Annotated in this window: 46 protein-coding genes; 31 read left to right on the top strand and 15 right to left on the bottom strand. The window is 68.4% G+C overall.

Annotated features, from left to right (window positions below; translation table 11 throughout):
• Positions 1–136: 136 nt before the first annotated feature.
• Together CUR96_RS16790 and CUR96_RS16785 are read right to left on the bottom strand one after the other, a co-directional pair.
• The gene (locus CUR96_RS16790; protein ID WP_102194464.1) at positions 137–1285 is read right to left on the bottom strand and encodes an ABC transporter substrate-binding protein; all 1149 of its coding nucleotides are present in this window, start codon (positions 1283–1285) and stop codon (positions 137–139) included.
• Positions 1286–1413: 128 nt separating this feature from the next.
• Complete coding sequence (locus tag CUR96_RS16785) at positions 1414–1929, bottom strand: GNAT family N-acetyltransferase (protein WP_102194463.1); 516 nt, start codon at positions 1927–1929, stop codon at positions 1414–1416.
• A 25-nt stretch (positions 1930–1954) separates the two neighbouring features.
• Between CUR96_RS16785 and CUR96_RS16780 the strand changes: the two genes are divergently transcribed.
• Entirely contained in the window at positions 1955–2779 is an 825-nt protein-coding gene (locus tag CUR96_RS16780; protein ID WP_102194491.1) for a sulfite exporter TauE/SafE family protein, read from the top strand.
• Positions 2780–2941: 162 nt separating this feature from the next.
• Here CUR96_RS16780 and aspS read toward each other — a convergent pair whose 3' ends face one another.
• Positions 2942–4723, bottom strand: a complete 1782-nt coding sequence (aspS, locus tag CUR96_RS16775) for an aspartate--tRNA ligase (RefSeq protein ID WP_102194462.1) — start codon at positions 4721–4723, stop codon at positions 2942–2944.
• A gap of 133 nt (positions 4724–4856) precedes the next feature.
• Here aspS and CUR96_RS16770 point away from each other — a divergent pair, with 133 nt between their 5' ends.
• Positions 4857–5222, top strand: a complete 366-nt coding sequence (locus tag CUR96_RS16770) for a DUF5684 domain-containing protein (protein ID WP_102194461.1) — start codon at positions 4857–4859, stop codon at positions 5220–5222.
• On the top strand, positions 5222–5851 hold the full coding sequence (locus CUR96_RS16765) for a histidine phosphatase family protein (RefSeq protein ID WP_102194460.1): 630 nt from the start codon (positions 5222–5224) through the stop codon (positions 5849–5851). Before CUR96_RS16770 ends, CUR96_RS16765 begins: the two co-directional genes overlap by 1 nt.
• Positions 5852–5971: 120 nt before the next feature.
• Here CUR96_RS16765 and CUR96_RS16760 read toward each other — a convergent pair whose 3' ends face one another.
• On the bottom strand, positions 5972–6880 hold the full coding sequence (locus CUR96_RS16760; RefSeq protein WP_102194459.1) for an NAD(P)/FAD-dependent oxidoreductase: 909 nt from the start codon (positions 6878–6880) through the stop codon (positions 5972–5974).
• Positions 6881–6983: 103 nt separating this feature from the next.
• On the opposite strand from CUR96_RS16760, the gene CUR96_RS16755 reads away from it, so the two are divergent.
• The 6 genes from CUR96_RS16755 (at position 6984) to ccsB (ending at position 12404) form a co-directional block, all read left to right on the top strand.
• Entirely contained in the window at positions 6984–7358 is a 375-nt protein-coding gene (locus CUR96_RS16755; protein ID WP_348639587.1) for a MerR family transcriptional regulator, read from the top strand.
• Positions 7359–7443: 85 nt separating this feature from the next.
• Positions 7444–8178 (top strand): MerR family transcriptional regulator, encoded by a 735-nt coding sequence (locus CUR96_RS16750; protein WP_180969086.1) that lies wholly within the window; start codon positions 7444–7446, stop codon positions 8176–8178.
• Between the two features lie 68 nt (positions 8179–8246).
• Positions 8247–8897 (top strand): TlpA family protein disulfide reductase, encoded by a 651-nt coding sequence (locus CUR96_RS16745; protein WP_102194456.1) that lies wholly within the window; start codon positions 8247–8249, stop codon positions 8895–8897.
• 16 nt (positions 8898–8913) lie between these two features.
• Positions 8914–9669 (top strand): cytochrome c biogenesis CcdA family protein, encoded by a 756-nt coding sequence (locus CUR96_RS16740; protein ID WP_180969085.1) that lies wholly within the window; start codon positions 8914–8916, stop codon positions 9667–9669.
• Between the two features lie 19 nt (positions 9670–9688).
• The gene (resB, locus tag CUR96_RS16735; protein WP_102194455.1) at positions 9689–11434 is read left to right on the top strand and encodes a cytochrome c biogenesis protein ResB; all 1746 of its coding nucleotides are present in this window, start codon (positions 9689–9691) and stop codon (positions 11432–11434) included.
• 4 nt (positions 11435–11438) lie between these two features.
• The gene (gene ccsB / locus CUR96_RS16730; protein WP_102194454.1) at positions 11439–12404 is read left to right on the top strand and encodes a c-type cytochrome biogenesis protein CcsB; all 966 of its coding nucleotides are present in this window, start codon (positions 11439–11441) and stop codon (positions 12402–12404) included.
• Positions 12405–12562: 158 nt separating this feature from the next.
• On the opposite strand, the gene CUR96_RS16725 is transcribed toward ccsB, so the two are convergent.
• Positions 12563–14536 (bottom strand): YhgE/Pip domain-containing protein, encoded by a 1974-nt coding sequence (locus CUR96_RS16725; protein WP_102194453.1) that lies wholly within the window; start codon positions 14534–14536, stop codon positions 12563–12565.
• Positions 14533–17382 carry an MMPL family transporter gene (locus tag CUR96_RS16720; protein ID WP_102194452.1) on the bottom strand — a complete coding sequence of 950 codons (2850 nt, stop codon included), beginning with the start codon at positions 17380–17382 and terminating at the stop codon, positions 14533–14535. Before CUR96_RS16720 ends, CUR96_RS16725 begins: the two co-directional genes overlap by 4 nt.
• 143 nt (positions 17383–17525) lie before the next feature.
• On the opposite strand from CUR96_RS16720, the gene CUR96_RS16715 reads away from it, so the two are divergent.
• Positions 17526–18149, top strand: a complete 624-nt coding sequence (locus tag CUR96_RS16715) for a TetR/AcrR family transcriptional regulator (RefSeq protein WP_102194451.1) — start codon at positions 17526–17528, stop codon at positions 18147–18149.
• Between the two features lie 21 nt (positions 18150–18170).
• Here CUR96_RS16715 and CUR96_RS16710 read toward each other — a convergent pair whose 3' ends face one another.
• Positions 18171–19151 carry an o-succinylbenzoate synthase gene (locus CUR96_RS16710; protein ID WP_102194450.1) on the bottom strand — a complete coding sequence of 327 codons (981 nt, stop codon included), beginning with the start codon at positions 19149–19151 and terminating at the stop codon, positions 18171–18173.
• Positions 19152–19387: 236 nt separating this feature from the next.
• On the opposite strand from CUR96_RS16710, the gene CUR96_RS16705 reads away from it, so the two are divergent.
• Complete coding sequence (locus CUR96_RS16705; protein ID WP_102194449.1) at positions 19388–20764, top strand: CoA transferase; 1377 nt, start codon at positions 19388–19390, stop codon at positions 20762–20764.
• A gap of 25 nt (positions 20765–20789) precedes the next feature.
• Here the strand turns inward: CUR96_RS16705 and CUR96_RS16700 are convergent, their stop codons facing one another.
• The gene (locus tag CUR96_RS16700; RefSeq protein ID WP_102194448.1) at positions 20790–21809 is read right to left on the bottom strand and encodes a GNAT family N-acetyltransferase; all 1020 of its coding nucleotides are present in this window, start codon (positions 21807–21809) and stop codon (positions 20790–20792) included.
• A gap of 90 nt (positions 21810–21899) precedes the next feature.
• Between CUR96_RS16700 and CUR96_RS16695 the strand changes: the two genes are divergently transcribed.
• The 3 genes from CUR96_RS16695 (at position 21900) to CUR96_RS18500 (ending at position 24118) form a co-directional block, all read left to right on the top strand.
• On the top strand, positions 21900–22232 hold the full coding sequence (locus CUR96_RS16695; protein ID WP_102194489.1) for a PadR family transcriptional regulator: 333 nt from the start codon (positions 21900–21902) through the stop codon (positions 22230–22232).
• A gap of 1 nt (position 22233) precedes the next feature.
• Positions 22234–23190: a permease prefix domain 1-containing protein gene (locus tag CUR96_RS16690; RefSeq protein ID WP_102194447.1), complete on the top strand. Its 957-nt coding sequence runs from the start codon at positions 22234–22236 to the stop codon at positions 23188–23190.
• A 478-nt stretch (positions 23191–23668) separates the two neighbouring features.
• Complete coding sequence (locus CUR96_RS18500; protein ID WP_146008174.1) at positions 23669–24118, top strand: hypothetical protein; 450 nt, start codon at positions 23669–23671, stop codon at positions 24116–24118.
• Positions 24119–24508: 390 nt separating this feature from the next.
• On the opposite strand, the gene CUR96_RS16680 is transcribed toward CUR96_RS18500, so the two are convergent.
• Entirely contained in the window at positions 24509–25291 is a 783-nt protein-coding gene (locus tag CUR96_RS16680) for a Fic family protein (protein WP_245861408.1), read from the bottom strand.
• Positions 25292–25300: 9 nt separating this feature from the next.
• Between CUR96_RS16680 and CUR96_RS18820 the strand changes: the two genes are divergently transcribed.
• The 6 genes from CUR96_RS18820 to CUR96_RS16655 all read left to right on the top strand — a co-directional run bounded on the left by CUR96_RS18820 (position 25301) and on the right by CUR96_RS16655 (position 30664).
• A complete protein-coding gene (locus CUR96_RS18820; protein WP_245861405.1) occupies positions 25301–25636 on the top strand; it encodes a hypothetical protein in 336 nt (111 codons plus the stop codon).
• 232 nt (positions 25637–25868) lie between these two features.
• Positions 25869–26780, top strand: a complete 912-nt coding sequence (locus tag CUR96_RS16675; protein WP_102194444.1) for a 1,4-dihydroxy-2-naphthoyl-CoA synthase — start codon at positions 25869–25871, stop codon at positions 26778–26780.
• Positions 26781–26795: 15 nt separating this feature from the next.
• Positions 26796–27938: an AMP-binding protein gene (locus tag CUR96_RS16670; RefSeq protein WP_102194443.1), complete on the top strand. Its 1143-nt coding sequence runs from the start codon at positions 26796–26798 to the stop codon at positions 27936–27938.
• Between the two features lie 42 nt (positions 27939–27980).
• The gene (locus tag CUR96_RS16665; RefSeq protein ID WP_102194442.1) at positions 27981–28772 is read left to right on the top strand and encodes a class I SAM-dependent methyltransferase; all 792 of its coding nucleotides are present in this window, start codon (positions 27981–27983) and stop codon (positions 28770–28772) included.
• Positions 28773–28844: 72 nt separating this feature from the next.
• Entirely contained in the window at positions 28845–30032 is a 1188-nt protein-coding gene (locus CUR96_RS16660; RefSeq protein WP_102194441.1) for a sensor histidine kinase, read from the top strand.
• On the top strand, positions 30029–30664 hold the full coding sequence (locus tag CUR96_RS16655) for a response regulator (RefSeq protein ID WP_102194440.1): 636 nt from the start codon (positions 30029–30031) through the stop codon (positions 30662–30664). The genes CUR96_RS16660 and CUR96_RS16655 overlap by 4 nt, the downstream gene beginning before the upstream one ends.
• A 24-nt stretch (positions 30665–30688) precedes the next feature.
• Here the strand turns inward: CUR96_RS16655 and CUR96_RS16650 are convergent, their stop codons facing one another.
• On the bottom strand, positions 30689–32185 hold the full coding sequence (locus tag CUR96_RS16650) for a deoxyguanosinetriphosphate triphosphohydrolase family protein (protein WP_102194439.1): 1497 nt from the start codon (positions 32183–32185) through the stop codon (positions 30689–30691).
• A 60-nt stretch (positions 32186–32245) separates the two neighbouring features.
• Positions 32246–33526, bottom strand: coding sequence for a cation:proton antiporter (locus CUR96_RS16645; RefSeq protein WP_102194438.1), 1281 nt, complete (start codon positions 33524–33526; stop codon positions 32246–32248).
• Between the two features lie 142 nt (positions 33527–33668).
• Here CUR96_RS16645 and CUR96_RS16640 point away from each other — a divergent pair, with 142 nt between their 5' ends.
• From CUR96_RS16640 to CUR96_RS16625, 4 genes are all read left to right on the top strand, one after another.
• On the top strand, positions 33669–34430 hold the full coding sequence (locus tag CUR96_RS16640; RefSeq protein ID WP_102194488.1) for an ABC transporter ATP-binding protein: 762 nt from the start codon (positions 33669–33671) through the stop codon (positions 34428–34430).
• Positions 34427–35887: an ABC transporter permease gene (locus tag CUR96_RS16635; RefSeq protein WP_102194437.1), complete on the top strand. Its 1461-nt coding sequence runs from the start codon at positions 34427–34429 to the stop codon at positions 35885–35887. The genes CUR96_RS16640 and CUR96_RS16635 overlap by 4 nt, the downstream gene beginning before the upstream one ends.
• A 184-nt stretch (positions 35888–36071) precedes the next feature.
• Positions 36072–36740: a 2-phosphosulfolactate phosphatase gene (locus tag CUR96_RS16630; RefSeq protein ID WP_102194436.1), complete on the top strand. Its 669-nt coding sequence runs from the start codon at positions 36072–36074 to the stop codon at positions 36738–36740.
• 202 nt (positions 36741–36942) lie between these two features.
• Complete coding sequence (locus CUR96_RS16625; protein WP_102194435.1) at positions 36943–37329, top strand: DUF3054 domain-containing protein; 387 nt, start codon at positions 36943–36945, stop codon at positions 37327–37329.
• A gap of 89 nt (positions 37330–37418) precedes the next feature.
• Here the strand turns inward: CUR96_RS16625 and CUR96_RS16620 are convergent, their stop codons facing one another.
• The 3 genes from CUR96_RS16620 to CUR96_RS16610 all read right to left on the bottom strand — a co-directional run bounded on the left by CUR96_RS16620 (position 37419) and on the right by CUR96_RS16610 (position 39627).
• Complete coding sequence (locus CUR96_RS16620) at positions 37419–37907, bottom strand: SprT-like domain-containing protein (protein WP_102194434.1); 489 nt, start codon at positions 37905–37907, stop codon at positions 37419–37421.
• 46 nt (positions 37908–37953) lie between these two features.
• Complete coding sequence (locus CUR96_RS16615; protein WP_102194433.1) at positions 37954–38478, bottom strand: hypothetical protein; 525 nt, start codon at positions 38476–38478, stop codon at positions 37954–37956.
• A gap of 282 nt (positions 38479–38760) precedes the next feature.
• The gene (locus CUR96_RS16610; protein ID WP_102194432.1) at positions 38761–39627 is read right to left on the bottom strand and encodes a spermidine synthase; all 867 of its coding nucleotides are present in this window, start codon (positions 39625–39627) and stop codon (positions 38761–38763) included.
• Positions 39628–39707: 80 nt separating this feature from the next.
• On the opposite strand from CUR96_RS16610, the gene CUR96_RS16605 reads away from it, so the two are divergent.
• On the top strand, positions 39708–40484 hold the full coding sequence (locus CUR96_RS16605) for a hypothetical protein (protein WP_245861401.1): 777 nt from the start codon (positions 39708–39710) through the stop codon (positions 40482–40484).
• Positions 40485–40491: 7 nt separating this feature from the next.
• Here the strand turns inward: CUR96_RS16605 and CUR96_RS16600 are convergent, their stop codons facing one another.
• A complete protein-coding gene (locus tag CUR96_RS16600; protein ID WP_102194431.1) occupies positions 40492–41742 on the bottom strand; it encodes an LCP family protein in 1251 nt (416 codons plus the stop codon).
• 217 nt (positions 41743–41959) lie between these two features.
• On the opposite strand from CUR96_RS16600, the gene CUR96_RS16595 reads away from it, so the two are divergent.
• From CUR96_RS16595 to CUR96_RS16570, 6 genes are all read left to right on the top strand, one after another.
• Positions 41960–43636 (top strand): ABC transporter substrate-binding protein, encoded by a 1677-nt coding sequence (locus CUR96_RS16595; protein ID WP_102194430.1) that lies wholly within the window; start codon positions 41960–41962, stop codon positions 43634–43636.
• Between the two features lie 86 nt (positions 43637–43722).
• Positions 43723–44727 (top strand): ABC transporter permease, encoded by a 1005-nt coding sequence (locus tag CUR96_RS16590; protein WP_102194429.1) that lies wholly within the window; start codon positions 43723–43725, stop codon positions 44725–44727.
• Positions 44728–44773: 46 nt separating this feature from the next.
• Positions 44774–45724, top strand: coding sequence for an ABC transporter permease (locus tag CUR96_RS16585; protein ID WP_102194428.1), 951 nt, complete (start codon positions 44774–44776; stop codon positions 45722–45724).
• Between the two features lie 20 nt (positions 45725–45744).
• Positions 45745–47400: an ABC transporter ATP-binding protein gene (locus CUR96_RS16580; protein ID WP_102194486.1), complete on the top strand. Its 1656-nt coding sequence runs from the start codon at positions 45745–45747 to the stop codon at positions 47398–47400.
• 127 nt (positions 47401–47527) lie between these two features.
• The gene (locus CUR96_RS16575) at positions 47528–47842 is read left to right on the top strand and encodes a hypothetical protein (RefSeq protein ID WP_245861398.1); all 315 of its coding nucleotides are present in this window, start codon (positions 47528–47530) and stop codon (positions 47840–47842) included.
• A 218-nt stretch (positions 47843–48060) separates the two neighbouring features.
• Positions 48061–51481: DNA-directed RNA polymerase subunit beta (locus CUR96_RS16570; RefSeq protein WP_102194427.1), on the top strand; the 3421-nt coding region annotated here is incomplete at its 3' end.

Genomic DNA, 51481 nt, shown 5'->3' with positions numbered 1-51481 from the left:
ACGTAGGCCACGAAGGGCACGAGCCCCAGCCATGCCCACGATGGCACCCGGCGCCGGGCCTTCGCGTTCTGCGAAGACCCGGCGCCGGTCGCGGGGGCGGATGCCGTGACATCCGCCCCCATTGCTGCGATGGCGGTCACTGGACCGCCGCTGCCCACTTCTCGCCGAGCAGCGTGCCGGCGTTGGTGCTCTGCTCCTCGGTGGGGACGACCGTCTCGGCCGGAACCTGGGGAAGTGCGGCGGCGAGGTCGGCGTCGATCGTTCCGGCCTCGGTCATGGCCTCCATCCGGGCCGGACGCGCGCCGCCCTTGAGCCAGAGGTTCTGCACGTCGTCGCTGTAGAGGAACTCCTGCCACAGGCGCGCGGCGGCCGGGTTCGGCGCATCCTTGTTGATCGCCTGGTTGTAGTAGCCCGCGTAGCCCGTGCCCTCGAGGACGACGACCTTCCAGTTCTTGTTCCCGTCGTCACCGGCGGCGTGCGCGGCGTTCAGGTAGTCCCAGTCGAAGACCACCGGGGTCTCGCCGCTGGCGACGGTCGCGGTCGTCACGTCGACCTTGAGCAGGTTGCCGGCCTTCTGCATCTCGGAGAAGAAGTCGATACCCGGCTGGAAGTCGTCGAGCGTGCCGTCGGACTGGATCGTCGCAAGGCCGACCGCGGCGAATGCAGCGCCTGCCTGCGTCGGGTCGCCGTTGATCGCGACAGCGCCCTTGTAGTCCGCGCCGAGCAGGTCGTCGAGCGTCTTGGGAGCCTCGAACTTCGAGGAGTCGTAGCCGATCGACATGTACCCGCCGTAGTCGCCGACGAAGAGGCCCGTCGACTCCTTCAGGGCATCCGGGATGTCGTCCCAGGTCTGCACCTTGTAGGGCGCGAAGACATCGGTGTTCTGGAGCGCGACCGCGAGGCCGAGGTCGAAGACGTCAGGGGCGGTGTCGAGGCCCTCGTTGGTCTCGGCGGCCTGGATCTCCTCGGCGCTGGACACATCGGGAGACGCTTCGTTGATCGTGATCTCCGGGTACTTCTCGGCGAACAGGTCGAGGATCTCGCCGTAGTTCGCCCAGTCGCGGGGGAGGGCGATGACGTTCAGCTGGCCTTCGGCCTTGGCTGCGGCTTCGAGGTCGGCGAAGGTCCCGAAGTCGGCGACCGTGGTCGCTGTCGCGGCATCGACGGCGCTGTCGCCTTCGGCCGGAGCGGCGGATGCGCCGGCGCACGACGTCAGAGCGAGCGCCGCGGTGGCGGCCAGAGCGATGCCGGCGACGACGCGCGTGCGGCGGGGGAAACGTGCCATGGGTGTTCCTCTCGGTGTCCGGCTGCGGGTGAAGCCGGGTGCGAGAGCACGCTACGGGGCGGGGGTTACCCGGTCAGGCGGCGCGGGTGAACGGCAGATGTCCGGGTCGTGGCGGGACGGATGCGGCGTCAGCCGCGCGGCACGGCGTACTTGAAGCCGCGGTGGGAACCGACGTAGCCGAGACGCTCGTAGAAGCGGTGCGCGTCGGTTCGCGTGGCGTCCGAGGTGAGCTGCACGATCGCCGCGCCGGTCGCCGGTGCCGCGATGTCGGACACCCAGCGCATCACCGCTGAGCCGATTCCCGACGAGCGCAGATCGCTGCGCACCCGCACGGCTTCGACGAGCAGACGTCGTGAGCCGCGACGGGACATGCCGGGGATCGAGGTCAGCTGCAGAGTGCCGACGACCGATCCGTCGAGCTCGACGACGAGGAGGTCGTTCGACGGGTCGGCGAGGATTTCCACCAGCGCTGCGGCGTAGGTCGGGCGGTCCGCCTCGGACGCCAGGTCGCCCCGCGCGGCGCTGATCGGATCATCGGAGAGCAACCGGATCACCGCATCCGCATCTCCGGGCACGGCGCGACGCAGGGTGGCGCGTCCTGCCCGGGACTCGAAGGGATGCGGAAGGGGGAGCGCGTCGAGCATGGTGCCAGTCTGGCATCCTGATCTGATGGACATCGGTGAGCTGCTCGGGCTCGAGCAACTCACATGGGGGACGCTGATCCTCGTCATCGTGGCGGCGTTCGCCGCCGGATGGATCGACGCCGTGGTCGGCGGCGGCGGACTTCTGCAGCTGCCGGCGCTGCTGCTCGTCCCCGGGATGTCGCCGCTCCAGGCGCTCGCGACGAACAAGCTCGCGTCGGTCTTCGGAACGGCCACGAGCAGCGTCACCTACTACCGGCGTGCGAAACCCGACATCCGCACCGCTCTGCCGATGGCGGCGATCGCGCTCGCCGGATCCTTCGGCGGTGCGGCGGTGGCGACGGTGCTGCCGTCTGCGGCGTTCAAGCCGATCATCGTGATCGCCCTGCTGGCGGTGGCGATCTTCACCGCCTTCAAGCCGCAGCTCGGGGCAGCGACGCAGTTGCGGTTCCACGGGCACAAGCACCACATCATGGCCGGAGCGGCCGGACTCGGCATCGGCTTCTACGACGGCATGATCGGACCGGGCACCGGCACGTTCCTCGTGATCACCCTGGTCGGGCTGCTCGGCTACGACTTCCTGCAGGCGAGCGCCAAGGCCAAGATCGTCAACTTCGCCACCAATGCGGGTGCGCTGATCCTGTTCATCCCGCACGGGGCGGTGCTGTGGCTGCTCGGCGGCATCCTCGCAGTTGCCAACGTCGCCGGAAGCTATCTGGGCTCGCGCATGGCGCTCTCCCGCGGCACGGCTTTCATCCGCGTCGTGTTTCTGATCGTCGTCGTCGCGCTCATCGGCAAGCTCGGCGTGGACGTCTGGAACGAGAACATCGCGCCTGCGCTCGCTGCGCTCTGACGCGTTTCGCGCGGCCCTGCGCGCTTCGCTCGGCCGGAATCCGCGAAACCGGCCGAGGGAAGCGCACTTGGCCGAGGCTGGCGCACGTCGGATGTGCCCGAAAGACCCCTGCACGCGAAGAGACCCCGTGCCGCAGCGGCACGGGGTCTCGGCGACCGAGGCTCAGGCCTCGTCGTCCTCCGGCTCGAAGTCGACGCCGGCCTCGGCGCGCTGCTCCGGGGTGATCGGAGCAGGTGCCGCGGTGAGCGGGTCGTACCCGTTGCCGGACTTCGGGAAGGCGATGACGTCGCGGATCGAGTCGGTCTTCGACAGGTGCTGCAGCACGCGGTCCATGCCGAGCGCGATGCCGCCGTGCGGCGGGGCGCCGAACTTGAACGCGTCGAGCAGGAATCCGAACTGCTCCTGCGCGATCTCGTCGCTGATGCCCATGACCTCGAACACGCGCTTCTGCACGTCTTCGCGGTGGATGCGGATCGAGCCGCCTCCGAGCTCGGAGCCGTTGCAGACGATGTCGTACGCATAGGCGAGAGCCGAGCCGGGGTCGGTGTCGAACGTGTCGGCGAACTCCGGCTTCGGGCCGGTGAAGGCGTGGTGCACGGCGGTCCAGGCCCCGGCGCCGACAGCGACGTCGCCGGATGCCACGGCATCCGCCGCCGACTCAAACATCGGAGCGTCGACGACCCAGGTGAACGCGAAGACATCGGGGTCCAGCAGGCCGAGGCGGCGGCCGATCTCGACGCGAGCAGCACCGAGGAGCGCACGGCTGTCCTTCGCCGAACCGGCGGCGAAGAACACGCAGTCGCCCGGGGTGGCGCCGACCAGCGATGCCAGGCCCGCCTGCTCGGCCTCGGACAGGTTCTTGGCGGCGGGGCCGCCGAGAGAGCCGTCTTCGTTGAACAGAACGTAGGCGAGGCCGCGGGCGCCGCGCTGCTTCGCCCAGTCCTGCCAGGCGTCCAGCGTCTTGCGGGGCTGCGAAGCGCCGCCGGGCATGACGACGGCGCCGACGTACTCGGCCTGGAAGACGCGGAACGGCGTTTCCTTGAAGTACTCCGTCGCCTCGACGAGTTCGAGGCCGAAGCGCAGGTCGGGCTTGTCCGAGCCGTACTTCGCCATCGCATCGGCGTACGTCATCCGCGGCAGCGGCACCGCCACCTCGACGCCGATGGTCGCCCACATCGCCTGGACGAGGGACTCCATCAGCGTGATGACGTCTTCCTGGTCGACGAAGCTCATCTCGATGTCGAGCTGCGTGAACTCGGGCTGACGGTCGGCGCGGAAGTCCTCGTCGCGGTAGCAGCGGGCGATCTGGAAGTACTTCTCCACGCCGCCGACCATGAGCAGCTGCTTGAACAGCTGCGGCGACTGCGGCAGGGCGTACCAGCTACCAGGGTGCAGGCGCGCGGGCACGACGAAGTCGCGAGCGCCCTCCGGAGTCGAACGGGTCAGAGTCGGCGTCTCGACCTCGGTGAAGTCCTCGGCGTGCAGCACGTCGCGGATCGCCTTGTAGACGTTGGAGCGCAGGCGCAGAGCGGATGCCGTCGCCGGCCGGCGCAGGTCGAGGTAGCGGTACTTGAGGCGCGCCTCTTCGCCGACCGTCTCGGTCTCGGCGAGAGCCGTCGACACCTGGAACGGGAGCGGAGCGGACTCGTTCAGCACCTCGACGGTCGCCGCGATGACCTCGATCTCGCCGGTCGGCAGGTTCGGGTTCGCGTTGCCGGCCGGGCGCTGCGACACCTCGCCGGTGACCTTGAGCACGAACTCGTTGCGCAGGGGGTGGGCGATCTCCTCGTCGCGGATGACGACCTGGGCGATGCCCGACGCGTCTCGCAGATCGATGAAGGCGACTCCTCCGTGATCACGCCGACGATCGACCCAGCCCGTAAGGGTGACGGTCTGACCGATGTGCTCGGCTCTCAGTGAGCCGGCCGTGTGGGTGCGAAGCACGGAAGTTTCCTCCTGATCTGGGAAATGGCGAACCTGCCCATCCTATCGGGGGGCGCCGTATCGCTAGACTCACGCCGAATGCCTTCATGGGGGAGGCGACTGCGCCGGTGACGGCGATACGGAGGAGCGCAATATGGATTCGAACCTGATCAACGAACAGCTGTTCTCGACGAGCAACGTGTGGCTCGGCGTCATCGGCTACATCCTTTACGCGATCACGCTGTGGAAGGTCTTCGCGAAGGCGGGCTATCCCGGCATTCTCGCGCTGATCCCGATCGTCAACTGGGTCGTCCTGGTGAAGATCGCCGGTATGTCGGGCTGGGCGGCGCTGCTGTACCTGATCCCGATCGTCAACATCGTCTTCGCGATCGTCGTCGCCTTCAAGGAGGGCAAGAACTTCGGCAAGAGCGGCGTCTTCTCCTTCTTCCTGCTGTGGCTGTTCCCCTTCATCGGCCACCTGATCATCGGCTTCGGCTCGGCCGAATACCGCAAGGTCTGATGACGGCAGAGCGCCTGCACCTCGTCCGTCACGGCGAGGTGCACAATCCGCACCGTGTGCTCTACGGGCGGCTTCCGGACTATCACCTGAGTGAGTCCGGCCGGCGCATGGCGAGGGCGGCGGCGGATCATGTCGCCGCCCTCGACCGGCCGGTCACCGAGCTGTACAGCTCGCCTCTGGAGCGTGCGCAGGAATCGGCCGAACCGTTCGCCGAGCGGTTCGAGCTCGTGCCGGAGATCGACATCCGCGTGATCGAGCCGACGAACGTCTTCGAGGGCACGCAGATGCGCCGTTCGCTGTTGAACCCGTTGAACTGGTGGCACCTGCGCCGGCCGTCGCTGCCGAGCTGGGGCGAACCGTACAGCTCGGTGGCGGAGCGGATGCTCGGCATCATGGACGAGGCGTGGGACGCCGCAGGCGGCGGCGATGTCGTGATGGTGTCGCACCAGGCTCCGATCTGGATCACCCATCTCCGGGTGGCCGGTCTGCCGCTGCGCCACGATCCTCGTACTCGGCGCTGCGCGCTGTCGAGCGTGACCTCGTTCGAACGCAAGGGCGATGTGTGGCGAGAGGTCGCGTACGCCGAGCCCGCCGCGACTGAGAACGCGGTCGACGTCGGCGCTGTCTGAGCGACGTGCGCTTCTTGGTTGAGGCGACATGTTCCACGTGAGACATCGTTTCCGGCATGAGGCGTCACGTCGTACGTGACGTCTCATGCCGGAAAGTGCGTCTCGCGGCCGGACGTGACGTCAGTGCTCGGTCGCCATCAGCGACTGGATGACGCCGATGGCGGCCAGCTGACCGGCGGCCGAGGCCATCACGACCGACGCCATCAGCCCCGGTAGGGCAGCGCGGTGCGCGAGGTCGCCCGCGGCGGAGACACCGGGCATCGAGGTGCGACCGAAGTCGTCGATCTCGATCGCGCCGGAGGGCAGCATCCGCAGTCCGAGATGTTCGGCGAAGGGAGCCCGCTGCCGAACGGAGCCCGCGGCGACGAACACTCCGGCGACCGTGACCTCGTCGGAGCCGGCGGTGATCCGCACGCCGCCTTCGACGGAGGCGACCGCCTCGACGGGTGCGTCACTGACCCGGGCGCCGAGGGCATTGAGCGCCCGCTGCTCGTCATCGGAGTGCGCCTCGCCGACCGGGAAGACGGTGATCTCGCCGACGAATCGCCCCAGCAGCCCGATGAGGTGCTCGGAGCGGGGCGCCGGCCCGAGGATGGCGATGGCCTTGCCGGCGTGCTCGTGCCCGTCGCAGAACGGGCAGCTGAACGCCGTCCGTCCCCACAGCGCGTCCAGTCCGGGAACGTCCGGGAGGTCGTCGGCGACGCCGGTGGCGAGGATGACCCGTCGTGCGCCGACCGTCGAGCCGTCGTCGAGCGTGAGTTCGAACCCGTCGTCTTCCGTTCCGCCGATGCTCTCGACGCCGATGTCGCGGACGTCGACGTCGGCATAGGCCGCGAGCTGCGCCCGCGCCGTCGCCCGGAACTCGGCCGGGGCGGTGCCGTCGTTCGCGATCACATTGTGCATGTGCAGGACGGTGCCGTTGCGGTACTCGCCCGAGTCGAGCAGCAGAGTGGAGCGGTGCATCCGCCCCAGGGTCAAAGCCGCCTGCAGCCCTGCGGGGCCGGCTCCGATCACGATCGCGTCGTACATGGGAGGGTCCTTCCTGTCGTCGATCTTGTGTTCTGTTGTTGCGTTCGGAGCCAGTCTGTGACTTCATGTCAACATGAAGTCAAACGCCGAACATCCATGGTCTGTGGGAGATGTCGCAGCCCGGTTCGACCTGCCGACCAACGTGCTCAGGCACTGGGAGTCCGTCGGCCTGCTCCGGCCGGAACGCGACTCCGCGGGACGCCGGCGATTCGGCGAGGACGACGTCGTCCGCATCGCGGTGATCCAGCGCAGCAAGGCGGCGGGGATGAGCCTGGAGCAGATCGGCGTGCTACTCGACGACGGCAGTGCCGGCCGGCATCAGGTACTGCAGGAGCACCTCGATGACCTCGACCGGCGGATGGAAGAGATGCGGCGCTCGCGGGAGATGACAGAGCATGCGATGCGGTGCCGATCGCACGACATCGCAACGTGCCCGCGGTTCCGAGCCGGGGTCGCCGACGTCCTCGCGCGATTCTGAGGCCTCGCCATCCTCCGGTGGCCGAGCTGCATGCGCGAGAAGTGGGCCTTGACCTTCGGGCCGCACGAAGGTGCACGCTGGAGATGTGGACAACGAGAATCGATTGACTGTGGGCCAGTTCGCACGGCTGGCGGGTGTCAGTGTGCACGCATTGCGTCACTACGACGCCATCGGGCTCTTGCCTCCCGCCGAGATCGATGTTCACAACGGCTATCGGCGATACGTGCGGGAGCAGCTCCCGACGGCCGTACTCATCCGGGATCTTCGGTGGCTCGATCTGCCGTTGGACCACGTGCGGACGGTCATCGCCGATCCGCACTCCCAGAAGTCCAGTGATCTGCTCGCCGAGCACGCAGCACGCCTGACTCGACGGCGGGATCACCTGGATCGACAGATCGCTCACAGCGAGGAACACGTAGCAGAGGGAGTCATCATGCATGCAGTCGTCAACACCACCGTTCCGGTCCAGATCAAAGTCGGAGTCGAAGACCCGGCGCTGGCGCGGAAGTTCTACGCCGATGCGTTCGGCCTCGCCGAAAGCGTCATCCGTCACACCGATGACGCCGATTTCGGCGGCTATCAGTTCGGAAGCTACGGTCAGCCCGGCTTCTTCCTGCTCGTGTTCTCGGGTCCGGAGGATTTCGACCGGCCGGGCCGCACGACCTTCGGACTCACGGTCGCGGACCTGGATGCCGCCCACCGGCGCGCGTTGTCGGCGGGTGCCGGGGAAGCTGTGGCGAGCACCGATCACCAAGGAATGCCGCGCTCGAGTGCTGTCACCGATCCGGATGGCAACTGGATCTGGCTGTACCAGGGCTGAGAGCGAAGCAGTTTGGTCGGCGCCTGCGCCCGGCTGGCCCATAGGAATCCGGACGTAAACTGGGAATCGTGCCACTCGCCTCGACGGTCGACCCGAATCGCAGCGGCCGCCGCTCCCGTGATCGACGTTCCCGTCGTGCGATCGGAGCCGCGCTCGCCGCGGTGCTCGCCATCGGTCTGAGCGCCTGCGCTCCCGACCCGGTCAGCGAGTCTTTCCTCAGCGGTGAGAACACCGGGTACGTCGCGGCCGACGGCGCCATCGTCGAGATCCCCGAGGCCGAGCGCGGCGAGCCCGTCGTCTTCGGTGGCGTCACTGAGACGGGCGAGAGCTTCGACAGCGCCGACCTCGAGGGCCAGGTCACCGTGGTGAACTTCTGGTACGCGGGATGCGCGCCGTGCCGCGTCGAGGCCGCCGCCCTCGAATCGGTCTGGCAGGAGTACGAAGGCGACGGCGTCTCCTTCGTCGGCATCAACACCCGCGATCAGGCCGACACGGCCAAGGCCTTCGCCGACGAGTACGCGATCACCTACCCGAGCCTGATCGACGTCGACACCGCCGAGGCCAAGTTCGCCTTCGCGCAGGCCGTCCCGATCCAGGCGACGCCGACCACACTCGTGCTCGACAAGCAGGGCCGCGTCGCCGCCCGCATCATCGGCCCGATCGACGGCACCTCGATCCTCTCCACGCTCGTCAAGGACGCACTCGCGGAGACGTCGTGACCGCGGTGGGAGCGTCGTGAACACCGACGCCATCATCGGATCCGGTGCATTGTGGGCCGCGATCCCGATCGCGATGCTCGCGGGGCTCGTCTCCTTCCTCTCTCCCTGCGTGCTGCCTCTCGTTCCCGGCTACCTCGGCTTCATCGGCGGCGCGGTCGCGCCGCGGTCGTCGTCGACGGATACTGCGACGACGGAGCGCGGACGGCTCGTGTTCGGCGTGCTGCTGTTCATCTTCGGCTTCACGGTGGTCTTCGTCGCGTGGACCGTGCTGGGCGGAGCCACCGGGCTCTTCTTCGCGCAGTGGGGCGAGCTGATCACCCGTGTGCTGGGCGGCGTCATCATCCTGATGGGCCTTGTCTTCCTCGGCCTGTTCGGCTTCGCGCAGCGGGAGTTCCGCTTCCACGTCGACTCCAAGGCCGGCATCATCGGCGCGCCGCTCCTCGGCATCGCCCTCGGCATCGGCTGGGCGCCGTGCATGGGACCGACGCTCACCACGATCGTGTCGCTCTCCTGGAACGTCGGCGACCCCTGGCGTGCGTCGTTCCTCGGCATCGCGTACTCGCTCGGCCTCGGCATCCCCTTCCTGCTCGTCGCTCTCGGTTTCGGCTGGGCGACCAGGGCGGTCGGATTCCTGCGCCGCCACATCCGCGTGGTGAACATCATCGGCGGCATCCTGCTCATCGTGCTCGGCGTCCTGATGGTGACCGGGCTCTGGACCGACATCATGTCGCGATTGACGGCGGTGATCAGCAGTGTCAACCTCCCGCTCTGAATCGAAGCGTCAGGATGCCGTGAACAGCGACGCCAGCGATCCGCTCCGCCCCTCCGACCACGTCGACGGCGACGACTCGATCACGCAGCCGCGCCTCGGTCTGGTCGGATGGCTGCGCTGGGGCTGGCGTCAGCTCACCTCGATGCGCACGGCACTCGTGCTGCTGCTGGTGCTCGCCATCGCCGCGATCCCCGGGTCGATCTTCCCTCAGCGGATGGCCGACCCCAACGGCGTCACGCAGTGGGAGCGCAACAACCCCGACCTGTTCCCGGTGCTCGACGCCCTGAAGCTGTTCGACGTGTACCTGTCGCCGTGGTTCTCGGCGATCTACCTGCTCCTGTTCACCTCGCTCGTCGGCTGCGTCATCCCGCGCATCAAGCACCACGCGAAGGCGCTCCGGGCTCGTCCGCCGCGCACGCCGGCCCGCCTCCAGCGCCTCGAGGACTTCCGTTCGGTGCAGCGCGACGCACCGGATGCGGATGCCGCGGCATCCGCATCCATCGACATCGCGACGAAGCAGTTGAAGGCCCTCGGCTACCGGGTCGAACGCTACGACGGGGGCCGCTCCTTCTCGGTGTCGGCCGAGCGCGGGTACTGGCGCGAGACCGGCAACCTGCTGTTCCACCTCGCGCTCGTCGGCGTGCTGATCACCGTCGGGATCGGCGGCGGGTTCGCGTACACCGGGCAGCGGGTGCTCGTCGAGGGCGAGACCTTCGCCAACACCCTCGTCGACTACGACTCCATGAACCGCGGCCGCTTCGTCTCCGACGACGCGCTCACCCCGTACGCGATGCAACTCGACTCGTTCGACGTCACATACCAGCCGTTCGGCGAGCCGGGCTCCGGCCAGGCAGGCGACTTCTCCGCGAACGTCACCGTGCAGGACGCGGCCGGATCGAAGACCGATGGAGCGGTGCGCGTGAACCACCCGCTCGGAGTCGCCGGCGATCAGATCTACCTGCTCGGCAACGGCTACGCGCCGACGATCACGGTGCGCAACGCCGATGGCGACATCGTCTACCGCAACAGCGTGCCGTTCCTCCCGCAGGACAACAACATGACCTCTCTCGGCGTCGTCAAGGTCACCGACGGCATGCCGGAGCAGCTCGGGCTGATCGGCTTCTTCTATCCCACGGCCGCGTCCGGTCAGAAGGGCGCCATCGCCTCCGGCTACGGCGACCTGATCAACCCGCTGCTCACACTCGACGTGTACTCCGGCGACCTCGGCATCAACGACGGCATCCCGAAGTCGGTGTACGTGCTCGACACGACCGGGATGACGAAGCTCGCAGGACGCACGACCGATGTGGAATCCATCGAACTCAGCCCCGGCGAGACCGGCGACCTGCCGAACGGCCTCGGCACCGTGACCTTCGAGGACGAGTCGCCGGAGGGCGCAACCGATGCGTCGCAGTCGGTCAAGCGCTTCGCCTCGCTGCAGATCCACCACGACGCCTCTGCCGTGTGGGTGCTCGTCTTCGCGCTGCTCGCCCTCGGCGGGCTGATGCTCGCGCTGTTCGTTCCGCGTCGCCGGGTCTGGGTGAAGGCGTCAGGCGGAGACGGCGTCGTGTCGCTGGAGTACGCGGGTCTCGCCCGCGGGGAGGACCCGACTCTCGCCGCTGCCGTCGACGACCTCGTGGCCGGTCATGGACGTCTGATGGATGCGGCGGGCGGATCGACGTCCGTGGCTGCCGAGCCTGCCGTCGAGGCAACAGACCCTGACCGGACCGAGCCGCCGGCAACCGAAACACCGAAAGTAGACTGACACCATGCTCGAGCTCAACGTGCTCTCGCCGATCCTGCTGTGGACCGCGATCGCGATCTACGCGGCGGCCTTCGTGGCCTACGCCTTCGATCTGGCGCGGCGTTCGCAGGTGACCGCCGATGCGAAGAGCGAAGCGGAGCTCGTGGGCGTGGGCGCGCGCGGCAATGCCTATGCCGCCGATGTCCCCGCCCCTGTGCCCGCGCAGAGCTTCATGATGGCGCGGATCGGCACCTCGCTCACCGTCCTCGGCTTCCTCTTCCATCTGGCGGCGACGGTCACCCGCGGCATCGCCGCGGGGCGCGTGCCGTGGGCGAACCTGTACGAGTTCGCGATGATCGGCACGCTGCTCGTCGTCGCCGTCTTCCTCGCCGTGCTGACGCGGATCGATCTGCGCTTCCTCGGCACGTTCATCATCGGCCTGGTGCTGGTGCTGCTCGGTGGCGCCGCGACGAGCTTCTACGTGGCCGTCGTGCCGCTGATGGACCCGCTCAAGAGCATCTGGCTGATCATCCACGTCTTCGTGGCGTCCCTCGGCACGGCCTTCTTCGCGTTGGCCTTCTCGCTCTCCGTGATCCAGCTCATGCAGGCCCGACGCGAGCGCCTGGTCGCCGAGAACGCCGCCAAGACCGGTCCCGGCTTCCTGCGCACCCTCCCGGGCTCCGACCGCCTGGAGAGCCTCGCGTACCGCTTCACCATCGTGGGGTTCATCCTGTGGACCTTCACTCTGATCGCGGGCGCGATCTGGGCGCAGGACGCATGGGGCCGCTACTGGGGCTTCGACGTCAAGGAGACCTGGACGTTCGTGATCTGGGTCATCTACGCCGGCTACATCCACGCGCGGGCGACCCGCGGCTGGCGCGGAAGCCGCTCGGCCTGGCTCGCGATCGTCGGATTCTCCGCCGTGATCTTCAACTTCACGATCGTGAACGTCTTCTTCAAGGGCCTGCACGCGTACTCCGGCCTCAGCTGAGTCGGCACTGTCGGTCGGGACGTCGTCGAGCGGATGCCGACCTCAGCCCAGCGGAATGACCTCGGCGTGCTCGACGCGGTGCGGCGGATGGCTGCATCGGGCGCAGAAAGCGCGCCTCCCGTGAGAAGGGGAGGCGCGCTTTTCGGTCGAGCGGGCGGTCAGACTCCGGCGAGCACTGCCTTCGCCGAGGTCGTGCGGCGCAGGGCGACGGCGATCGTCGTCGCGGCGATCGACAGGACCGCCCAGACCACCAGCGCGGCTACCGCACTGCCGTTCGAGGCGATGAGGCCGGCGAACGCCGGGGCCGTGGGAAGCGCCCTGCCGATCCCGGCGAGCCAGTCCGGCACCGTCGAGATGAGCCCGGTGGCCACGGCGAGGACGCCGATGAGCGCACTGACCCAGCGTCCGACGCCGCCGAAAAGCGCGACGAGCGCCTGATTCACCGCGGCGAACGCGATGCCGGCGAGCACAGCCGTTCCGGCGAAGGCCCACCACTCCGCGGCGCCGTATGCGGCGACGATCTGCACGATGAGCGAAACCAGCAGGCCCTGCGCTGCACCGATCAGCGCCGCCGGAGCGAACGCACGGAGTGTGAGGGCGGCCGAGGAACGCCGGGACGTGAGCGTCCGCTCGGTGTGGGCGCGCATGACGATGAACGACGCGAGCCCGCCGAACCAGAGCACGACGGCCGCCAGCAATGGGATCGCTGTCGGGCCGAACAGGGCGTTCATCGACGAGTTCGCGGACACGGGGTCGGCGACGACGGAGGCCAGCGAGGTCGCCTCGTCATCGCTGAACGAGGGCAGCGAATCCGACGCGGTCCGCAGACCACCGGCGAGGTCGCCGGTGCCCGTGGCGAGAGTGCCGAGACCGGTGGCGAGTTCCGTCGCCCCGGTCGCGAGTTCGGTGGCGCCGCCGGCCAGTTCTCCGGCTCCGCTCGAGAGGGCCCGGGCTCCGGATGCCGACTGGTCCACGCCGCCGGCGAGCTGGGAGAGGCCATCGGCCAGCGCCGTGGCGCCGGCGCCGGCTTCGCGGAACTGTGCGGCGAACTGTGCTGTCGCCGCCTGGTCGAACGCACCGAGCCCGCCCGAGGTGCCCGCGGCTGCCTTCGAAGCGTCCGAAGCGGGCGCGACGAGCGCGGCAGCTGTCCCCGCCGCCTTCTCAAGCTGGGCACAGAGCTCGGGAGTCGTGGCTGGAACGCATTGCTTGACGAGATCGGCCAGCTGCACGGAAAGGCCGGACACTCCCGACGACACTCCAGCGGTCAGCTGCGCCGTTCCATCGGCGCCCGCGTACAACTCGGCAGGCACGAGGCCGGTCTGCTCCAGCGCTCCCGCCCCCGCGGTCAGTCCGGACCCGAGAGCTCCCGCCCCCGCCGCGACATCCCGCGTCTTGCCGGCGATCGTGTCGAGTCCGCCGCCCAGCTCGGCGGCGCCGCTCCCGAGCTGCGAAGCGCCAGAAGCCAGCTGGGTCGCGCCGTCGGGGATCGCCGCGGCGCCGGTCGCGGCATCCCGCGCTCCGTTCGCGAGTTCGAGGGCCCCGGACGCGGCTTCGCCGATCTGGTCGCCGATCGTCGTGAATCCGACGAGCACGTTCTCCATCGTCGCCTCGCTGAGCATGGTGCCCATCGTCGATGCGGCCACCGAGGCGATCTGCCCGGTGATGAGATCATCGGCGACGAGTCCGTCCTCGGGCGTGGTCACGGTGATGGTGGCCTGCTCCGCCTTGTCCGCCGCCGAGCCGCCGCCGTCGGCGATCGCCTGGCCCGAGGAGGTGGCCGCGGCCGAGAACTTCTCCGGGATCGTGATGACCGCCTGGTACGAGCCATCCGCGAGCCCTGCAGCCGCGTCGTCTTCGTTGGAGATCACCCAGGTCAGGTTGGAGTCGAGCTCGTCCGAACCCTCGACGAGGCCGGAGGCGAGCTGACGGCCGAGGGGGGCGAGCTGACCGTCGACCTTCACGGGCTCATCGAGGTTCACGATGGCAGCGGTCATCGAGTCCAGGCGCTCGGTCGGATTCTGGAGGGCTGCGACCAGGATGCCGCCGACGGCTGCGGGCAGCAGCAGAACGCCGAGGATCGTGAGCCATGTGATCGGCTTGCGGGAGCGTGCGCGCTCGATGGGGAGGGTCATGCGTTCACCTCGGTCGATTCGATGGTCTCGTCAGCGACGATGCGCTGGTCGGTGTCGGCGCGGCTCCGAGACCCCTCGTTGCCGTCGAGACCCCCAGTTGGTGGCGTCGGTACCCGGGGGTCTCGTCCAGAACCGGGGGTCTCGGCAGAGAAGATAGCGGCCGAGCCGCGGCCGGCATCCGCGAGCAGCGACCGTGCGGCATCGGCATCCATCGCGGTGACGAACACGGCGACATCGGCTCCGGCATCCCGCAACCGCGCCGTGAGCTGATCGCGCGCAGCACCGGAGAGCCGGTCGATGCCATCGATCACGACGAGGCTCGACCCACCGCGAAGCGCCTCGTCGAGGTCGCGGACCGCGGCATCAGGATCGTCGATGAGCACGCAGCCGACGTGGGCGCGCACCCAGGCGGCACGCCCCGGAAGCAGGTGCCCCGCAGTGCGCAGTCGCCCGTCGTCGGGAGTGATGCGGCCGGCGACCGCGAGGGCGAGCGCACGCATGGCACCTCGTGACGCACCGGTGATCACGAGGGAGCCGCCGGGAGCGACACGGAACGACACGTCCTCGATCCCCGCGACCACGAGTGCATCGGCGGCGACCACCGAGTCGTCACCCGGCCACGCCGCGAGGTGGCGCTCGCGCTCGACGGCTTCCCCCTCGATGTCGACGCTCGGCAGGAACCTCTCCAGCCAGGCCGGGATCTGCCACGCGCGCTCTCCGAGGATGGCCATCAGCGCCGGGACGAGCGTCATCCGCACGAGGAAGGCATCGATGGCGATACCGGCGGCGAGGCCCAGCGCGATGGGCTTGAGCGAGGAGTCGCCCTCGGGCACGAACGCCACGAACACGGCGAACATGATCAGGCCGGCAGCGGTCACGACCTTCGCCGAGCCGGTGAAGCCGGAGCGGACCGCGCGCAGCGCCGCTTCCCTCCGCGTCGCCGGGTCCTTGGCGAGGGGGTCGTGCACGTAGTCCTCTCGCATCCGCGACACGAGGAACACCTGGTAATCCATCGCAAGCCCGAACAGCACGCCCATCAGCACGATCGGCATGAAGCTGATGATCGGACCGGTCTTCGCGACGTGCAGGGCATCGGCGAACCAGCCCCACTCGAAGACGGCGGCGACGACGCCGAAGGCAGCGACGATCGACAGCAGGTAGCCGAACGCTGCGGTGAGCGGCACCCAGAGCGAGCGGAAGACGATCGTGAGCAGGATCAGCGAGAGCCCGATCACGAAGATCCCGAAGGGCAGGAGTGCGGCGCCGAGCTGGTCGGAGATGTCGATCCCGACGGCGGTGAAGCCGGTGACCTTCAGGTCGATCCCGAACTCGTCGAGCCACTCGTCGTGGTGGGAGCGCAGCTCGCGCACCAGGTCGGCGGTCGCGGGGTCATCGGGCGCCGTCTCCGGGATGACCTGCACGATTCCCGTGTCGGCGGTCTCGTTCGGGGTGGACAGCGCCACCTCTTTGACGCCGTCGACCTTCGCCACTGTGTCACCGAGGTCCTCCATGAGGGCGAGCGGATCGGTCGAGGTGACGATGGTGCCGGTGAGGATGAGCGGGCCGTTGAAGCCGGGGCCAAAATGCTCGCCGACCAGGTCGTAGCTCTGCCGGGCCTCGGAGTCCTTGGGGAGGACACCCGCGTTCGGCAGCGCGAGATTCAGGCTGAGTGCGGGGACGGCCACGACGCCGAGGCCGATGATCACGGCGAGGGATGCCAGCACCGGTCGTCGCGTCACGGTGCCGACCCAGCGTGCGCTGAACCCGGGACGCGGCGCGGATGCGGGTGCGCCCTTCTTCGGCATCCGCACCTTCTTCGCGCGCCCGACGACCCTGCCCTTCATGAAGCCGAGGAGGGCGGGAGTGAGGGTCACCGCGATCGCGACGGCGATCGCGACGGCGACGGATGCCGCGACGCCCATCGTCGTCAGGAACGGGATGCCGGCGAAGCCGAGGCCGATCAGCGCGATGAGCACTGTTATCCCCGCGAACACGACGGCAGAGCCGGCGGTGCCGACCGCGCGCGCCGCGGACTCCTCCGGATCCACCCCGTCGCGGACCTGATCCTGGTGGCGCGCCATGATGAACAGCGCGTAATCGATGCCGACGGCGAGTCCCAGCATCAGCGCCAGCAGCGGGGTGGTCGACGAGACCGTCGCGAAGGCGGTGGCGGCGAAGATCCCCGCCATCGAGATGCCGACGCCGAGGATCGCGGTGAGGAGGGGGAGGCCTGCGACCACGAACGACCGGAACGTCACGATGAGCACCAGGAGCGCGATCAGAAGACCGACGGCCTCGGTGATGGTGATCGTGGGCATCGACAGTGCGAACAGGTCGCCGCCGAGTTGGGTCTGCGATCCGTCCGGAAGCTCACTCGCCAGTTCGTCGACGGCGGCGGTCAGAGCGTCCTTCGTCTCCGGGGAGACGTCGCTGGCCTCGCCGTCGAACTGCAGACGCACGATCGCCGCGGTCTCGTCGTCGTTGACCATGCCGGAGACCATCTCGTCATAGGGAGAGGTGACCGCGAGGATGCTGTCGTCGAGGTCGGAGAGTTCATCGACGGCATCCTCGATGTGCTCGCGATAGGCGTCATCCGTGACGTGATCGCCGTCGGCCGCGACGACGATGAACTGCGCGTTCGTCCCGCTCACCTGGGGGAACGAGCGCGAGAGCTGCTCGAGGCCCGCCTGCGACTCGGTCCCGGGGATCGAGAAGCTGTTATCGGTGCCGGCGCCCAGCACGAGCGCGCCGGCGCCGGCGAGACCGAGCGCGAGCAGCCAGGAGACGAGAACGCGCCATGGATGCCGGTACGACCAGCGTCCGAGCGAGGACAGGAGAGTGGACACGCGGTTCCTCCGTCGAGCCGATTCGGATACACAGATGTATCCGATACATAGATGTATCGTAAGGTCATCGGCGCGCGGAAGTCTGTGCGCCCGGTGTGAGTACATCCGCGGTGATCGTGGGAGAGTGAACGCTGGAGGTTTCGATGACGACACCCGCAACCCGGAGCCGCGAGAACACCCGCGCCCGTCTGCTGGAAGCCGCGGCGCAGGTCTTCGCCGAGGTCGGTCTCGACGGCGCGACGGTCGAGGCCGTCTGCGAGCGCGCCGGCTTCACACGAGGCGCCTTCTACTCGAACTTCGACTCCAAGGACGAGCTCTTCCTCATGCTGGCGGGAAGCGTGGCGGATGTGCGGGTCAGCGCCGTGCGCACGCGCGTCGCCGAGCTCGCAGAGAGCGGTGAGCTCGCCACCGGATGCGACCCGGTCGAACTCGTGCAGCAGGTGATGGACCTGGGCGGCGATGACCGGCTCGGCGTGATGCTGATGAGCGAGATCCGCATCCGGGCGCTGCGCGATCACGCATTCGGCGAGGCGTATCTCGTGCAGGAGCGCGAGATGGTGTCGAGCATCGCGGAGATCATCACCGACATCGTCGCCGAAGGCACCTTCCGGCTGCGGCTGCCCGCAGAGACGGCTGCACGCATGCTCATGATCGTCTGGGAGGGGATGACCGTGCGCGGCGCGATGGCAGGGCACGATGCCGCGCAGCTCCGCCACACCGGAAGCGAAGAGCTCGGCCGGCTCGTCGAGCTGCTGCTGGAGTCCTGAAGCCCGACCGGCGCGACGAGGTCAGTCCGCGGCCAGCGCCCCGAAGCAGCGCTCGAGGCGGGCCAGCCACCACTCGCGGCGGTCGGCGGATGCGGCGAGGCGCTCGAGCGCCGCAGCATCCGGGGTCACCCGGCCGACCGGAAGGCTTCCGTCCTCGGCACGGAACTTCGCCACGTCGTCGAGGAACAGCGACGATGTGCCGAGGCCGCAGTCGAAGTCGAGTCTCGGCAGCGCAGCCGCGAGGGCCACACCCTGAGACAGCCCGATCGCGGTGTCGAGAGCGCTGGAGACGACGGCCGGCAGTCCTGCCGCGGTGATGAGCTGCAGCGCGTGCGTGACGCCGCCGAGCGGCTGGGCCTTGATCACGAGCAGATCGGCGGCGCCGGCGCGCGCGACGGCGAGAGGATCCGAGGACTTCCGCACGCTCTCGTCGGCGGCCACCGGGATGCCCATGTACTTGACCCGCTGGCGCAGTTCGGCGAGTTCGGGCACCGTCGCGCACGGCTGCTCGACGTACTCGAGATCGAACTCGTTAAGCGCGTGCACGGCGCGCTCGGCCTCGTCGACGTTCCATGCGCCGTTCGCGTCGACGCGGATCCGTCCCTCCGGGCCCATGACCTCGCGCACTGCGCGAACGCGGGCGATGTCGTCGGCGAGGGACTGTCCCGGTTCTGCGACCTTGACCTTGGTGGTGCGGCATCCGGCGAATCGCGACAGGACGTCTGCGACGCGCGCGGCCTCGACGGCCGGAACGGTCGCATTCACGCTGATCCGGTCGCGCAGCGGGGCGGGCTGCTTCCGCCAGGCGAAGTCGATCGCCGCCGACAGCCACACGGATGCCTCGTCGTCGCCGTACTCGAGGAACGGCGAGAACTCCGCCCATCCCTCCGGCCCCTCGAACAGCAGCGCCTCCCTGGTGTCCACGCCGCGGAAGCGCGTGTGCATGGGGAGAGCGACCACCCGGGCCGAATCGAGGAGATCTGCGAGCGTCGTCGGAAGCATGTGCCCATTGTGCCCCGTAGAGGCCGCCGTGCCGCATCCGCACCGCCCGCGCGCCGTGTTCACGACTCCTCAAGAATCCCGACCGAGCGTCTCGAATGACGCGCCGTTCCGCGCGTTTGCGGCAACTCGCTCGGCGGTGTTGCCGAGATCTGAGGAGTTGTGAACACCAGGGTCGCCCCGTCGAGTGGAATCATCGAAGAATCTGAAGCAGGCAGCCTCGGAGAGGAGCGTCGACAATGACGATCACCGGCATCGGACGGAATGCCTGGCGCGCGATCGGGGGCGACGACGCTGCCCTCGATATGGTCGCCGACGCGTCCCCGCCTCCTTCTCTCCCGTCGCGGCTTCCCGTCGCTGCCCTGCTCGGTGACGCGGTCGCCTTGGCCGCGCTGGCGATTCAGCAGGTCCAGATCGACCGAGGTCGGCGGAGCGCGTGGAGCGCCGTGCGACTCGACGGGCGCCGGCTGACGACATCGGCGCAGTGCGAGCGCCACTTCTTGCTCGACGGCGTCGCTCCGGATGCCTGGGCGCCGCTGTCCGGGTTCTGGCAGGCCGCGGACGGCTGGGTGCGCACCCACGGCAACTACCCGCATCACGCGCGACGGCTCGCCGAGATCCTCGGTATCGGTGCGGATGCCGCGAAGAAGGAGGTGGCGGCCGCGATCCTGGGTTTCGGCGCCGTCGACCTCGAGACCCGGGCGGCCCAGGCGGGTGCGATCGTCGGTGCCGTCCGAACCGCGAAGGCGTGGAGCGCTCACGCCGAGGGCCTCGCGGTCGCGACGGAGCCGCTCGTCTCTCTGCGATCCGATGGCGGTGCGCGAGGTTCGACCCGGTGGGATGCAGGCCGGGGAGCGCCGCTCGACGGCATCCGCGTTCTCGATCTGACCCGCGTGCTCGCCGGTCCCATCGCCGCCCGCGACCTCGCCTTCGCCGGGGCCGACGTGCTCCGCATCGATTCGCCGCGTCTGCCCGAGATCGGCTGGCAGCACCTCGAGACCGGCCACGGCAAGAGGTCGGCGACGCTCGATCTCGCCGACGCTGTCGATCGTCGCGTCTTCGAGGAGCTCCTGGCCTCGGCGGATGTCGTCATCACCGGCTACCGTCCCGGCTCGCTGGATCGTTTCGGGCTTTCGGCAGAGGCGCTCTGGGAGCATCGCCCGGGAATCATCGTCGGATCGGTGGGGGCGTGGAGCGAACGCGGCCCCTGGGCGGAGCGCCGCGGATTCGACAGCATCGTGCAGGCGGTGACGGGGATCGCGATGACGGAGAGCGCCGACGGAGCGACGCCCGGCGCGCTCCCGGCGCAGGCGCTCGACCACTCCGCGGGGCACATGCTCGCCGCGGCGATCTGCATCGCGCTCATCCAGCGCCGCCGTGAGGGTGCGGGCTCGCACATACGGGTGGGCTTGGCTCGGCTCGCACACGAACTGCTCCACGCACCGACTGACCGCGGCAATCCGGGCGCCGCTGCCGACGAGCCGACGGTGCAGAGGGGCAGGTCGGCAGCGGGTGCGATCACGACGGCGATGCCGCCCTTCGGCTACCCGGGCGGGCCCGATGGCTACCCTGTGCTCGCTTCGCCGTGGGGACGGGATGCGGCCGGCTGGCGCTGAACAGTCAGTGTGCGGGGTCGGCGGCTCAGCCGAGGCGCTTCTGCAGCTCGCCCATCCGCTCGCTCGGCCGGAAGCCGAGAAGCGTGTTCACCGCGAGCATGTGCGCGTTCGAATCGGCGTTGTATGTGTAGACCGCTCGCGTCTGCGGAACCTCGTGCTGCAGCATCCGCAGGTTCGCCAGCTTCACGGCGATGCCGAGCCGCTGACCGCGGTCCGCGCGACGGACCAGCGTGCCCCACTGGTAGGCGTTGCCGTCGTCGCCCGAGACGACCAGCTGCGTGTACGCCGCCGCCGAGCCGTCCGGTGCGAGCGCGATGGTGCCGAACGACGTGCGATTCTGCCGTGCGATGAGCTCCTCCGATTCGCGGATGCTGCTGACGTCGGGCTTCACCGGCTCGATGTCGAGATCGCCGCTCGGCGCCTCGGTGTCGATCGAGGCGTCGAGGACCGCCCATCCCTCGACCACGTCGTCCGGCACGGGGCCGACCCAGCTGCGGATGTCGTATTCCGCGATCGACTCGGCGATGTCAGCCGCGAGCGTGTCGAGCACAGCGGGGTCGACGGGGAGCGGCAGGCGGCTCTGCACGTCGCCGAGCGCGAGCGCGTAGCCGTGCCGCCGGGCGAACTCCCGTCCGGGAGATCCGGCACCCGAGGGGCCCAACTCATACGGCCACGACGTCGTCGACTGCGCCGTGGTGCGGCCGGAGGAGAGCGCTTCGGCCTCGAGAAGCGCCAGGGCCTGTGAGCCGAAGCCGCGGCGTCGATGCTCCGGGCGCACGCAGACCGCGAGGTGCGCGACATGCGTGTTGTCCTTGAGGGGAAGCGCGAGGCTCGACGATCCGATCACAGTGCCGCCTGCCCGCAGAAGGAACGCACGACGTTCGACCACCCGGGAGTTCTGCTGCAGTTCCATGCGCGACTCCTCACGACTCCACAGCGGCGCCTCGGGTCCTCGGTCGGCACGCTCGGCCACGGCGTAGGCGTCCCACCAACTGTCGACGGCGTCGTCGTCGAAGGGGTCGATGCGGCTGATCTCGAGGGTCATGGCACCACGCTAACGAACAGCAGGCGCCGCACCGGTCCTACATAAATGTGCCGTTGACAATAGTGTGTGACGCACAGTAATGTGATCGACATGAACGAGATCCTCGACACGCACCTGCAGGAACTGCGGCGCGGCACGATCGTGCTCGCGTGTCTGCAGCTGCTGCGCACTCCCGGATACGGCTACGGGCTGCTCGAAGAGCTCGAGCGCCGCGGCTTCGCCACTGACGCGAACACCCTGTATCCGCTGCTCCGGCGCCTGGAGAAGCAGGAATACCTCACCAGTGAGTGGAACACCGACGAGGCGCGGCCTCGCAAGTTCTACCGCACTTCGGATGCCGGCGCGCGCCTCGCCGACACCCTCACCGACGAATGGCGGTCGCTCACCACGGCGATCGCCTCTCTCACCGCAGAGGAGAACTGAGATGACCACGACCACACTGACCGAGCGATACATCGCGGCCACGGTCAAGAGCCTGACTCCGACGGCGCAGGATGACGTCCGAGCCGAGCTGGAGGCTTCCATCTCCGACGCCGTCGAGGCGCGCGTCGAGCAGGGCGAAGAGCGGACGGATGCCGAGCGCGCCGTCCTCACCGAACTCGGCGACCCCGGCATCCTCGCCGCCGGCTACGCGGACCAGCCTCTGCACCTGATCGGGCCGAAGTACTTCCTCACCTGGTGGCGGTTGCTGAAGCTGCTGCTGGTCATCGTTCCCATCTGCGCGATGAGCGGTGTCGCGCTCGCGCAGGCTCTGGACCGGGCATCGGTCGGTGAGATCATCGGAGCCGCGATCGGCGTGGGCATCTCGGTCATCGTGCATGTGTGCTTCTGGGTCACGTTGGTCTTCTTCGTTCTCGAACGCACCGGTGCCGACACGGGCGTGAAGTGGGACGTCGACCAGTTGCCGGAGCCGGCGGCGAGCGGCGCCGGGCGCGCAGACGCCATCGCGTCACTCGTGTTCCTCGCGATCGGTGTCGGGGCGGTGTTCTGGGACGCCTTCATCGGATTCTTCCCGACCGGCGGAGATCCCATCCCTCTGCTGAACCCAGGACTGTGGCCGTGGGGGATCAGCATCTTCATCGCGCTGATCGTCGCCGAGGCTCTGCTGTCGGTCGCCGTATACGCAAAGCGGCGGTGGACCGTCGGCGCCGCGGTGATCAACACCCTGCTGGCTGTCGCCTTCGCGGTCTGGTCGCTCATCCTGCTCGTGCGCGGCGAGCTGATCAACCCGGAGTTCCTGAGTTTCGTCTTCACCGGAAACGGGGTCGAGAGCGACACCATGGACGTTCTCACGGTCATCACCGGCTTCTGCCTCGTCGTGTTCCCTCTGTGGGACGTGGTGGACGGCTGGATCAAGACCGTGCGTGCGCGTCGCGCCTGATCTGGAGGTGCGGGGCAACCGAGTGGGCCAGAGTCCTCCGCGACTCCAGAAATGACTGCCAACGAGACAGCGTGCTCAGATCTGGAGTCGCTTTGGGATGATGTTGAAAAGTGGGGTGCGACCCCGGGCAACACGAAGAGCGACGGCCGTCCCAAGGCGACCGCAACTTCCCCAGACTTCCGTTTGCGGCTTGATCAGATTCGACAGACGACTGATGGCACCCTCCGGACCGCGCTCGACGAGTATTTCGAGGAGACTCCGATTCAAGGAACGTGGTGGTGGGCGAATGGAATCCACGAGTATGGCTATGCCCACACTCTAGGGAGCGCGTGCGAAGCTGAAGGCGTGACTGTCACCCTCAGGTGATGCGCTAAAGCCTCAGCGCGGCCGCGAAACAGAGGCAGGGCGCTCATTCGACCGGGAGATGCAGACGGGAACCGCCCGGAATGGTTGCTCGATTCCGGCTAGAGTCATCGACATGCGACTGCCTGCTGCTGCGGGGCTCTTGATGGCTGCGATGGTGCTTGCCGGGTGTGCGCACGAACCTGAAGTTGAGGCGCACCTCGTCGAAGAGAGTGAACCGGAACCGGAGCGGTTGGGAACCCCCGCTCAATCTCTGACAAATACTTGCGTCACGGCCAGCGCGGATAATCCCAGCCAGTTCGAGTCCGCAGTTCTTACTACGGATGCAGAGAACCTGATCGTAGCGTTCAAGTTCGAGCGCCCATTCACACTCAAGACCGGCGAGCCATACTCGATCTCGATGGGCACCGGTGCCCGACTCATCGTCGAGGTCGGTCCTGTCAGGGCATACGCATTCTTGAACGTGGACTATGAGAGCAAGCCATCTCGTACGTGGTTCGCGACCGTGTGGTCGGCGGCGACATCATCGCAGATGCCACTCTCGATGATGACGGCGACAAGCTGATCATGACCGTCCCGCTGCCAGCGGATATGTCATCCTTCGTCGACATGCCAGTGCAGTGGAGAGTCGAGGCCCAAAGCGTCGATTGCCCGGGAGATCTGGACTACGACGAGAACTGGCTCTGGGCGGACATACTCATGGGCAACGGCTAGTTCTTCACGACGCGTCGCTGCTCGATCCAGATTTCACAGCTCTGGGCCGAACTCCCGGACGGCCCCGACACCGGCGTCAACGTCCTGCTCTTGCTGCTGTTCTCGGGATCGCCGCCATTCCCGACCCGTACGTGAAAGCGATTCGGGCTGGACCTGCCCCACATTCCCATCCGTGACAAGGTGGCGCCGGGGCAGGCTCTCTCCTGCGCCGGGAACGGTGCGTCTGCGGAGAGCTCCCCGGTCAGTCGTCGGAGAGCATCTTCGGAAGCATTCCGACTTCGTCCAGGCGTCGGATCAGTCGTGACGCGAGGGGGCCGCGGGACAGTGCCAGCCGATAGAACCGCGGTCCCTCATCGGCATGGCGGAGCAGGCCTCGATCGAGAAGGTCACGGATGGCGCGGGAACGCAGGGATGCGCTGCCAGGAAGGACACGTTCAAGGTCGCCTGCTTTGACCACGCCACGCTCGAGAACGACCTGCAGGACGCGTTGCTCCGTAGTGTCGATCACGCCGTCGCGCGCAAGGCGCGCGAGAGCGGGCCCCACCAGTACTTCGATGACATAGGAGTGATTCTGGAGTTGAACCAGGCGCGCGAGGTCATCCCGGATGCCGCGTGCGAAGAAGACTGTCCACTCGGTCGTTCCGTCATCGTCGAGCGTATCCGCAGCCTCGAGTGCGGTGATGTATGAGCCGCGGTCGTTTCCGAACACTGCAGTCGGATTGAGGGCGCTGTGGCCACGTGTGGCAAAGATGCTCTTACGCAGCATGGCAAAGGTGAAAAGCCGGGATACGCGCCCGTTGCCGTTGCGGAATGGGTGCACCCATACGAACCGGTGGTGGGCGAGTGCGATCTGCATCATCTGCTCGTGCAGAGGACGCTCGGCGTTTGCGAAGTCGAGCAACGCAGACATCTCGGCGTGCACAGTGACCCAGGTCGGCGGACGGTGCGCTGAACCGGTGATCGCGACATCCTGCTGTCGGTAGGCGCCCGGGGTCGGGTCGCCTTCCCGGATCAGCCCACGCACGGTTCGCGCATGAAGGTCTCTGATGAGGGCGTGGGTGAGTGGCTGCTGGGGATCCAGTCCGTCGAGGAAACGCGCGGCGTCGATGATGTTCGCGACTTCTCGGAGTTGCTCATCGAACGGCGCATCAGACACATCATCGACCGCGTCGATCGCCTGAAAGACCGTTGTGTGGTTGCCCTCGATGCGTGCGGAGACGACGCTCATCACAGTGTCGAAGAGCTGATGAAGCTCGATATACGTATCGACGGGGGTGGTTCCGGTGCCGATGTCGGCTCGGAGGCGCTCGATCTCGAAGAGCAGCGTGACCAGTTCAGAGCCGAAGGCCGGCTTCGGCAAGTTGTATAGATCCGTCATGGAAAATATCCTCATCCTCGATGTGCAACTTGATCGTATCGCGGCAAACTATTTGCGTGCAATAGTCGTTCTCGACTGATCTTCTAGGGGAAGCCAGGCAACCTGCCTTCGATATATTTGCGATGGGGGGCGACATCTACTTGCATCATCTACGTCTCGAAACTTGCGTGGTCAACGCTTTCGATCGTGGCTCGGGTGTTCCTCCGGGCATAGGCTGGATGCCGTGGCCACCGCATCCGTCTCCGACCTGTTCGATCCCGCCGAATGGGTGCTCGCGCCTGGTGCCGAGGAGTACACCGACATCACGGCGCACGTCACGCACGACGGCGGCATCGCCCGCATCGCGTTCAACCGGCCCGAGGTGCGCAACGCCTTCCGCCCCCACACCGTCGACGAGCTCTACCGGGCGCTCGACATCGCACGGCAGGATCCGAAGATCGGCGCCGTCCTCCTCACCGGCAACGGTCCGAGTCCGAAGGACGGCGGCTGGGCGTTCTGCTCCGGGGGCGACCAGCGCATCCGCGGCCGCGACGGCTACAAGTACTCCGACGACGAGACCTCGGTCGCCGACCCCGCCAGGGCCGGCCGGCTGCACATCCTCGAAGTGCAGCGCCTCATCCGCTTCATGCCGAAGGTCGTCATCGCTGTCGTCCCCGGTTGGGCCGCCGGCGGTGGGCACTCCCTGCACGTCGTCTGCGATCTCACCATCGCGAGCGCCGAGGAGGCGCGGTTCAAGCAGACGGATGCCGACGTCGGCTCCTTCGACGCCGGATACGGCTCCGCATACATGGCCCGACAGACCGGGCAGAAGTTCGCCCGCGAGGTGTTCTTCCTCGCCGAGGAGTACTCCGCGCAGCGTGCCTATGAGGCCGGCGCCGTGAACCGGGTCGTTCCGCACGCCGAACTCGAACGCGAGGCGCTGAAGATGGCGCGCACCGTGCTCACCAAGTCGCCCACGGCGATCCGGATGCTGAAGTTCGCATTCAACGCCGTCGATGACGGGCTCGTCGGTCAGCAGGTCTTCGCGGGTGAGGCCACGCGCCTCGCCTACGGCACCGACGAGGCGGTCGAGGGGCGCGACTCGTTCCTCGAGAAGCGCGCTCCGGACTGGTCCTCCTTCCCCTGGCACTACTGAGCCGGAGGAGCACCGATGACCGCGTTGATCCCGACTGAAGCGGATGATCCGCGGCTGGTGCAGCACGCGCTGCGCCTGGCCCTCGACGGCGGCCCGGCCCTCGGGTTCGGGATGCTGCCCGGCGCGCCGGAGCGGGTCCCCGACGGGACGGCGGCGGTCATCGCGACGTCCGGATCCAGCGGCATCCCCAAGCGCGTCGCGCTGAGCGCCGAGGCGCTGCGTGCGAGCGCGGAGGCCACCGCGGCACGGATCGGCAGCGGACGCTGGCTGCTCGCGCTGCCGGTCGGATACGTCGCTGGTCTCCAGGTCCTGGTGCGCTCGCTTCTGGCGGACACGGAGCCGGCCGTGGTGGAGGGGAAGTTCTCTCCCGTCGCGTTCGCCGAAGCGACGCTGTCGATGGTGCGGACCGGAAGCGAGACGCTGTTCACCTCGCTCGTCCCCGCGCAGCTCGCCACGCTCCTGGATGCTGCCGATGAGCCGGGGGTCCGGGCGGCGCTGCGGATGTATCGGGCGATCCTCGTCGGCGGGCAGTCGCTGCCGGAGCCGATGCGTGAGCGGGCGGTGGATCTCGGGGCTCGCCTGGTGCGCACCTACGGATCGACGGAGACGAGCGGCGGATGCGTCTATGACGGTGCCCCGCTCGACACCGTCGCCGTGCGCACCGTCGACGGCGAACTCCAGCTGGCCGGGCCGATGCTCGCCGACGGGTACGTCGGCGACGACGCCCTGACCTCTCGGATGTTCGTGCGTGACGCGCACGGCATCCGCTGGTACCGCACCGGCGACCTGGGGCTCGTCGACGGCGGTGTCGTACGCGTGCACGGCAGAGCCGACAACGTCATCGTCTCGGGCGGCGTCAACATCTCACTGGACCGGGTCGAGCGCGTCGTCCGGCAGGTTCCCGGCCTGCACCAGGCCGTCGTCGTCGGTGTCGACGACGCACGATGGGGTGAGGCGTCGGTCATCGTCGCCGAGCGAGGCGAGGTGCTCCGCCGCAGCGAATCCGAGCAGCTCGCCCACGCCAGGGATGCCGTGGCCGCTGAGCTCGGAAAGCACGCCAGACCCGCCCGGCTGATCCTCGTGGACGAGCTGGCGACCCTGCCGTCGGGCAAGCCGGATCGCGAGAGCATCCGCCGCGCGGCGGCCGACCTGCACTGACCCCGCGCACCGACCGGTCGCACTCCTGCCATGCTGAAACGCATGGCCTCCTACACGCACGGACATCACGAATCCGTTCTCCGCTCGCACAACACCAGGAACATCGCGAACTCGGCCGCGTACCTCCGCCCGCACCTCGACGCCTCGACACGGCTTCTGGACGTGGGTGCCGGCCCCGGCACGATCACGGCGGACTTCGCCGGCGCGGTCGGCCACGTCACGGCCACCGAGATCGATGAGGCAGCGCTCTCGCTGTCGCGCGACCTGGTCGCGAGCCGCGGCCTGAGCAACGTCGCCTTCTCGGTCGAGGACGTGCACGCGCTGAGCTTCGCCGACGACAGCTTCGACGTCGTGCATGCGCATCAGGTGCTCCAGCACGTCGCCGACCCGGTGCAGGCGCTGCGAGAGATGAGGCGCGTCGCGGCGCCCGGCGGCATCGTCGCGGCGCGCGACGCCGACTACGCGGGGTTCATCTGGTTCCCGCTGCTCCCGGAGCTCGACCGCTGGCTGCAGCTGTACCAGGCCGCGGCCCGCGCGAACGGCGGGGAACCGGATGCCGGACGCCGCCTGCTGTCCTGGGCGCGTGCCGCCGGATTCGACGAGGTCACCGCGACGGCATCCACCTGGTGCTACGCGACCCCGGACGAGCGCGCCTGGTGGGGCGGCATGTGGGCCGACCGCATCCTCGAATCCGCGCTCGCTCGGCAGCTGCTGCGCGAAGAGCTCGCGACATCGGCCGACCTGCAGGCGATCAGCGATGCCTGGAAGCGCTGGTCGGATGCCGAGGACGGCTGGTATCTCGTGCCGCACGGCGAGATCCTCTGCCGGGCCTGACGTTTCGTCGCCGCCGGAGGATACATCTCGAGGCGGATGCGGAGCGGTCCACGCGCCACGTAGCGTAGGGGAGTGATCCGCCCGCTCCAGCCCCACCAGCTCGTCCTCGACATCGTCGGGGCGCTCATCGGGCTGCTGTTCACGCTGCCGTTGAGCTTCGTCATCCTCGCGACATCGCCGAGCGTGTGGATCGCGGACGCGGGGTTGGAGACGGCGCACCATATCGTCGTCGCCCTCATCATGTGGGGTGCCGCGGCGATCGCACGGCTGTCTCCTCCGCTGGCCCTCGCGGCTGCGTGGGTCGGGGCGCTCCTGCAGATGGCCGGAGGCATGTGGCCGTCGCCCGTGAACCTCGCCGTTCTGATGGTGCTCTTCGCCACGTCGGCCTGGGGCAGCCGCCGGGTGCTGTGGCTGGGCGGTGCCTCGGCACTCGTCGGCGGCGTCATCGCCGGGCTCTACGTCGCGCTCGTCCAGCAGGACTCGTTCGTCGTCGACAGCAGCTACCCCGTGCGAGCGCTCGCGTTCGGAAGTCTCGTCGCCGCCGTGGTGCTGCTGTCGCTCGCGATGTCGTGGGGCGGAGGGCTCCTGTGGCGGATCGTCGTGAAGGGGCGCCGCACTCGCGAAGCACAGCTGCGCGCCGAGGCGGTCGCCGCGGAAGAACAGGAACGGGTGCGCATCGCCCGTGACATGCACGACATCGTCGCGCATTCCCTCGCGGTCGTGATCGCCCAGGCAGACGGCGCGCGCTACGCGGCCGCTGTGCGCCCCGAGCTGGCGCAGGAGGCCCTGGGCACGATCGCTCAGACGGCGCGCGGGGCGCTCTCCGATGTCCGGATGCTCCTCACCCAGCTCCGCCACCGGCAGGGCGACGGTCCGCAGCCGACTCTCGCCGACCTGGAGGTGCTGCTCGCCCAGGTGCGGCAGGCGGGGGTGGAACCCCGCGTCACCGTGGATCCGATGCCGCCGGGTGAGCCGCCGGCGGCGATCCAGCTCGCGGTCTACCGCATCCTGCAGGAGGCGCTCACCAACGCGATCCGCCATGGCGACGGGGCAGTCGACGTGCATCTCGCCTGGCTGCCGGATCGGGTGGACATCCAGGTGCGCAACACCGTCACCGGCGACCGGCCGGCGGGCCAGGGCGGTCACGGCATCATCGGCATGCGCGAACGCGCCCAGCTCATCGGCGGTAACCTGCAGGCCGAGCATCAGGGCGCCCAGTTCGTCGTCCGCGCGACGCTTCCGATCGGAGATGCATCGTGATCAGGGTCGTTCTCGTCGATGACCAGGCGCTGTTCCGCGCCGGCATCCGCATGCTGGTCGCCTCGCAGCCCGACCTCGACGTCGTGGGCGAAGCCGGCGACGGCCGCGAGGCGATCGAGGTGGTCAGGGCGAGCCGGCCGGACGTCGTGCTGATGGACATCCGGATGCCGGTGATGGACGGTCTCACCGCGACCGCCGAGATCCTCTCTCAGCCCGATCCGCCGCGCATCGTGATGCTCACGACGTTCGACCTCGATGAGGCGGCCGCGCGCGCGATCCGTCAGGGGGCGAGCGGCTTCCTGCTGAAGGATGCAGACCCGGAGTTCCTGCTGGCCGCGATCCGCACGGTGCACTCCGGGTCGTCGGTGATCGCCGCATCCGCCACCCGGGATCTGTTCCAGCATTTCGCCGCGGCGCCGAAACCGGTGCCGCCTCAGTACGCCGACCTCACCGAGCGGGAACGGGAGATCTTCGCCCTCGCCGCTCGAGGCCTGTCGAACGCCGAGATCGCCGGACGCGAGTTCCTCAGCGAGGCGACGGTGAAGACGCACATCAGCAGGATCCTCACCAAGCTCGCCCTGCGAGACCGGGTGCAGCTGGTGGTGTTCGCCTTCGAGCACGGGCTGAACTGAGCGGCCGGTCTCCGGCCGGGGGCGTCACAGCCCCTGACCGGCATCCCACAGCCGCTCGGTCCGGCCCGCCAGCATCGCGTCGAGCGACACGGCCTGGGCGTCTGTGAGCGAGGCGACGTAGTCGATGATGCCCCGGCCACGGGCGAGCGCCTGGAGTTCCCCGGCGGTGTGCGTCTCGACCAGGTCCGGAGCATCGTTCCGCAACCGGCGATAGTCGTCGGCGGCGAGCTGCACGAGATCGAGCAGGCGGCGTGGGGCGCGGCGCGCGTCGAGGGGATCGTCGAGCCAGGCCGCGAACCCGCTGACGAGCCGTTCCAGGACGCTGGCCTGGCCCCGCTGGTAGACGGTGAGGTCCGGGCGTTCGAGGATGAACCGCTCGTGCAGGAACTTGAGCACGGCGACCTCGTGCCAGGCCTGCCGGTTCAGGCTGACGTGCCCCGAGCGGGCGTCAGGGTTCCGGTGCACTTCGATCGACGACTGCAGGCGTGCGATCCATGACGTCGTGAACCGTGCGAGGGACCGTTCGCTGGAGAGGGATCCATCGAACGGTTCGGCGAGGAGCCCGTCGATCACCTCGGCGCCGACCTTCGCCACGGCTTCGCCGAAGGCATCCGCGTCGGCGATCCAGCCGTCCTTGCTGCGCAGTCGGCGCCAGAGCAGCTCCAGCGAGTGCCCCGGAGTCCTGGTGTCGGCGGCGAGGAACTCGTGATCGACATCGCGGAGCCGGGCGAGGTCGCGGTGCCAGGCCCGGAACTCGGTGGACAGCGTCGCGGGAGTCAGCAGGCCGGCGCGATAGAAGTCGTCGAGGTCGTGCAGCGAATAGGCGATGTCATCGGAGATGTCCATGATGGAGCACTCGGCCGTCTGCTGTCCCTCCGCGATCAGTGGATAGGCGGCGAGGGCCTGACGCGCGTCCTGCTCGTCGACCGCGTAGTAGCTGAACTTGCTCGCGCCGCCGCGGCGGATTCCGCCCAGGCCGCGTCGCCAGGGGTACTTCAGCACGGCGGCGCGCACCGCCGCGGTGAGGTTGAGCCCGACGCCCGGACGATCGTGCTCGTCGAGGCGAGTGAGGATGCGGTAGGTCTGCGCGTTCCCCTCGAATCCCTCGGCCAGGCCGAACCGGGTGCGCGCCAGGCGATCGAGGGTGTGCTCGCCCAGGTGCCCGAAGGGGGGATGGCCGAGGTCGTGCGCTGCGGCCGCGGCCTGGACCACGACCGGATGCGCGCCACCGAGCTCGGCGACGATCCGGCTCGCCTCGTCGGTGCGCGTCGACAGGTGCGTCGCGATCGCCCGTGCCACGGCCGCGACCTTGATCGAATGCGTGAGCCTGTTGTGCACGGCGAGCCCCGCGCCGGTCTGCGAGATCACCTGGGTGACGGCGGAGAGCCGGGAGTAGAAGGGGGAGAAGCGGATGCGCTCCACATCGACCCGGAAATGGGGGTGGCCCTCGGCGCGCTGGAACTCGTCGAGCGCCTCTGGCATGCGTCGGGTCTGGCGGGGGTCGAGTCCGTCGTGGGGCATGAGGTCAGTGTGTCATCCGGCACGCTGTGTTGCGAAGGGGGTGACGACGTCGGCGGAGGTTCATGACCTCAACGCGCGTCCCGCCGACCCCATCCGGCGAAGAAGCAGGGGCGCGGCGACTCCATGCAGCACGATGCTTCCGACGACGGTGACGACCATCACCACGAGAACGAGCTCCCCCTGCACGTCGGGCAGTGCGTTGTAGGCGAGCAGCCCGAACACGATCGACGCCGTGCCGCGCGGCCCCAGTGCGCCGATGAGCAACCGCTCGCGCGGCGCGACCGAACTGCCCATCAGCGACAGGTACACCGGCACGATCCGCAGCACGGTCAGTGCGAGAGCCGCCAGCAGGACGACGTCCCAGCCCACTCCGGCCGTGAACGCGAGCAGCGCGGCTCCGCCGAGGATGAACCAGACGAAGTTCGCCGCGAGCGTGCCGGTCTCCTCGACGAGCACGAGCTCTTCGTGTGAGACAGCGCGCTCCTCCTCGCCGCGCGTCCGCGCCATCCGGTACGCGATGCCGGCGACGAACGCGGCGACGAAGCCGTTGGCGCCGAGCGCGGGGAGCGTCGCGATCCCGTAGGCGATCAGCGGGATCAGGAGCATCACACCGCGCACGCCGGCATCGGAGACGAGCTGATGGCGGCGGCACAGTCGCACCAGGGCACCGCAGACGAAGCCCAGGACCACGCCGAGAAGGACGGCGATCAGGGTCGCCGGCACAGCGCCCTCGATGGCAACCCCCACCTGATCCGCACGCTTGTCGAGCTCGGCGTCCGAGATGTCCTTCCCCGCCTTGTTCATGATCTCGGCCCAGATCGTCGCGAGCGGCAGCGCCATCGCGAACAACGGCGAGACGATCCCGTCGTTGTACCCGCTCTCGACGTTGAGGATCTGCCGAACGCGGTCGGGGAGGTGGCGCACGCGAAGGATCTCGGCTGCCGGCGCGAAATCGGTGGGAAGGATGACGCAGGCGATCACGATCATGAGGAACGGCGCCGTCTCGGGGACCAGGAGCCAGGCGGCCGAGGCCCCGAGCACCAGCGACAGCGGCAGTGCGATGAGCACGAGCCGGAGCGTCACCCTTCCCTCGTTGCCGAAGAGACCGCCCTTGACCTCGATCGCGTCGACGAAGAGCAGGATGGCGAGGATCACCTCGACGATCTTCTCGGTCGGCGGCGCGTCGATCGCCGTCGCGAAGGCGTCGACGTCCCAGATCACGGCGATCGCGCCGAGCACGAGGAGGCCGGCGGGGCCGGCGACGCCCCACCGTTCGAACCGATGCGACACCAGCGACCACAGCACGACGGCGGCGAAGCCGATCAGGACGACAACAGGCACGGCAGGATCCTTTCGTCCTCGGGGTGGTCGGTGGGTCCCCGCTGCTGAGAATAGCGGCCCGAGCGGAATCATCCTTCCGATGTACGCGGATGCTCCGCACGGGCGACGCAGGGCGGCATCCGCTCTCCGTACCGTCGTAGGCATGGAGATCACGACCACCGACCTGGGACTCGCCGCCCGCGTCCAGCACCTGAAGAAGACCTACGGCACGGGCGAGAGCACCGTGCGCGCGCTCGACGACGTGAGCGTCGGCATCCGTCGCGGCCAGTTCACCGCGATCATGGGGCCATCCGGCTCCGGCAAGTCCACTCTCATGCACATCATGGCGGGCCTGGACAACCCCACCGAGGGACGGGCGTGGATCGGCGACACCGAGATCACCGGCCTCGCCGATCTCGACCTGACCATCCTGCGTCGCCGCCGCGTCGGGTTCATCTTCCAGGCGTTCAACCTGGTTCCGACCCTCGACGCGCTGGGCAACATCATGCTGCCCTTCGAGCTCGACGGACGCCGCCCGAGCGCCATCGAGCGCGCCCGGATCGACGGCCTCATCGAGACGCTCGGCCTCGGATCGCGGCTGCGACACCGCCCGCACCAGCTCTCCGGCGGGCAGCAGCAGCGCGTCGCGATCGCCAGGGCGCTGGCCACGGCGCCCGACCTCGTCTTCGCGGACGAGCCGACAGGAAACCTCGACTCGAAGACCGGACGCGAGGTGCTGCGGCTGCTCGCGACCGCCAGTCGTGAGCACGGCCAGTCGATCGCGATGGTCACGCATGACGCGATCGCCGCCAGCCACGCCGACCGGGTGCTGTTCCTCGGCGACGGCCGGATCGTGGCCGACCACCCGCGTCAGAGCGCCGAGGAGATCTCGGCGTACATGCTCGCCGCCGAGGTGGCGGCATGACCGCCACCTCCGTGGCCATTCCGGAGCGTGTCTCGCGCACCGCCGGGCTCGGCTGGCTGCGCGACCGCGGCATGGGCGCCAGCATCCTCGTCGCCGCTCTGTCCGCGGGTTTCGGCGTCGTGCTCGTCGACGTCACCGCGTACATCGGCGCCGTGCTCCAGGCCGATCCCTACATCGGCGACAGCGGCACGCTCGCGTTCGTCGTCGGCATGCTGTCGTTCCTGCTCACCGCGGTCGCGATGTACGTCGCTGCGGTCGTCACGGCCAACACCTTCTCCACGATCATCGCCGGCCGCACCCGCCAGATCGCCCTGATGCGGCTGATCGGGGCGACCGCCCGTTCGCAACGGGGCGAGGTCGGCCGGCAGGGATTCGTCGTCGGCGTGATCGGCGCCGTGGTGGGTCTCCTCGGCGGACTCGTGCTCGCGCTCGTCGGAGTGCAGGTCGGTGTTCAGCTGCTCGACAACGCGCCGAGCGGGTTCTCGGTGCTCCAGCCTCTGATCGTGCTTCCCGCGGTCGGCGTCGCCCTCACCACCTGGGCGGCTGCCTGGGCCGGATCGCGGCGGGTTCTGTCCGTGACGCCGCTGCAGGCGCTGGGCGGATCGGTCGAGCGCACGCACGACGATGTCGCCGGCCGCCCCGGCAGGCATGTCGGAGCGTGGGTGCTGCTCATCTCCGGCACTGCGCTGCTCGCCGCCGGCGTGCTGATCGGGCTCATCACGCCTCTCGGAGTTGTCGTCGCCTTCCTCGGCGGACTCCTCTCCTTCACCGGCCTCGTGCTCGGGGCGGTGCTGTTCATGCCACCCGTGCTGCGTCTGGTCGGGCGGATGCTCGGATCCAGCGCGACCGCGCGGCTCGCTGCCGAGAACGCGCTGCGCTACCCGGAACGCTCCTCGCGGATGGCGATCGGCGTCGTGATGGGCGTGACGCTGGTGACGATGTTCGCCGTCGCCATGGAATCCGCCAAGCGGATGATGATGAGCCAGGTGACCGGTGAGGTCCACGAGGAGTTCTTCGCGCCGATGGACGCGTTCGCCGCGATCATGATGGTGCTCGTGGCGATCTCCGCCGTGATCGCCGCCGTCGGGCTGGTCAACCTGCTCACGATCGGTGTCGTGCAGCGGCGCCGTGAGCTGGGGCTGCTGCGTTCGATCGGCCTGTCCAACGGCCAGGTGCGCGCGATGGTGCTCCTCGAGGCGACGCACATCACGGTCGCGGCCACCCTCACCGGCCTCGTGCTCGGCATCGCCTACGGATGGATCGCCGCGCAGTCGCTGCTCGGGTCCGTCCCCACGCTGCCGGAGATGACTCCCGCCGGACTCGTCGCTCCCCAGGTGCCGTGGCTGCCGGTCGCCATCATCGTGCTCGCGACCGCGCTGCTCACGCTCGTGGCAGCCGCGACGCCGACGCGGCTCGCGACCCGCGTCGCGCCGGTGGAGGCGCTCGCCGCGGATTGAGGGCGGGCCTTCTCGTCGGAGGATGTCACAGAAGGTGCGGGTGTCGCCGCGGCGACCTCGCAGCTTCTGTGACGCGGCGCCGGGCGGCGTCACCTGGGTTGTGGGTGTACAGCCCGGCAACCCGCGACTTCTGTGACGCGACCCGGCACTGAGCAGCGCCGCTGCCGACGAATAGGCTGGACGGATGCCTTCGCCGTTCGACCAGTCCACGTATCAGGTCCGCCTCGAGTGGGGCGTCGCGGGTCTCGAACGCCTCGCCCCGGCGGATATCGTCGTGGTCGTCGACGTGCTGCGGTTCTCCTCGACGGTGGTGGATGCGGTGGCATCCGGCGTCGAGGTCGTGCTGGCGGATGCGGTGCAGTGGTCGCGGAACGGCGCCGCCGTCACCGCCGCGGCCTCCGCCGCAGCTTCGGCCCCGACGGTGCTCGTCGGGGGGATTCGCAACGCCGCAGCCGTCGGCCGTGCAGTGCAGACCGTGCAGGAGAGAACAGGGGAGCGGACCTCGGTCGCCGTCATCGCGGCCGGGGAGCTGGATGCTGCAGGACTGATGCGCTTCGCCGTCGAAGACCATCTCGGCGCCGGCGCGATCATCACCGCGCTGACCGATCTCGGCATCGACCACACCTCACCGGAGGCGGCGGTCGCCGCCGAGGGTTTCCGGGCTCTGCGCGGCGCTCTGCGGCATCTGCTCGGCGCGAGCGGTTCGGGCAGAGAGATCGCCGGCGGCATCCCGGCGACTGCCCGCATCGAGGCATCCGGACTCGTGCCCTCCACGGCTGAGCAGGCCGCCCAGCTCGACGCGACCGATCTTGTGCCCGCCCTCGTGGACGGACGCTTCACGCGTTTCGCCTAGCGCGACCAGTGGCGCCGACTGCGACGTCCTGCTACGTGCTGAGTGCACGGCTTCGTGCCGAGTGCACGGCTTTCCTGCGCAGGCGACCCGTACTCTCGGCAGCAACCCGTGTACTCGGCGATGTGTACGGCGACAACCCGTGCACTCGGCGACGACCCGAGCGCCTGACCGGGAAATCGCGCCCGAGCCGTAGGGTCGAGGCATGAGGTACCTTCCCGCTCTGATCCTCGACGCCGTACTGGTGCTCATCTTCGCCGCCGTCGGCCGCGCGTCGCACTCCGAGGATCCGGCCGGGTTCCTCCTCACCGCCTGGCCGTTCCTGGTGGCGCTCCTCGTCGGGCACGCGCTCGCCGCACTCCTGCCAGGACGACCCCGGCGGCCGTGGTCGCTGGCGTGGGGCGCGGTCGTCTGGATCGTCACCGTCGCCGGAGGGATGCTGCTCCGCGTCGTCAGCGGTGACACCGCGGAGGCGCCCTTCATCATCGTCGCAACGTTGACGCTCGGCGTCTTCCTGGTCGGCTGGCGCGCCCTGACGGCGCTGCTGCGCCGTCGCCGCATCGAGGCATCCGAGGCCGATCAGCCGGCCTGACGCTCGCGCGGCCGGGACCCGTTCGCGCGGCTCATCTGCGCGCAGCGCGCGAAGGACACGGCGGCGCGAGACCGAGGACGCCTGAGCACTCAGCGCGGCATCTGCGCGGCCAGGCGGGTGTCAGACGTGATCTCGCGCCTTGTCCAGTCGAACAGGAAGCGCGCGTCGAAGGTGCGCGAGCAGCGTGCGCATGACGTGGCCCGGCTCGGACGGCGGTGCCGGTAGGTCACGTGCCCCTCGGGGCAGCGCCCGACCCAGGGGGCGAGCTCGACCGCGGTCTCGCCGTGATGGGTGGTGCCGCCGACATAGCCGAGGTCCCTGGCCACGCGCTTCCACGCGGGCCCGTGCGCGGCGGCGTGCCCGGCGAGGGCATGGGCGACCTCGTGCAACAGGACCTGGTGGATCTCGTCGTCCTCGAACCGTGCAGCCAGATACCGGGAAACCGTGATCCGGTTGCGGCTGTAGTCGCACTGCCCGGCGCGACGCTTGGCGTGGTCGAACCCGAACGACCAGGAGTCGTCGAGGTGAACCCTGATCAGCGCCTCGCCCCAGATGCGCACACGGTCAAGATCGGCCATGCGCTCAGGCTAAGCCATGCCGCCGACACTCGGGGCGATCGGCACCTCAGCCGACGAGCTGAGCAGGCCGGTGACGCTCAGCCGCCTCGATGGCGAGCAGCGCCGTCTCCAGTTCGCTGTCGTCGGCACCCGACTCCCGCCGCAGGAACAGCGAACGCTTCAGGCTCTCTCTGGCGGTGTCGTAATCGCCCGCGTCGTACGCGTTCTTGCCGTGGTGCTGGTGGGCGAAGGCGGCGATCGACAGCCAGCGCTGCCCCTCTGCCTCGGCGGCGCAGGTGGCGAGCTCCTGCTCTGCGGCGGCATGCGCCCCGCGGTACTGCAGGATCGTCGCGTGGAGGACCCGCGCACGCAGCACGTCCTTGCGAGTGCCCGCCATGCGCGCCTGGCGCACGGCCTCGTCGGCCAGGGCCAGAGACTCGTCCAACCGGCCCAGCACCTTCAGCAGCCAGACCCGTTCCAGAAGTGCCGGAAGGCTCCGCTGCGCCTCGATCTCCGCGAGTCGCTCAGCGCAGGCGTCGAGATCGACCAGCTCACGCAGCGTCTCTCGGTCGTATCCCTGGATCAAACTCATTTCACTTCCCTCCGGTGTGCGTCCCCATTCCAGTCTGCCTGTCGATCCGGGCGGGCCGGGGGCGGCACGCCCCGAGGCGCGGCATCCGACTCGAATCAGGCCGGCGCCGCACGCGCCGATCGTTCAGGTGCCACCTCGGTGTCCCCGACCAGGTCCGTCCAGAGGTTCAGGTGGCATCCCTGGTCGGAATATTGAGCGCGATCCGACCGCAAGTGACACCTCAGCGGCGGCGCACCGCAAACGCGCGGAACCGTTCCCAGCGAAGCAGGCCAGCCGAAGCACTCAGCGCAGGAACAGCGATGCGTCGGGGCGGGGGGATGCCACGGCATCCGCATCCGTGACGATCCGAGCGCCCTGCACGAATGCCTTCACCTCGGCACCCTGCGCGAGCTTGGCCGGGTGAGGGCCGGCGGCGAGGATCCGCGGCAGCCACTCGGTGGGCAGGGGAGTGGCGGATGCGGCGACGACGAGGTTTCCGAAGCGGCGTCCCTTGAGCACCTGCGTGTCGGCGAGGATCCCGACCTCGGGCAGGACGTCGGCGATCGTCGCCACCTGCCTGCGGGCGAAGGCGAGCCCCGGGCCGTCGGCGACGTTGACGAGCAGCACGCCACCGGGGGCGAGGAGCGTCGACAGCTCGCGATAGAACTCGATGCTGGTCAGATGGGCCGGAGTCTGCGCTCCGGAGTACACGTCGGAGACGACGAGGTCGCAGCTGCCGGTCAGCGCCGGCGGCAGCCGGTGCACTCCCTCGCGGGCGTCGCCGATGCGGATGCGGATCGCAGCCCCCTTCGGCAACGGCAGATGCTCGCGGACGAGCTGCGCGAGCGGCGCCTCGAGTTCGACGACCTGCTGGCGCGAGCCCGGTCGCGTCGCATCGATGTACCGGGGGATCGTCAGGGCGCCCGCGCCGAGATGCACGGCCGTGAGCGCGGCGCCCGGTGAGGTGAGCTGATCGATGACGGCGCCCATCCGCACGATGTACTCGAAGTGCAGATGCGTCGGGTCATCGAGGTCGACGTGCGACTGCGGGGTGCCGTCGACGATGAGCTCGAACCCGGTGGTGAACTCGGACGGGATGACCCGGGCGATGCCGCCGTGGTCGAGACGGACCTCAGGATGCTCGGTGTCCTTCGATCGCATCCTGCCCATGAGATGAGACTACGCGCCGCGTCGCGGCGGCGGTGATGCGCCGGCATCCGGCGTCGGCGGTGGCGGATACTGTTACCCGCGTGAACGACGCCCTCCCCGCTGCCCCGACCCGTCGCCCCGACATCGACGACGATTTCGCCGACGGGCCCGATCCGGATCTCTGGGTCGCGCACTACCTTCCGCACTGGACCACACCCGACCGGTCGGCGGCGCGGTTCGACACGAGAGGCGACGGGCTGCGGCTGCGAATCGACGCCGATCAGCCGGACTGGAGACCGGAGGATGCCCCGCTGCGCGTGTCGAATCTGCAGACCGGTGTCCATTCCGGGCCGATGGGCTCAGGGAGCGGAACCCATCGTCACCGCCCCGACGGACTGGTGGTGCGCACGCCCACGCCCACACGGCTGCTCTGGGCTCCCTTTTCCGGCCGCGTCGAGATCAAGGTGAGCGCCAGCCGTGACGCGGGTTGCATGCTGGCGGCCTGGCTCGTGGGAACCGAGCACGAGCGAGCGGATGCCGCGGGCGAGATCTGCGTGTTCGAGATCGACGCGGAGGCCGTCGGCTCGCTCGGCACGGTGGCGCGGTCCGGTGTGAAGGCGCATTCCGACCCGCGTCTCGTGACCGACATGGCCGAGATCCGGCTCCCCTTCGACGCGTCGAGGCCCCACACCTGGACGGTGATCTGGGGTCGTGGTGAGACCGTCATCGGATGCGAGGGGGTCGTCATCCGCCGCATCCCGCAGGCTCCGGACTATCCGTTGTTCCTTCTCGTCGACCTCTTCGAAGTGGCCCCGCCGGCCGGCTCGTATCCGAAGACGGCCATCGTGCATCGCGTGCGCGGCTGGGACGGGGACTGACCCGCGATCACCTGAGGTTGCCGACCGAGCAGGTCTCCTGTTCGAGGGTCTGCCCGGAGATGTCGGGCGGCAGCGTTGCCCGCTCCACCGGTACCGCCGACGACGTCGGCACCGGCTCAGTCGGAGGCGCCGGAGCGACGAGTTCGACGCCGTCGTTCGTCTCGACGTCGCCGGTGAGCTGCAGCGGCTGCCCGGACTTCACCGCAGCCCAGAGGGCGTCGGCGGCATCCCGATTCGGGACGACCTTGATGCCGGGATTGTCGGGGTCGTCGAGGTTCGGATACTGCACGAACACGAAGTCGCTGAAGGGCACGTCGTTCAGGGCGAGGCCGAGTTGCGCGAGCCGCAACGGATCCCGCAGTTCCACGCTGGGGACGATGTTCTCCGCGATCGCGTTCGCCAGGCGCAGCACCTTGGGCACGTCGGTGAGCGTCTCGGTGCTCAGCACCTTCTTCGCCAGCCGCGACATGTACTGCTGCTGATTCGAGATGCGCGCGAGGTCGCTCTCGTCGCCGACTCCGTGGCGCGTGCGGATGAACGCCAGTGCGTCGGGTCCCGAGATCGTGTGAGTGCCCGGAGGCAGATCGATACCCGCCTGTTCGTCACGGATGCCGTCGCCGGCGATGCAGACTTCGACACCGCCGATCGCCTCGGTCACGGCCATCACGCCGTCGAAGCTGATCTTCGCGGCGTACACGATCGGGATGCCGGCGAGGTCGCTGACCGTCATGGCCACGCAGGAGAGGCCGGCGTGGTCGAACACCGAGTTCAGCGGCGCCTTCGACATCGATGCGGCCACGGAGCCGTCCGCACGGGTGCAGTCCGGCACCGGAACCATGAGGTCGCGCGGCAGCGAGACCACGGTCACATTCCGCGGCGCGGCCGAGACGTGCACGAGCAGGTTCACGTCGTTGCGGGTTCCCTCATCCGCTTCCTCGCAACGTGCGCCGAGCAGCGCGGTCGATCGTTCCCCGCACTCATCGGTGCCGACGACGAGGATGCTGAAGGCCTGGTCGCCGGGGTAGGCGCCGAGGGCCGGCGGCGCGACGTCCGGAGCCCCCTCGAGCACGACGGCGTCCTCTCCGACACGCCCGAGGAGGTCCGAGACGACGAACGCGGAAACGGCGATCGCAGAGACCAGGATCACTCCGAGCGCGACGCCGACGAGCTTCAGAGCGCCGAACAGCGGGCCCGGCGTCGGAAGGTGCGCGTGCTGGGCGACCGTGGCGCGATCGGCGGCTTTCTCCCTGCGGACCATGCCGTGAGCCTACCGGCCGTGATCGGGGGCGAGCCGGCCCGCGTTCGACGCGCGAGCGGGCGGCTCGGGTGGTCGGTTCGCCGGTCGATACCGGATTGCAACCTGTTTGCACTTGGTAACTGGATGATCGCTGGGTAGCGTCGGAGAATCACCGTGCCCGATGCGAAGACGCTTCGGGCACGCGCATAGAAGCGCCCACATAGGGAAGGTCACCACCATGCACCACACACCCATGCGTCGGCGAGGAGTCCTCGCCGTTGCCGGCACTGCGCTCGCAGCGCTCGTCCTGGCCGGTTGCGTCGCCAGCGATCGCGAAGGCGGCGGTGATGAAGCAGCGGAGGACGTCGACAGCACGTTCGTGTTCGCGGCCTCGTCGGATCCGGCCAGCCTCGATCCCGCCTTCGCACAGGACGGTGAGACCTTCCGCGTCTCGCGTCAGATGTTCGAGGGACTGGTCGGCACCGAGCCCGGCACCGCAGACCCGGCGCCGCTGCTCGCCGAGGAGTGGGAGTCGGCCGAAGACGGCATGTCTCACACGTTCACGCTGAAGGAGGGTGTGACTTTCCACGACGGCACCCCGTTCAACGCCGAGGCCGTCTGCTTCAACTTCGACCGCTGGTTCAACTGGACCGGACTCGCCGCCAGCGAGGCGCTAGGGTACTACTACAACAAGCTCTTCCACGGGTACGCGTCCGACCCGGCCAACGCCGTTTACAAGTCGTGCACCCCGGACGGCGACAACAAGGTGACGATCGAGCTCAACAAGCCTTTCGCCGGCTTCATCCCGTCGCTCTCGCTTCCCGCGTTCTCGATGCAGAGCCCCTCGGCGCTGCAGGAGTTCTCCGCTGACGAGGTCGGCGGGACCGCCGAGGCACCGGAGCTCTCTGAGTACGCCACCGCTCACCCCGTCGGCACCGGTCCGTTCAAGTTCGACGAGTGGGCTCCGGGCGAGCAGGTGGAACTGAGCTCGTACGGCGACTACTGGGGCGACAAGGGCCAGATCGAGAAGATCATCTTCCGCACGATCGATGACCCGACCGCTCGCCGCCAGGCGCTCGAGGCCGGCGACATCGACGGCTACGACCTCGTCGGCCCCGCCGACAGCAAGGCCCTCGAGGACGACGGTTTCACGATGGTCTCCCGCCCGCCGTTCACGGTCCTGTACCTCGCCTTCAACCAGGTCGTTCCGGAGCTGCAGGACATCCGTGTCCGCCAGGCGCTCTCGTACGCCGTCGACAAGGACGCGCTGATCAAGCAGGTGCTCCCGGAGGGCACCGAGAAGGCGACCCAGTTCGTGCCGCCGGTCGTCAACGGCTACAACAAGGACGTCACCACCTACGAGTACGACCCGGAGAAGGCGAAGGCGCTGCTCGAGGAAGCCGGCTTCACGGCCGACAACCCGCTGACGCTGACCTTCAACTACCCGGTCAACGTCTCGCGTCCGTACATGCCGGACCCCGAGCAGATCTACACCGTGCTGTCCTCGCAGCTCGCCGAGGTCGGCGTGAAGGTCAACCCGGTGACGGATGCCTGGAACCCGGACTACCTCGAGAAGATCACGGCCGGTTCCGACCACGGCATCCACCTCCTCGGCTGGACCGGCGACTACAACGACACCGACAACTTCGTCGGCGTCTTCTTCGGCCAGAAGTCCTCGGAGTGGGGCTTCGACAACCCGGAGCTGTTCCAGAAGCTCACCGAGGCACGCGGCGTCTCCAGCCTCGAGGAGCAGACCCCTCTGTACGAGGAGATCAACGAGGACGTCGCGCAGTTCATCCCCGGTGTGCCGATCGCGCACCCGGCTCCGACGCTCGCGTTCGACGCGCGTGTGAAGAGCTACCCGGCCAGCCCGGTGAACGACGAGGTCTTCACGGACATCGTCCTCACCGAGTAAGCCTGACCGACTGAGTTGCCGGATTCCGGTTCCCGCTCTGCGCGGGGACCGGAATCCGGCATCCCACCCGATCGACGGAGACCTCCGTGCTGCGCACCATCGGCAGGCGACTGCTGCTTCTCATCCCCACGCTCATCGGCTTGAGCATCCTCCTGTTCGCCTGGGTCCGCGCCCTCCCCGGCGGCCCGGCCGTCGCCCTTCTCGGCGAGAAGGCCACCCCCGAGGCGATCGAGCGGATCAACGAGCTCTACGGCTTCAACCGACCGCTCCTCGAGCAGTACTTCATCTGGATGGGACGACTCATCCAGGGTGACTTCGGCTCGTCGATCGTCACTTCCCGTCCCGTCGTCGACGAGTTCTTGCGCCGATTCCCGGCGACCATCGAATTGAGCGTGATGGCGCTGATCTTCGCGATCGGCGTCGGCATCCCGCTCGGCTACTTCGCGGCGCGCCGCCACGGGAAGCTCACCGACCACGCCTCGGTAGTGCTCAGCCTGATCGGCATCACCATCCCGGTGTTCTTCCTGGCCTTCATCCTGAAGTACATCTTCGCGGTGCAGCTGGGCTGGCTGCCCTCCGACGGCAGACAGGATGCGCGGATCGACGCCACGCATCCGACCGGCTTCTACGTGTGGGACGGCATCATCACGGGCGAGTTCGACGCGTCATGGGATGCGATCGTGCACCTCATCCTGCCGGCGCTCGCACTCGGCACGATCCCGCTGGCGATCATCGTGCGCATCACCCGAGCCAGTGTGCTCGAGGTGCAGAACGCCGACTACGTGCGCACCGGCCGCGCCAAGGGCGTCGCGAACTCGACGCTGCGCGACCGGTTCATCCTGCGCAACGCCATGCTGCCGGTGATCACGACGATCGGCCTGCAGACCGGCCTGCTCATCTCGGGGGCTGTGCTCACCGAGACGGTGTTCGCGTTCCCCGGGATCGGGTCGTTCCTCGCCGGAGCGATCTTCTCGAGGGACTTCCCCGTCCTGCAGGGATTCATCATCTTCATCGCGATCGCCTACGCGCTGATCAACCTCGCCGTCGACGTCTCCTACAGCTTCATCGATCCGAGAGTGAGGGTGCAGTGATGTTCCTTCCTACAGCGGCGAAGACCGCTCGAAAGGGGTCCGCCTCATGAGCGTCGCACTCCCTCCCGCCCAGGGCGGCGAGATCGTCGACACCGTCGCGATCGCCCAGGCCGGACTCAAGGACGGCCCCGGTGGCTTCTGGCGTGATGCCTTCCGCAGGCTCCGCCGCAATCCCACGGCATGGGTGGGCGCCGCGATCGTGCTGCTGTTCCTGCTGGTCGCGGGCCTCGCGCCACTGCTGGCGCCCTATCCGGAGACAGCGCTCCCCGGCGCGAAATTCATCACGCCGACGCACATTCCGGGTCCCGGCGAGCTGGCGCAGTTCCCGTTGGGACTCGACCGCTTCGGCGGTGACGTGCTCTCCAAGCTCATCTGGGGCGCGCAGGCGTCGCTCCTCGTCGGGGTGATCTCGACGGCGATCGGTCTCACCGGCGGCATGCTGCTCGGGCTGCTCGCCGGCACCTTCGGGGGCTGGGTCGACACGCTGATCATGCGTTTCGTCGACATCATCCTCTCGGTGCCGAACCTGCTGCTGGCGGTGTCCATCGCCGCGATCCTCGGGCAGACCCCGTTCGCGGTGATGATCGCGATCGGGGCGTCCAGCGTGCCGATCTTCGCGCGACTGCTGCGTGCGTCGATGCTGCAGCAGCGCTCAGCCGACTACGTTCTCTCCGCCCAGACCCTCGGTCTCGGGCGCGGGCAGATCACGATGTCGCACGTGCTGCCGAACGCCATCGGTCCGGTGATCGTGCAGGGGACTCTGACCCTTGCGACCGCGGTCATCGACGCCGCTGCACTGTCCTTCCTCGGCCTCGGCGGCGGTCGCCCCGAAACCGCCGAGTGGGGGCGGATGCTGACGTACGCGCAGTCGGAGCTGGCGATCGCCCCTCAGCTGGCGTTCCTCCCCGGCATCTGCATCGCGATCACCGCGCTCGGCTTCACGCTGTTCGGTGAGGCGTTGCGCGAGGCCATGGACCCGAGGACGAGGGCGCGATGAGCGCCGCGAAGGAGAATCAGATGTCAGGCGCACCGCTGCTGTCCGTGCAGGGTCTCGCCGTGGACTTCGCGACCATGGACGGCGTCGTGCATGCCGTCGAGGGCGTCGACCTCGAGATCGCCGCCGGCGAGACCGTGGCGATCGTCGGCGAGTCGGGCTCGGGCAAGTCCACCACGGCGATGGCGATCATCGGGCTGCTCGCCGGCTCGGGGAAGGTCGCCGCCGGCAGCATCCGCCTCGACGGACGTGAGATCTCGCACGCCTCGGAGCACGAGATGCGGATGATCCGCGGGCGCGACATCGGACTCGTTCCGCAGGATCCGATGTCGAACCTCAACCCGGTGGCCAAGATCGGCACCCAGGTCGCCGAGACGCTGCTCGCGCACGGATTGGCGAACCGCCAGAACGTGCAGGAGAAGGTGGTCGAGGCGCTGACCGCGGCAGGCCTGCCCAAGCCGGCGGAGCGCGCCAAGCAGTATCCGCACGAGTTCTCCGGCGGCATGCGCCAGCGCGCCCTGATCGCGATCGGGCTCGCCTGCAAGCCGCGCCTGCTCATCGCCGATGAGCCGACGAGTGCGCTGGACGTCACCGTGCAGCGGACGATCCTCGACCAGATCGGCGCGATGACGCGCGAGCTCGGCACCGCCGTGCTGCTCATCACCCACGATCTCGGTCTCGCGGCCGAGCGCGCGGAGCGCGTCATCGTCATGCACCGCGGGAAGGTCGTCGAGCAGGGGTCCGCGCGGCAGATCCTGGAGGCGCCGCAGCACCCGTACACGCAGTCGCTGGTCGCCGCCGCGCCGTCCGTCGCCGCCGCGCGCCTGCGCCCGGAGGCGTTCAAGGTCGAAGAGCGCGCCGACGCCGATGTCGCGGTCGAGGCAGAGCCGGCCGACAACATCGTCGAGATCGAGAACCTGACCAAGGTGTACCCGGTGCGCGGACGCAACGAGGACTTCGTCGCCGTGAACGACGTGTCCCTCGCGATTCCCCGCGGTGAGACGGTCGCGATCGTCGGGGAGTCTGGGTCGGGGAAGACGACCACGGCGCGGATGCTGCTCAAGCTCATCCAGCCGACCAGCGGACTGATCCGTTTCGAGGGTCAGGACATCTCCTCGTTGAACAAGGCCGAATCGAAGAACTTCCGGCAGAAGGTGCAGCCGATCTTCCAGGACCCCTACTCGAGCCTGAACCCGATGTTCACGATCGAGCGGCTGATCGGCGAACCCCTCGACTTCTACAAGCGGGGGAGCGGCGCCGATCGCCGCAAGCGCGTGCGTCAGCTTCTCGACGACGTCGCGCTGCCGCAGTCGATGCTGCGCCGATACCCGTCCGAGCTGTCCGGCGGTCAGCGTCAGCGCGTCGCGATCGCGAGGGCGCTGGCGCTGTCTCCCGAGCTGATCGTGTGCGATGAGCCGGTCTCGGCGCTGGACGTGCTCGTGCAGGATCAGGTGCTCAAGCTCCTGCGCGACCTGCAGTCGGAGTACGGCCTGTCGTACCTGTTCATCTCCCACGATCTCGCGGTCGTGCGGCTGATCAGCGATTACGTGTGCGTGATGAAGGACGGCGCGCTGGTGGAGGCGGCATCGTCCGAGGAGATCTTCACGAACCCCCGTGACCCGTACACGCGCCGACTTCTGGCATCCATCCCCGGCAACGAGCTGAACATCGCCTCCTGACACCCCGCTCCGGATGGTCTTGTGCGCACCGGGGGAGAGGACTACCTTCACTCACGTGCGACGAAGTCGTCGCGCCCGAGTCGCCGTGGGCGACGACCCGGTGTTTCCTCTGGGGTTAGGGAAGACCATGAAGAAGAAGATGATGTTGGGGTGCGCGCTCGCGCTGGGCCTGGTGCTCGGAAGCGGGGGCGCCGCGATGGCCGGCGAATACAACGGACAGGGCGATGACGTCCGCGGCGGTGACGGGGCGCACTCCGCCTGCCACTACTCCGGGCGCGATCTCCCGGACGACGAGGAGATGAATCCGTTCCCGTTCCTCGACGATGACGCCGTCACCGGCGGGCACGTCCAGTCCTACGGGATGTACGTGCGGGCCGACATGAAGGGGATGGTTCCGAGCCCCGGTATGGAGTGCCGCGGCAACGTCGCGCACGAGGAGTAGTCCGGCAAGAGTGGTGGATGCGGATGCTTTTACCGCAGCATCCGTAATTGGTCAAGGATTGAACTTGCCATGTCGTGGATTCGCACGTATAGTTGGTAGTTGCGCTCGCTTCTCCCTGCCCTCATATGGTGGTCGGCAGCCGTTGAGCATTCGAGCGCACAACCCCACCTGACGACAAAGGAATCAGAAGCCCTGCGGGGCTCACGGAGGTTATTCCCTTGGCTGCTGCTCGCAACGCATCCACATCCACCACCACCAAGAACGGACGCGGAGCTTCCCGTCTTTCGTTCGCCAAGATCTCCGACACCCTGACGGTCCCAGACCTTCTGGCTCTGCAGACCGAATCCTTCGGTTGGCTCGTCGGGAACGACGACTGGAAGGCCCGGGTGGCCGAGGCCAAGAAGGCCGGCCGCAACGACGTCAACGAGATCTCGGGTCTCGGCGAGATCTTCGAGGAGATCTCTCCGATCGAGGACCTCGGCGAGACGATGCAGCTGTCGTTCACGAACCCGTACCTCGAGCCGGAGAAGTACTCGATCGAGGAGTGCAAGGAGCGTGGCAAGACCTACGCCGCTCCGCTGTACGTCGAGGCCGAGTTCATGAACCACCTCACGGGTGAGATCAAGACCCAGACGGTCTTCATGGGCGACTTCCCGCTGCAGACCGGCAAGGGAACGTTCATCATCAACGGCTCCGAGCGCGTCGTCGTCTCGCAGCTCGTGCGTTCGCCGGGTGTCTACTTCGACAAGACTCCCGACAAGACGTCCGACAAGGACATCGTCTCCGCTCGCGTCATCCCGAGCCGTGGTGCATGGCTCGAGTTCGAGATCGACAAGCGCGACCAGGTCGGCGTGCGCATCGACCGCAAGCGCAAGCAGTCGGTCACGGTGTTCCTCAAGGCGCTGGGCATGACCAGCGAGGAGATCCTCGTCGAGTTCGCCGGCTTCCCCTCCATCGAGGAGACCCTGGCCAAGGACACCATCGTCACGAAGGAAGATGCCCTCCGCGACATCTACCGCAAGCTCCGTCCGGGCGAGCAGGTCGCCGCCGAGGCTGCCCGTGCTCTGCTGGACAACTTCTACTTCAACCCGAAGCGCTACGACCTCGCGAAGGTCGGTCGTTACAAGATCAACCAGAAGCTCGGCCTGGAAGCACCGCTCTCCGCCTCGGTTCTGACGGTCCAGGACATCGTCGAGACGATCAAGTACCTCGTGCGCATCCACGCGGGTGTCGAGACGTTCGAGGGGATCCGCGCCGGTAAGAAGGCCGAGATCCGTCTCGCCACCGACGACATCGACAACTTCGGCAACCGTCGCATCCGCGCGGTCGGCGAGCTGATCCAGAACCAGGTCCGCACTGGTCTGTCCCGCATGGAGCGCGTCGTCCGCGAGCGCATGACCACGCAGGACATCGAAGCGATCACCCCGCAGACCCTGATCAACGTGCGACCCGTCGTCGCCGCGATCAAGGAGTTCTTCGGAACGTCGCAGCTGTCGCAGTTCATGGACCAGAACAACCCGCTCGCGGGTCTGACCAACAAGCGCCGCCTGTCCGCCCTCGGCCCCGGTGGCCTGAGCCGTGACCGCGCAGGTGTCGAGGTCCGTGACGTCCACCCGTCCCACTACGGCCGCATGTGCCCGATCGAGACCCCGGAAGGCCCGAACATCGGCCTGATCGGTGCGCTCGCGACGTTCGCGCGCATCAACTCCTTCGGCTTCATCGAGACCCCGTACCGTCGCGTCGTCGACGGTCAGGTCACCGACGAGATCGACTACCTCACGGCATCCGAGGAGAGCGACTTCATCGTCGCTCAGGCCAACGCTCCGCTGAAGAAGGACGGGCATTTCCGCGAGGACCGCGTCCTCGCCCGCCGTCCCGGCGGCGAGGTCGACCTGTTCCACCCGGAAGAGGTCGGCTACATGGACGTCTCGCCGCGCCAGATGGTGTCGGTCGCGACTTCGCTGGTGCCGTTCCTCGAGCACGACGATGCACAGCGCGCGCTCATGGGCGCGAACATGCAGCGTCAGGCCGTGCCGCTGCTGCGCAGCGACTCGCCGCTCGTCGGAACCGGTATGGAGGGCTACACCGCCATCGACGCGGGTGACGTGATCACCGCCGAGAAGGCCGGTGTCGTCACCGAGGTCTCCGCAGACCGCGTCGTCCTCATGCTCGACGAGGGCGGTACCAAGGAGTACTACCTGCGCAAGTTCGACCGCTCCAACCAGGGCACGTCGTACAACCAGAAGGTCGTCGTCTCCGCAGGTGAGCGTGTCGAGGTCGGCGAGGTCATCGCCGACGGACCCGCCACCGAGAACGGCGAGCTGGCGCTCGGTAAGAACCTCCTCGTCGCGTTCATGACGTGGGAAGGCTACAACTTCGAGGATGCGATCATCCTCAGCCAGGACCTCGTCAAGGACGACACCCTCTCCTCGATCCACATCGAGGAGTACGAGGTGGACGCCCGCGATACGAAGCTCGGCAAGGAGGAGATCACCCGTGACCTCCCCAACGTCAGCCCGGAGCTCCTGAAGGATCTCGACGAGCGCGGCATCATCCGCATCGGCGCCGAGGTCCGCCCCGGCGACATCCTCGTCGGCAAGGTCACGCCGAAGGGCGAGACCGAGCTTTCGGCCGAGGAGCGCCTGCTGCGCGCGATCTTCAACGAGAAGAGCCGCGAGGTTCGCGACACGTCGCTGAAGGTTCCGCACGGCGAGCAGGGCACGATCATCGCCGTCAAGGAGTTCAACGCCGAAGACGGCGACGACGAGCTCGGCTCGGGTGTCAACCGTCGCGTCGTGGTCTACATCGCCCAGAAGCGCAAGATCACCGAGGGCGACAAGCTCGCCGGCCGTCACGGCAACAAGGGCGTCATCGCGAAGATCCTCCCGATCGAGGACATGCCGTTCCTCGCGGACGGAACTCCGGTCGACATCGTCCTGAACCCGCTCGGCATCCCCGGTCGAATGAACTTCGGCCAGGTGCTGGAGACCCACCTCGGGTGGATCGCCAAGCAGGGCTGGAAGGTCGAGGGCAACCCGGAGTGGGCGACCAAGCTGCCGAAGGACGCCTTCGAGGCGGCCCCGGGCACCAAGGTCGCGACCCCGGTGTTCGACGGTGCGAGCGAGGAGGAGATCGCAGGTCTCCTCGACATGACGCTGAAGACGCGCGACGGTGTGCGCCTGGTCGACTCGACCGGCAAGACGCAGCTGTTCGACGGCCGTTCCGGCGAGCCGTTCCCGGCGCCGATCTCGGTGGGCTACATGTACATCCTGAAGCTCCACCACCTGGTCGACGACAAGATCCACGCGCGTTCGACGGGTCCGTACTCGATGATCACCCAGCAGCCGCTCGGTGGTAAGGCGCAGTTCGGTGGCCAGCGCTTCGGTGAGATGGAAGTGTGGGCCCTCGAGGCCTACGGTGCCGCTTACGCGCTGCAGGAGCTCCTCACGATCAAGTCCGACGACATCCTCGGCCGCGTCAAGGTCTACGAGGCGATCGTCAAGGGCGAGAACATCCAGGAGCCCGGCATCCCGGAGTCGTTCAAGGTGCTCATGAAGGAGATGCAGTCGCTCTGCCTGAACGTCGAGGTCCTCTCGGCCGACGGCACGCTCGTCAACCTCCGCGACACCGACGACGAGG

It is taken from the genome of Microbacterium aurantiacum (assembly GCF_002872075.1).
Taxonomy (GTDB): Bacteria; Actinomycetota; Actinomycetes; order Actinomycetales; family Microbacteriaceae; genus Microbacterium; species Microbacterium aurantiacum_A.
The sequence above is the reverse complement of the archived record's forward strand: the minus strand, read 5'-3'. Positions and strand labels throughout refer to the sequence as shown.

Excerpts from the sequence above, each read along its gene's own strand:
- CUR96_RS16710 (WP_102194450.1), bottom strand. The coding sequence starts at position 19,151 with ATGCTTCCGACGACGCTCGCAGATCTCCTCGATTCGGCCCGGGTGGTC.
- CUR96_RS16640 (WP_102194488.1), top strand. The coding sequence starts at position 33,669 with ATGGAGATCACGACCACCGACCTGGGACTCGCCGCCCGCGTCCAGCAC.
- CUR96_RS16635 (WP_102194437.1), top strand. The coding sequence starts at position 34,427 with ATGACCGCCACCTCCGTGGCCATTCCGGAGCGTGTCTCGCGCACCGCC.
- CUR96_RS18820 (WP_245861405.1), top strand. The coding sequence starts at position 25,301 with ATGAAGGTCTCTGATGAGGGCGTGGGTGAGTGGCTGCTGGGGATCCAG.
- CUR96_RS16700 (WP_102194448.1), bottom strand. The coding sequence starts at position 21,809 with ATGACCCTCGAGATCAGCCGCATCGACCCCTTCGACGACGACGCCGTC.
- CUR96_RS18500 (WP_146008174.1), top strand. The coding sequence starts at position 23,669 with ATGCGACTGCCTGCTGCTGCGGGGCTCTTGATGGCTGCGATGGTGCTT.
- CUR96_RS16765 (WP_102194460.1), top strand. The coding sequence starts at position 5,222 with ATGACGGCAGAGCGCCTGCACCTCGTCCGTCACGGCGAGGTGCACAAT.
- CUR96_RS16620 (WP_102194434.1), bottom strand. The coding sequence starts at position 37,907 with ATGGCCGATCTTGACCGTGTGCGCATCTGGGGCGAGGCGCTGATCAGG.
- CUR96_RS16690 (WP_102194447.1), top strand. The coding sequence starts at position 22,234 with ATGACCACGACCACACTGACCGAGCGATACATCGCGGCCACGGTCAAG.
- CUR96_RS16600 (WP_102194431.1), bottom strand. The coding sequence starts at position 41,742 with ATGGTCCGCAGGGAGAAAGCCGCCGATCGCGCCACGGTCGCCCAGCAC.
- CUR96_RS16580 (WP_102194486.1), top strand. The coding sequence starts at position 45,745 with ATGTCAGGCGCACCGCTGCTGTCCGTGCAGGGTCTCGCCGTGGACTTC.
- CUR96_RS16585 (WP_102194428.1), top strand. The coding sequence starts at position 44,774 with ATGAGCGTCGCACTCCCTCCCGCCCAGGGCGGCGAGATCGTCGACACC.
- CUR96_RS16780 (WP_102194491.1), top strand. The coding sequence starts at position 1,955 with ATGGACATCGGTGAGCTGCTCGGGCTCGAGCAACTCACATGGGGGACG.
- CUR96_RS16760 (WP_102194459.1), bottom strand. The coding sequence starts at position 6,880 with ATGTACGACGCGATCGTGATCGGAGCCGGCCCCGCAGGGCTGCAGGCG.
- ccsB (WP_102194454.1), top strand. The coding sequence starts at position 11,439 with ATGCTCGAGCTCAACGTGCTCTCGCCGATCCTGCTGTGGACCGCGATC.
- CUR96_RS16715 (WP_102194451.1), top strand. The coding sequence starts at position 17,526 with ATGACGACACCCGCAACCCGGAGCCGCGAGAACACCCGCGCCCGTCTG.
- CUR96_RS16665 (WP_102194442.1), top strand. The coding sequence starts at position 27,981 with ATGGCCTCCTACACGCACGGACATCACGAATCCGTTCTCCGCTCGCAC.
- CUR96_RS16670 (WP_102194443.1), top strand. The coding sequence starts at position 26,796 with ATGACCGCGTTGATCCCGACTGAAGCGGATGATCCGCGGCTGGTGCAG.
- CUR96_RS16695 (WP_102194489.1), top strand. The coding sequence starts at position 21,900 with ATGAACGAGATCCTCGACACGCACCTGCAGGAACTGCGGCGCGGCACG.
- CUR96_RS16625 (WP_102194435.1), top strand. The coding sequence starts at position 36,943 with ATGAGGTACCTTCCCGCTCTGATCCTCGACGCCGTACTGGTGCTCATC.
- CUR96_RS16705 (WP_102194449.1), top strand. The coding sequence starts at position 19,388 with ATGACGATCACCGGCATCGGACGGAATGCCTGGCGCGCGATCGGGGGC.
- CUR96_RS16725 (WP_102194453.1), bottom strand. The coding sequence starts at position 14,536 with ATGACCCTCCCCATCGAGCGCGCACGCTCCCGCAAGCCGATCACATGG.
- CUR96_RS16790 (WP_102194464.1), bottom strand. The coding sequence starts at position 1,285 with ATGGCACGTTTCCCCCGCCGCACGCGCGTCGTCGCCGGCATCGCTCTG.
- CUR96_RS16610 (WP_102194432.1), bottom strand. The coding sequence starts at position 39,627 with ATGGGCAGGATGCGATCGAAGGACACCGAGCATCCTGAGGTCCGTCTC.
- CUR96_RS16770 (WP_102194461.1), top strand. The coding sequence starts at position 4,857 with ATGGATTCGAACCTGATCAACGAACAGCTGTTCTCGACGAGCAACGTG.
- CUR96_RS16615 (WP_102194433.1), bottom strand. The coding sequence starts at position 38,478 with ATGAGTTTGATCCAGGGATACGACCGAGAGACGCTGCGTGAGCTGGTC.
- CUR96_RS16650 (WP_102194439.1), bottom strand. The coding sequence starts at position 32,185 with ATGCCCCACGACGGACTCGACCCCCGCCAGACCCGACGCATGCCAGAG.
- CUR96_RS16630 (WP_102194436.1), top strand. The coding sequence starts at position 36,072 with ATGCCTTCGCCGTTCGACCAGTCCACGTATCAGGTCCGCCTCGAGTGG.
- CUR96_RS16595 (WP_102194430.1), top strand. The coding sequence starts at position 41,960 with ATGCACCACACACCCATGCGTCGGCGAGGAGTCCTCGCCGTTGCCGGC.
- CUR96_RS16575 (WP_245861398.1), top strand. The coding sequence starts at position 47,528 with ATGAAGAAGAAGATGATGTTGGGGTGCGCGCTCGCGCTGGGCCTGGTG.
- CUR96_RS16785 (WP_102194463.1), bottom strand. The coding sequence starts at position 1,929 with ATGCTCGACGCGCTCCCCCTTCCGCATCCCTTCGAGTCCCGGGCAGGA.